Source organism: Roseovarius sp. (assembly GCF_040223625.1).
Classification (GTDB): Bacteria; Pseudomonadota; Alphaproteobacteria; order Rhodobacterales; family Rhodobacteraceae; genus Roseovarius.
The window spans coordinates 1-55,199 of record NZ_JAVKFX010000006.1 but is presented as its reverse complement, the minus strand read 5'-3'; the positions used below and the strand labels follow the sequence as shown (position 1 = coordinate 55,199).

55 protein-coding genes (1 of these 55 running past the window's edge) are annotated in these 55,199 nt (G+C 65.8%); 32 read left to right on the top strand and 23 right to left on the bottom strand.

From position 1 onward, the window contains the following. The 8 genes from RLN94_RS01820 to RLN94_RS01785 all read left to right on the top strand — a co-directional run. Positions 1-273 carry the 3' end of a 3-deoxy-7-phosphoheptulonate synthase gene (locus RLN94_RS01820; RefSeq protein ID WP_350131052.1) on the top strand. Its footprint begins 798 nt before the window's first position, so the window shows 273 of its 1,071 coding nt (coding positions 799-1,071); its start codon lies beyond the left edge, outside the window; the stop codon is at positions 271-273. A 112-nt stretch (positions 274-385) separates the two neighbouring features. Next, positions 386-1,762, top strand: a complete 1,377-nt coding sequence (locus tag RLN94_RS01815) for a trypsin-like peptidase domain-containing protein (protein WP_350131051.1) — start codon at positions 386-388, stop codon at positions 1,760-1,762. Between the two features lie 4 nt (positions 1,763-1,766). Next, the gene (locus RLN94_RS01810; protein WP_350131050.1) at positions 1,767-3,077 is read left to right on the top strand and encodes a replication-associated recombination protein A; all 1,311 of its coding nucleotides are present in this window, start codon (positions 1,767-1,769) and stop codon (positions 3,075-3,077) included. Between the two features lie 311 nt (positions 3,078-3,388). Beyond that, positions 3,389-4,999, top strand: coding sequence for an ABC transporter substrate-binding protein (locus tag RLN94_RS01805; protein WP_350131049.1), 1,611 nt, complete (start codon positions 3,389-3,391; stop codon positions 4,997-4,999). A 244-nt stretch (positions 5,000-5,243) separates the two neighbouring features. Further along, positions 5,244-6,854, top strand: a complete 1,611-nt coding sequence (locus RLN94_RS01800; protein ID WP_350131048.1) for an ABC transporter substrate-binding protein — start codon at positions 5,244-5,246, stop codon at positions 6,852-6,854. A 198-nt stretch (positions 6,855-7,052) separates the two neighbouring features. Beyond that, on the top strand, positions 7,053-8,009 hold the full coding sequence (locus tag RLN94_RS01795; protein ID WP_350131047.1) for an ABC transporter permease: 957 nt from the start codon (positions 7,053-7,055) through the stop codon (positions 8,007-8,009). A 12-nt stretch (positions 8,010-8,021) separates the two neighbouring features. Continuing rightward, entirely contained in the window at positions 8,022-9,086 is a 1,065-nt protein-coding gene (locus RLN94_RS01790) for an ABC transporter permease (RefSeq protein ID WP_350131046.1), read from the top strand. 2 nt (positions 9,087-9,088) lie between these two features. Further along, the gene (locus tag RLN94_RS01785) at positions 9,089-10,801 is read left to right on the top strand and encodes an ABC transporter ATP-binding protein (RefSeq protein ID WP_350168455.1); all 1,713 of its coding nucleotides are present in this window, start codon (positions 9,089-9,091) and stop codon (positions 10,799-10,801) included. 82 nt (positions 10,802-10,883) lie between these two features. Here the strand turns inward: RLN94_RS01785 and RLN94_RS01780 are convergent, their stop codons facing one another. From RLN94_RS01780 to RLN94_RS01765, 4 genes are all read right to left on the bottom strand, one after another. Beyond that, positions 10,884-11,006 (bottom strand): hypothetical protein, encoded by a 123-nt coding sequence (locus RLN94_RS01780; RefSeq protein ID WP_350131044.1) that lies wholly within the window; start codon positions 11,004-11,006, stop codon positions 10,884-10,886. A gap of 143 nt (positions 11,007-11,149) precedes the next feature. Continuing rightward, positions 11,150-11,272 carry a hypothetical protein gene (locus RLN94_RS01775; RefSeq protein WP_300895694.1) on the bottom strand — a complete coding sequence of 41 codons (123 nt, stop codon included), beginning with the start codon at positions 11,270-11,272 and terminating at the stop codon, positions 11,150-11,152. A gap of 212 nt (positions 11,273-11,484) precedes the next feature. Next, on the bottom strand, positions 11,485-14,793 hold the full coding sequence (carB, locus tag RLN94_RS01770; protein ID WP_350158833.1) for a carbamoyl-phosphate synthase large subunit: 3,309 nt from the start codon (positions 14,791-14,793) through the stop codon (positions 11,485-11,487). Positions 14,794-14,977: 184 nt separating this feature from the next. After that, a complete protein-coding gene (locus RLN94_RS01765; RefSeq protein WP_350131042.1) occupies positions 14,978-16,228 on the bottom strand; it encodes a class I SAM-dependent methyltransferase in 1,251 nt (416 codons plus the stop codon). 262 nt (positions 16,229-16,490) lie between these two features. On the opposite strand from RLN94_RS01765, the gene aspS reads away from it, so the two are divergent. Then, positions 16,491-18,272, top strand: a complete 1,782-nt coding sequence (gene aspS, locus RLN94_RS01760) for an aspartate--tRNA ligase (RefSeq protein ID WP_350131041.1) — start codon at positions 16,491-16,493, stop codon at positions 18,270-18,272. 15 nt (positions 18,273-18,287) lie between these two features. On the opposite strand, the gene RLN94_RS01755 is transcribed toward aspS, so the two are convergent. Further along, the gene (locus RLN94_RS01755) at positions 18,288-18,764 is read right to left on the bottom strand and encodes a hemerythrin domain-containing protein (protein ID WP_350131040.1); all 477 of its coding nucleotides are present in this window, start codon (positions 18,762-18,764) and stop codon (positions 18,288-18,290) included. A 248-nt stretch (positions 18,765-19,012) separates the two neighbouring features. Between RLN94_RS01755 and RLN94_RS01750 the strand changes: the two genes are divergently transcribed. The 3 genes from RLN94_RS01750 to RLN94_RS01740 all read left to right on the top strand — a co-directional run bounded on the left by RLN94_RS01750 (position 19,013) and on the right by RLN94_RS01740 (position 22,418). Then, positions 19,013-20,314 (top strand): DUF1800 domain-containing protein, encoded by a 1,302-nt coding sequence (locus RLN94_RS01750; protein ID WP_350131039.1) that lies wholly within the window; start codon positions 19,013-19,015, stop codon positions 20,312-20,314. A gap of 14 nt (positions 20,315-20,328) precedes the next feature. Beyond that, a complete protein-coding gene (locus RLN94_RS01745) occupies positions 20,329-21,582 on the top strand; it encodes a DUF1501 domain-containing protein (RefSeq protein WP_350131038.1) in 1,254 nt (417 codons plus the stop codon). 119 nt (positions 21,583-21,701) lie between these two features. After that, positions 21,702-22,418 carry a GNAT family N-acetyltransferase gene (locus tag RLN94_RS01740; protein WP_350131037.1) on the top strand — a complete coding sequence of 239 codons (717 nt, stop codon included), beginning with the start codon at positions 21,702-21,704 and terminating at the stop codon, positions 22,416-22,418. 101 nt (positions 22,419-22,519) lie between these two features. Here RLN94_RS01740 and RLN94_RS01735 read toward each other — a convergent pair whose 3' ends face one another. Further along, a complete protein-coding gene (locus RLN94_RS01735; RefSeq protein ID WP_350131036.1) occupies positions 22,520-23,236 on the bottom strand; it encodes a response regulator in 717 nt (238 codons plus the stop codon). A 162-nt stretch (positions 23,237-23,398) separates the two neighbouring features. Between RLN94_RS01735 and mce the strand changes: the two genes are divergently transcribed. Continuing rightward, positions 23,399-23,803 (top strand): methylmalonyl-CoA epimerase, encoded by a 405-nt coding sequence (gene mce / locus RLN94_RS01730; protein WP_350131035.1) that lies wholly within the window; start codon positions 23,399-23,401, stop codon positions 23,801-23,803. Beyond that, positions 23,803-24,090, top strand: a complete 288-nt coding sequence (locus RLN94_RS01725; RefSeq protein ID WP_350131034.1) for a DUF1467 family protein — start codon at positions 23,803-23,805, stop codon at positions 24,088-24,090. Before mce ends, RLN94_RS01725 begins: the two co-directional genes overlap by 1 nt. Before the next feature lie 195 nt (positions 24,091-24,285). Here the strand turns inward: RLN94_RS01725 and RLN94_RS01720 are convergent, their stop codons facing one another. Continuing rightward, a complete protein-coding gene (locus RLN94_RS01720) occupies positions 24,286-24,744 on the bottom strand; it encodes an Lrp/AsnC family transcriptional regulator (RefSeq protein WP_350131033.1) in 459 nt (152 codons plus the stop codon). 123 nt (positions 24,745-24,867) lie between these two features. Here RLN94_RS01720 and RLN94_RS01715 point away from each other — a divergent pair, with 123 nt between their 5' ends. Then, the gene (locus RLN94_RS01715; RefSeq protein WP_350131032.1) at positions 24,868-25,074 is read left to right on the top strand and encodes a DUF6356 family protein; all 207 of its coding nucleotides are present in this window, start codon (positions 24,868-24,870) and stop codon (positions 25,072-25,074) included. A 6-nt stretch (positions 25,075-25,080) separates the two neighbouring features. Here the strand turns inward: RLN94_RS01715 and RLN94_RS01710 are convergent, their stop codons facing one another. The 7 genes from RLN94_RS01710 to RLN94_RS01680 form a co-directional block, all read right to left on the bottom strand. Further along, a complete protein-coding gene (locus tag RLN94_RS01710) occupies positions 25,081-25,416 on the bottom strand; it encodes an SMR family transporter (protein ID WP_350131031.1) in 336 nt (111 codons plus the stop codon). Between the two features lie 127 nt (positions 25,417-25,543). After that, complete coding sequence (locus RLN94_RS01705) at positions 25,544-26,758, bottom strand: NADP-dependent isocitrate dehydrogenase (RefSeq protein ID WP_350131030.1); 1,215 nt, start codon at positions 26,756-26,758, stop codon at positions 25,544-25,546. 90 nt (positions 26,759-26,848) lie between these two features. Further along, entirely contained in the window at positions 26,849-29,053 is a 2,205-nt protein-coding gene (locus tag RLN94_RS01700) for an NADP-dependent isocitrate dehydrogenase (protein ID WP_350131029.1), read from the bottom strand. A gap of 142 nt (positions 29,054-29,195) precedes the next feature. Next, positions 29,196-30,428: an MFS transporter gene (locus RLN94_RS01695; RefSeq protein WP_350131028.1), complete on the bottom strand. Its 1,233-nt coding sequence runs from the start codon at positions 30,426-30,428 to the stop codon at positions 29,196-29,198. 174 nt (positions 30,429-30,602) lie between these two features. Next, on the bottom strand, positions 30,603-31,280 hold the full coding sequence (locus tag RLN94_RS01690) for a ZinT family metal-binding protein (RefSeq protein WP_350131027.1): 678 nt from the start codon (positions 31,278-31,280) through the stop codon (positions 30,603-30,605). A gap of 281 nt (positions 31,281-31,561) precedes the next feature. Next, complete coding sequence (locus tag RLN94_RS01685; protein ID WP_350131026.1) at positions 31,562-32,212, bottom strand: DsbA family oxidoreductase; 651 nt, start codon at positions 32,210-32,212, stop codon at positions 31,562-31,564. After that, positions 32,199-33,725, bottom strand: a complete 1,527-nt coding sequence (locus tag RLN94_RS01680; RefSeq protein WP_350131025.1) for a class I adenylate-forming enzyme family protein — start codon at positions 33,723-33,725, stop codon at positions 32,199-32,201. Before RLN94_RS01680 ends, RLN94_RS01685 begins: the two co-directional genes overlap by 14 nt. Before the next feature lie 65 nt (positions 33,726-33,790). On the opposite strand from RLN94_RS01680, the gene RLN94_RS01675 reads away from it, so the two are divergent. Further along, the gene (locus tag RLN94_RS01675) at positions 33,791-34,414 is read left to right on the top strand and encodes a helix-turn-helix domain-containing protein (protein ID WP_350131024.1); all 624 of its coding nucleotides are present in this window, start codon (positions 33,791-33,793) and stop codon (positions 34,412-34,414) included. 173 nt (positions 34,415-34,587) lie between these two features. Here RLN94_RS01675 and RLN94_RS01670 read toward each other — a convergent pair whose 3' ends face one another. Beyond that, complete coding sequence (locus RLN94_RS01670; protein WP_350131023.1) at positions 34,588-35,280, bottom strand: EI24 domain-containing protein; 693 nt, start codon at positions 35,278-35,280, stop codon at positions 34,588-34,590. After that, complete coding sequence (locus RLN94_RS01665) at positions 35,277-35,855, bottom strand: nitroreductase family protein (RefSeq protein ID WP_350131022.1); 579 nt, start codon at positions 35,853-35,855, stop codon at positions 35,277-35,279. Before RLN94_RS01665 ends, RLN94_RS01670 begins: the two co-directional genes overlap by 4 nt. 104 nt (positions 35,856-35,959) lie before the next feature. Between RLN94_RS01665 and RLN94_RS01660 the strand changes: the two genes are divergently transcribed. Beyond that, the gene (locus RLN94_RS01660; protein ID WP_350131021.1) at positions 35,960-36,214 is read left to right on the top strand and encodes a DUF167 domain-containing protein; all 255 of its coding nucleotides are present in this window, start codon (positions 35,960-35,962) and stop codon (positions 36,212-36,214) included. On the opposite strand, the gene RLN94_RS01655 is transcribed toward RLN94_RS01660, so the two are convergent. Beyond that, complete coding sequence (locus tag RLN94_RS01655) at positions 36,201-36,449, bottom strand: DUF8831 family protein (protein ID WP_350131020.1); 249 nt, start codon at positions 36,447-36,449, stop codon at positions 36,201-36,203. The genes RLN94_RS01660 and RLN94_RS01655 overlap by 14 nt on opposite strands. Before the next feature lie 117 nt (positions 36,450-36,566). Between RLN94_RS01655 and RLN94_RS01650 the strand changes: the two genes are divergently transcribed. From RLN94_RS01650 to RLN94_RS01640, 3 genes are all read left to right on the top strand, one after another. Further along, positions 36,567-37,262, top strand: a complete 696-nt coding sequence (locus RLN94_RS01650) for a M48 family metallopeptidase (RefSeq protein WP_350131019.1) — start codon at positions 36,567-36,569, stop codon at positions 37,260-37,262. A 10-nt stretch (positions 37,263-37,272) separates the two neighbouring features. Then, positions 37,273-37,626: a YigZ family protein gene (locus RLN94_RS01645; RefSeq protein WP_350131018.1), complete on the top strand. Its 354-nt coding sequence runs from the start codon at positions 37,273-37,275 to the stop codon at positions 37,624-37,626. 70 nt (positions 37,627-37,696) lie between these two features. Continuing rightward, positions 37,697-37,960, top strand: coding sequence for a DUF6455 family protein (locus RLN94_RS01640; RefSeq protein ID WP_350131017.1), 264 nt, complete (start codon positions 37,697-37,699; stop codon positions 37,958-37,960). Between the two features lie 7 nt (positions 37,961-37,967). On the opposite strand, the gene trhA is transcribed toward RLN94_RS01640, so the two are convergent. From trhA to rimO, 4 genes are all read right to left on the bottom strand, one after another. After that, a complete protein-coding gene (gene trhA, locus RLN94_RS01635) occupies positions 37,968-38,621 on the bottom strand; it encodes a PAQR family membrane homeostasis protein TrhA (RefSeq protein WP_350131016.1) in 654 nt (217 codons plus the stop codon). Between the two features lie 172 nt (positions 38,622-38,793). After that, entirely contained in the window at positions 38,794-39,015 is a 222-nt protein-coding gene (locus tag RLN94_RS01630) for a hypothetical protein (protein ID WP_350131015.1), read from the bottom strand. A gap of 13 nt (positions 39,016-39,028) precedes the next feature. Continuing rightward, the gene (locus RLN94_RS01625) at positions 39,029-39,556 is read right to left on the bottom strand and encodes a hypothetical protein (RefSeq protein WP_350131014.1); all 528 of its coding nucleotides are present in this window, start codon (positions 39,554-39,556) and stop codon (positions 39,029-39,031) included. Positions 39,557-39,565: 9 nt separating this feature from the next. Further along, positions 39,566-40,936: a 30S ribosomal protein S12 methylthiotransferase RimO gene (rimO, locus tag RLN94_RS01620; RefSeq protein WP_350131013.1), complete on the bottom strand. Its 1,371-nt coding sequence runs from the start codon at positions 40,934-40,936 to the stop codon at positions 39,566-39,568. 107 nt (positions 40,937-41,043) lie between these two features. Between rimO and RLN94_RS01615 the strand changes: the two genes are divergently transcribed. Together RLN94_RS01615 and RLN94_RS01610 are read left to right on the top strand one after the other, a co-directional pair. Further along, entirely contained in the window at positions 41,044-43,023 is a 1,980-nt protein-coding gene (locus RLN94_RS01615; RefSeq protein ID WP_350131012.1) for an AsmA family protein, read from the top strand. Between the two features lie 27 nt (positions 43,024-43,050). Then, on the top strand, positions 43,051-44,469 hold the full coding sequence (locus RLN94_RS01610; RefSeq protein WP_350131011.1) for an FAD-binding oxidoreductase: 1,419 nt from the start codon (positions 43,051-43,053) through the stop codon (positions 44,467-44,469). Positions 44,470-44,588: 119 nt separating this feature from the next. On the opposite strand, the gene RLN94_RS01605 is transcribed toward RLN94_RS01610, so the two are convergent. Continuing rightward, complete coding sequence (locus RLN94_RS01605) at positions 44,589-45,047, bottom strand: Lrp/AsnC family transcriptional regulator (RefSeq protein WP_350131010.1); 459 nt, start codon at positions 45,045-45,047, stop codon at positions 44,589-44,591. Positions 45,048-45,116: 69 nt separating this feature from the next. Between RLN94_RS01605 and RLN94_RS01600 the strand changes: the two genes are divergently transcribed. The 10 genes from RLN94_RS01600 (at position 45,117) to RLN94_RS01555 (ending at position 54,250) form a co-directional block, all read left to right on the top strand. Continuing rightward, complete coding sequence (locus tag RLN94_RS01600; protein WP_350131009.1) at positions 45,117-45,902, top strand: phenylalanine 4-monooxygenase; 786 nt, start codon at positions 45,117-45,119, stop codon at positions 45,900-45,902. A 77-nt stretch (positions 45,903-45,979) separates the two neighbouring features. After that, positions 45,980-46,798: a TerC family protein gene (locus RLN94_RS01595; RefSeq protein ID WP_350131008.1), complete on the top strand. Its 819-nt coding sequence runs from the start codon at positions 45,980-45,982 to the stop codon at positions 46,796-46,798. 115 nt (positions 46,799-46,913) lie between these two features. Further along, positions 46,914-47,129: a hypothetical protein gene (locus RLN94_RS01590; RefSeq protein WP_350131007.1), complete on the top strand. Its 216-nt coding sequence runs from the start codon at positions 46,914-46,916 to the stop codon at positions 47,127-47,129. 5 nt (positions 47,130-47,134) lie between these two features. Beyond that, complete coding sequence (locus tag RLN94_RS01585; RefSeq protein ID WP_350131006.1) at positions 47,135-48,037, top strand: 5-bromo-4-chloroindolyl phosphate hydrolysis family protein; 903 nt, start codon at positions 47,135-47,137, stop codon at positions 48,035-48,037. A gap of 13 nt (positions 48,038-48,050) precedes the next feature. After that, a complete protein-coding gene (locus RLN94_RS01580) occupies positions 48,051-49,250 on the top strand; it encodes a toxic anion resistance protein (protein ID WP_350131005.1) in 1,200 nt (399 codons plus the stop codon). A gap of 8 nt (positions 49,251-49,258) precedes the next feature. Then, a complete protein-coding gene (locus RLN94_RS01575; RefSeq protein ID WP_350131004.1) occupies positions 49,259-50,221 on the top strand; it encodes a DUF2927 domain-containing protein in 963 nt (320 codons plus the stop codon). Positions 50,222-50,242: 21 nt separating this feature from the next. After that, positions 50,243-51,376, top strand: a complete 1,134-nt coding sequence (locus RLN94_RS01570; RefSeq protein WP_350131003.1) for an SPFH domain-containing protein — start codon at positions 50,243-50,245, stop codon at positions 51,374-51,376. Between the two features lie 50 nt (positions 51,377-51,426). Next, positions 51,427-52,410 (top strand): alpha/beta hydrolase family protein, encoded by a 984-nt coding sequence (locus RLN94_RS01565; RefSeq protein WP_350131002.1) that lies wholly within the window; start codon positions 51,427-51,429, stop codon positions 52,408-52,410. 14 nt (positions 52,411-52,424) lie between these two features. Next, positions 52,425-53,564, top strand: a complete 1,140-nt coding sequence (locus RLN94_RS01560; RefSeq protein WP_350131001.1) for a TFIIB-type zinc finger domain-containing protein — start codon at positions 52,425-52,427, stop codon at positions 53,562-53,564. An 11-nt stretch (positions 53,565-53,575) separates the two neighbouring features. Further along, the gene (locus RLN94_RS01555) at positions 53,576-54,250 is read left to right on the top strand and encodes a nitroreductase (protein WP_350159174.1); all 675 of its coding nucleotides are present in this window, start codon (positions 53,576-53,578) and stop codon (positions 54,248-54,250) included. A gap of 15 nt (positions 54,251-54,265) precedes the next feature. On the opposite strand, the gene RLN94_RS01550 is transcribed toward RLN94_RS01555, so the two are convergent. Continuing rightward, positions 54,266-54,820, bottom strand: a complete 555-nt coding sequence (locus RLN94_RS01550) for a hypothetical protein (protein ID WP_350131000.1) — start codon at positions 54,818-54,820, stop codon at positions 54,266-54,268. Between the last annotated feature and the right edge of the window lie 379 nt (positions 54,821-55,199).

Below are 55,199 nucleotides of genomic sequence, written 5' to 3'. Positions count from 1 at the left end.
AGCCATGCCAATAGCGGCAAGGATCCGGAGCGGCAACCGGAGGTGCTGCGGGAGATCGGCGCGCAGGTGGCGGCGGGTGACGCCCGGATCACCGGGGTGATGGTGGAAAGCCACCTTGTCGCAGGGGCCCAGAAGGTTGGGCAGGGGCCGCTGGTCTATGGCCAGTCGATCACCGATGGCTGCCTTGGCTGGGAGGACACGGAAACCGCGCTGCACGGTCTGGCCGACGCGGTGCGTGCGCGGCGGGGCGGGCTGGCCCGCAAGGCGGGCTGAGCCACGCCCGGGCCGGGCCCTGCAGCGGGGCCCGGCGACCTTCATGACAGCTTGCAATCCGCCCGCCGGCCCAGCATATCAGAGGGGCAGCCGAGCAGAACGGAGGGCGGGAATGCGTTGGATACTGGTCATCTGTCTCCTCCTCGCCGGCCTGTCCGCCCGGGCCGAGATGCAGGTGCCGACCAGCCAGATCGAGATCCAGACCGGTTTCGTGCCGGTGGTGAAGAAGGTCTCTCCGGCGGTGGTCAACATCTATGCCCGCCGGGTGGTCAGCGTGCAGAGCCCGTTTTCCAGCGACCCGTTCTTCCAGGACCTGTTCCGCGATTTCGGCACGCCACGGCAGCGGGTGCAGAACAGCCTTGGCTCGGGTGTGATCCTCGGAAAAGACGGGATCGTGGTGTCGAATTACCACGTGGTGGGGGAGGCGACGGATATTCGCGTCGTGCTCAACGACCGGCGGGAGTTTTCGGCCAAGGTGCTTCTGGCCGACGAGGAGAGCGACCTTGCCATCCTGCAGATGGAGGACGCCCGCGACATGCCGGCGCTGACGCTGCGGGACAGCGATACCGTGCAGGTGGGCGAGCTGGTGCTGGCGCTGGGCAACCCGTTCGGGGTGGGGCAGACGGTCAGCAGCGGGATCGTCTCGGGGCTCGCCCGGTCGGGCACCGCGACCGGCAACGCGCGGGGCTATTTCATCCAGACCGATGCGCCGATCAATCCCGGCAATTCGGGCGGCGCGCTGGTCGACGTGAATGGCAGCCTGATCGGCATCAACACCTCGATCCTCAGCCGCTCGGGCGGATCGAACGGGATCGGTTTCGCCATCCCCTCGCGGCTGGTGTCGCAGTTCGTGGCGCAGGCGCGCGACGGCAAGAGCGCGTTCGAGCGGCCATGGGCCGGGATGGATGGCCAGCCGGTGACGGCGGATATGGCCGAGGGGCTGGGGCTTTCCGCGCCGGGCGGCGTGGTGATCTCGCAATTGCACCCGGCCAGCAGCTTTCTCGAGGCGGGCTATCAGCCGGGCGACGTGATCACCGCGGTCGAGGGGCATGCGGTGAACACCCCGGCCGAGATGATCTTTCGCATGTCGGTGACCGGCATCGGGGCGGAGGCGCGGATTGCCCATGTCCGCAACGGCGAGGCGGGGGAGGCCACCGTGCGCCTGATCGCGGCGCCGGACGTGCCGCCGCGCGGGCAGCGCACCACGGGGCGGGACGCGGCCATTCCCGGCATGGTGCTGTCGACGGTGAACCCGGCGGTGATCGGGGAATATGGCCTGCCGCTGACGGCGCAGGGCGTGGTGGTCGACGACCCCGGCCAGATCGGGCTGCGCGCCGGGCTTCGGGCGGGGGATATCCTGCGCGGGATCAACGACGTGACGGTCGAGAGTGCGACCGAGGCCGAGGCGGCGCTGGAGGAGGCGCGGCGGCACCTCTTCCTCGACGTGCAGCGCGGCACCCAGCGCATGACCATGCGGTTCCGGTTGTAAGCCGATGAGCGACCTGTTCGACACCCAGCCCGAGGCCCTGCCCGACACTGCGCCACGCCCGCTGGCCGACCGGCTGCGGCCGCGCAAGCTGTCGGACGTGATCGGGCAGCAACAGGTGCTGGGGCCGGAGGGGCCGCTGGGGGTGATGCTGGCCTCGAACAGCCTTGGCTCGCTGGTGTTCTGGGGCCCGCCGGGGGTGGGCAAGACCACCATCGCAAGGCTTCTGGCGGACGAGACCGACCTGCATTTCGTGCAGATCAGCGCGATCTTTACCGGCGTGCCGGACCTGCGCCGGGTGTTCGACGAGGCCAAGCACCGCCGTGCGAACGGGCAGGGCACGCTGCTGTTTGTCGACGAGATCCACCGGTTCAACAAGGCCCAGCAGGACAGTTTCCTGCCGCATATGGAGGATGGCACCATCCTTCTTGTCGGCGCCACCACCGAGAACCCCAGCTTCGAGCTGAACGCCGCGTTGCTGAGCCGGGCGCAGGTCTTCGTGCTGGAACGGCTGTCGCTGGCCGACCTGGAGCTGCTGACGCAGCGGGCCGAGGCGGAGATCGGCAAGCCGCTGCCGCTGGACGGCCCGGCGCGCGAGGCGCTCTTGGAGATGGCCGATGGCGACGGGCGGGCGCTGCTGAACCTGATCGAGCAGGTGGCGGCGTGGAAGACCGACGGCAAGCTCGACGTCAAGGGCCTGACCTCGCGCTTGATGCGTCGGGCGGCGAAATACGACAAGAGCGGGGACGAGCATTACAACCTGATCTCGGCGCTGCACAAATCGGTGCGCGGGTCCGACCCCGACGCCGCGCTTTACTGGTTCGCGCGGATGCTGGAAGGGGGCGAGGACCCGCGTTACCTGGCCCGGCGGATCACCCGGATGGCGGTGGAGGATATCGGCCTGGCCGACCCGCAGGCGCAGACCCATTGCCTGCACGCGTGGGAGGTCTACGAGCGGCTGGGCAGCCCCGAGGGGGAACTGGCCATCGCGCAGGCGCTGACCTACCTGGCGCTGGCGCCCAAGTCGAACGCGGCCTACAATGCCTACAAGGAGGCCCGCCGGCAGGCCCAGAAAACCGGCAGCCTGTCGCCGCCCAAGCATATCTTGAACGCGCCCACCAAGTTGATGAAGGAACAGGGTTACGGCAAGGGTTATGCCTATGATCACGATGCCGAGGACGGGTTTTCGGGGCAGGATTACTTCCCCGAGGACATGAAGCGCCCGGTGCTCTACCAGCCGGTCGAGCGCGGCTTCGAACGGGAGCTGAAGAAGCGGGTGGACTATTTCGCCAAGCTCCGGACCAAGCGGAACGAGTGAGGCCGGCCGGGCCGGCGGATACCACCGCCGCGTCAGGAAGTGTCGTTTTTTGACCACCCGGTCGGAACAGGGCCGGGGCGGGGCGGAGGCGCCGCGACGTCACCCGCTTTCACAGCGGGCCCTATCCATGCGGCTTTCTTCAAAAAATCGTGGAAAGGCAAACTCCACACTGGAAGACTCGCCGATTTCGTGTTTTGCTATCAATATGTCGCATTCAAGCCGCCCGAAAACCTTCAAGGGAGAGAAGCTTTGACGGTGATGCCGCAATCCTGCGGTCCGTACGACATGATGAAGAATTCCAGGGAGACAATATGACCAAGAGAACAGATCAATTCATGATTGATCGGCTCGCCGAAGCCGCCCGTCAGGGCAAGATTTCGCGCCGGTCCTTCATGAACTATTCGCTGGCCGCCGGCATGTCCGCGTCGGCCGCAACCGGCCTCTGGACCACCAAGGCCAGCGCCCAGCCCAAGAAGGGCGGCACCTTCAAGGTCGGGATGCATGACGGCAACTCGTCGGACACGCACGACCCCGGCCAGTACGTGTCGCGGCAGCAGATCTACCTCGCGCACCAGTACCGCAGCTACCTGACCCTGATCGAGCCCGATGGCTCTCTCGGTCCGGACCTTGCCAGCGACTGGTCAGCGAACGAGGATGCGTCGGTCTGGACTTTCGAGATCAACCCGGATGCGTCGTTCCACAGCGGCCGGCCGGTGATGGCCTCCGACGTGGTCGCCTCGCTCAACCACCACCGCGGCGAGGAAAGCACCTCGGCGGCCAAGTCGCTTCTGACATCGGTCACCGACGTGCAGGCCGATGGCGACCACACCGTCGTCGTCACGCTGGAAAGCGGCATCGCCGACCTGCCGTGGCTGATGACCGACTATCACCTCGCCGTCTGCCCCGGCAACGAGGATGGCAGCATCGACTGGCAGTCGGGCGACGGCTCGGGCCCCTACAAGATCGACCAGGGCGAATGGGGCGTCAGCTGGAAGCTGAGCCGGCATGACGGCTGGCACCTCGAAGGCGCCTATTTCGACAATGTCGAGATGCTGGTGCTGAACGACCCGAACGCGCGCCAGACCTCGCTGGTCACCGGCGATGTCGACGCGGTCTCGCTCATTGACATCAAGACCTCGTCGCTGCTGGAACGCGACCCGAACATCGAGATCGAGAACGTGCCCTCGGCCGCCGCGATTACCATGCCGATGTTCTGCGACACGGCGCCGTTCGACGATGTCAACGTGCGCAACGCGCTGAAACTGTCGATCGACCGCAACGAGATCATCGAGAAGATCGCCTTCGGCGCGGCCACGATCGGCAACGACTTCCACCACTCCCCGGCCCAGCCCTACTGGCCCGAGGATATCGAACAGCGCGAATACGACCCGGACCAGGCCAAGTCGCTGCTGAAGAAGGCGGGCGCCGAGGACCTGACGGTCAGCATCTCGACCGCCGACAGCCTGTTCTCGGGCGCGGTCGACATGTGCGTTCTGTATGCCGAGCAGGCCAAGCAGGCCGGCATCACCGTCAAGGTCGTGCGCGAGCCGAACGACGGCTACTATTCCGATGTCTGGCTGAAGAAACCGTTCTGCGCGGTGTCCTGGGGCGCGCGTCCCACGCCCGACGTGATGTACACGCTGGCCTACAAGTCCGACGCCGACTGGAACGAGAGCCGCTGGCAGAACGAGGAGTTCAACGAGCTTCTGCTGAAAGCCAAGTCCGAGCTCGACGACAGCCTGCGCGCCGAGATGTACCACGACATGGCGATCCTCGCGAAGGACGATGGCGGGACGATCATCCCGATGTTCAACAACTTCGTCTATGCGCGCCGCTCCAACGTCAAACGTGGCGACAACCTTGCCGCAAGCTGGGAGCTTGACGGCGCCCGCGCCCCGAGCCGCTGGTGGTTCGAGGACTGATCATGCAAGGGCCCGGCGCCATGTGCGCCGGGCCTGCTCATTCGGCCGCGCCGGCGGCCCAAGACGAAAGAAGAAAAGGGGATCAGGACCGACAGCACACGACAATCGAAGAATCCGGTCTTCGTACGGCCTCTGAACGATATGCCCTTTGCGGCATGGGGGAAGGCACCGGACCAGAATGACCAAGAATAACCCGGCATCGACCGGGAAGAAGTCCAACAAGACGACATACCAGGGAGAAGATATGACAAAGAAACCCGATCAGATGATGATCGACCGGCTTGCGGATGCTGCCCGCGAAGGCAAGATTTCCCGCCGCTCGTTCATGAACTATTCGCTGGCCGCGGGGATGACCGCCTCGGCCGCGACCGGCCTCTGGACCACCTCTGCCAAAGCCGAGCCGCAAAGCGGCGGCCATTTCCGCCTCGGCGCCCATGACGGCAACACCTCCGACACGCATGACCCGGGCACCTACCTTTCGTTCTCGATGATCCAGGTCGCGCATACCTTCCGCAGCTACCTGACCCTGATCGAGCCCGATGGCTCGCTCGGGCCGGACGTGGCGACCGAATGGTCGGCCACCGAGGACGCGAAGGAGTGGACCTTCAAGCTGAACGGGGACGCCACGTTCCATTCCGGCAACAAGGTCACGGCCAATGACGTGATCGCCTCGATGAACCACCACCGCGGCGAAGACAGCACCTCGGCGGCGACCGCGCTGCTGACGGATGTCGAGGATATCGTCGACAACGGCGACGGCTCGATCACCTTCAAGCTGGCCTCGGGCAACGCCGACCTGCCGTGGCTGATGACCGACTATCACCTGGCCATCTGCCCGGCGAACGAGGACGGCTCGATCGACTGGAAATCGGGCGACGGCTGTGGCCCCTACAAGCTCAACAATGCCGAGTTCGGCGTCAGCTACGAGTTCGAGCGGCACGAGGACTGGCACCTGGAAGGCGCCTATTTCGACAGCGTCACCGTGACCGTGCTCAACGACCCCAACGCGCGCCAGACCGCGCTGGTCACCGGCGATCTCGATGCCGTCACGCAGATCGAGCTGAAGACGCTCGCCCTGCTGCAGCGCGACCCGAACATCGAGATCGACCAGGTCGCCTCGGCCGCCGCGATCACCATGCCGATGTTCTGCGACGTGGCGCCGTTCGACAATGTCGACGTGCGCAACGCGCTGAAACTGTCGATCGACCGGCAGGACATCATCGACAAGATCGTCTTCGGCACGGCCACGATGGGCAACGATTTCCACCATTCGCCGGCCATGCCCTACTGGCCCGAGGATATCGAACAGCGCCCGTATGACCCCGACCAGGCCAAGTCGCTGCTGAAGAAGGCGGGGATGGAAGACCTCACCGTCGAGATCAGCGTCGCCGACTCGGTCTTCTCGGGTTCGGTCGACATGTGCGTGCTCTATGCCGAACACGCCAAGGCGGCCGGCATCAATATCAAGGTCAAGCGCGAGCCGAACGACGGGTACTATTCCGACGTCTGGCTCAAGAAGCCGTGGTGCTGCGTGCAGTGGGGCGCGCGTCCGACGCCGGACGTGATGTACTCGCTGGCCTACAAGGACGACGCGGCCTGGAACGAAAGCCACTGGCAGAACGAGCGGTTCAACGAGCTGCTGCGGATGGCCAAGTCGGAGATCGACGACACCAAGCGGGCCGAGATGTACCGCGAGATGGCGATCCTGGCGAAGGACGATGGCGGCACCGTCATCCCGTTCTTCCCGGATTTCGTCTATGCCCGCCGCAAGAACGTCAAGCATGGCGAGGATCTTGCCCCGAGCTGGCAGATGGACGGCGCCCGCGCCTGCAGCCGCTGGTGGTTCGAAGGCTAGAACGACACGACCGGCCCCGGCGCAGATGCGCCGGGGCTTCACCGTCCGGGCCAAGGCGCCACGCCCCGGCCCGGACCCACAGCCGAGGCGGGTCATTCACATAGTCATACCCAGCCCGCCACGGCCAAAAATATCTGTATACCCGGCCACCCGGACAGCCATGAGCGCGGGACCACGGGGCAACAGCAGGAGGGACAGATGGGAGACATACTTGGGCTCGTTGGAAGACGGCTCGGGCTGGGGCTGATCATTCTACTGATCATCTCGGTCATCATTTTCTTCATGGTCGAATTGCTGCCGGGCGACATCGCCCAGGCCGTGCTCGGCCAGGGGGCCACGGAAGAGAACCTGCGCGCGCTGCGCCGGGAGATGGGGCTCGATCAGCCGGCGATCATACGGTATCTCGACTGGCTCAGCGGGGCCGTCATGTTCGACTTCGGCAACTCGATCGTCACCGGCGAATCCGTCGCCCGCACGATCAGCGACCGATTCATGAACACGCTCTTCCTCGCGGCCTATGCCGCGGTCATCGCGGTGCCGGTCTCGATCGTCCTCGGCGTGATCGTGGCGCTGCTGCGCAACTCGATCTTCGACCGCGTGGCCAACGTGGTCTCGCTGTCGTTCATCTCGTCGCCGGAATTCTTCCTGGGCTACATCCTGATCCTCTACTTCGCGGTCACCTGGGGCATGTTCCCGGCGATCTCGAGCCTGAGCGAGGGGATGTCCTTCCTCCAGCTTCTCGAGCGCACGTTCCTGCCGGCGCTGACGCTGGTGCTGGTGGTGATGGCGCACATGATGCGGATGACGCGGGCGGCGATCATCAACCTGCTGGCCTCTCCCTATATCGAGATGGCCCGCCTCAAGGGCGCGCCGCCGTGGCGGGTGATCGTCAAGCACGCCCTGCCGAACGCCTGGGCGCCGATCATCAACGTGGTCGCGCTGAACCTCGCCTACCTGATCACCGGCGTGGTTCTGGTCGAGGTGGTCTATGTCTATCCCGGCATCGGGCAGGCGCTTGTCGACGCGGTGTCGAAGCGTGACTTCCCGGTCGTCCAGGCCTGCTGCCTGATCTTCGCGGCCACCTTCATCCTGCTCAATCTCGCAGCCGATGTGGGCGCCATTCTCACCAACCCGCGTCTGCGGCATCCGAAGTAAGGGGGCAGTTACATGAGCTGGTTTGTAATCGGATATTACACGCTGCTTCTGGGCGGTTCCTGCCTTGCAGCTTACTTCAACAAGAGAGCGGCCTTCCTGCTGCTGTTCTCGCTGACGCTGGTGTCCTTCGTTCTGGGGATCATCGGCGGCACGGGCGCGCTTCGGGGGGTGGCCATCTGTGCCGGCGTCCTGGGTCTGGCGGCGATGGTGTCCTATGCCTTCCGCGAGTTCCTGATCGCGCTGGCCTCGGAAGAGATGGCCAAGGAGCTGCGCACCGCGCCGCTGACGGCGGCCTTCGGGATGTTCGTCATCTTCACCTACGCGGTGATGGGCATCTTCGCCCCGCTGATCGCGCCCTATGGCGAGGCACAGGTGATCGCCTCGGCCTTTGCGCCGGCCGACGAGAACATGCTGCTCGGCGCCGACCAGCTGGGCCGCGACATGTTCAGCCGGATCGTCTATGGCACGCGCAACTCGGTCGGGCTGGCCCTGTCGGCGACGCTGGCGGCGTTCTTCTTCGGGGCGCTCGCCGGGCTTCTGGCGGCCACCAAGGGCGGCTGGTTCGACCAGTTCATGGGCCGGTTCGCCGACGTGATCATGTCGATCCCGTCGCTGATCTTCGCGCTGCTGATGCTGTCGATCTTCGGGCCGCAGATCATCGTGATCATCGTTGCCGTGGCCATCATCTACGCGCCGCGCGTCTTCCGCCTGACACGGGCGGTGGCGGGCAACGTCGTGGTGATGGACTATATCGAGGCGGCGAAGCTGCGGGGCGAGGGCACGTGGTACCTCATCCGCAAGGAAATCCTGCCCAACTCGACCGCCCCCCTGGTGGCCGAGTTCGGGCTGGAATTCTGCTTCGTGTTCCTGCTGGTGGCGGGCCTGTCGTTCCTCGGCCTCGGCATCCAGCCGCCCACGGCGGACTGGGGCTCGATGGTGCGTGAGAACGCGACCCTGATCTCGTTCGGAGACATAACGCCGCTCATACCGGCGGCAGCCATCGCGCTGCTGACGGTGGCGGTCAACTTCGTGGTCGACTGGATGCTGTTCCGGTCCTCGGGCCTGAAGGAGAGATAACAATGGCGACCAAGTTCAAGGAAAGCGATGTCCTTCTCAAGATCCGGGACCTGAAGATCCAGGGCTACACGGACGAGACGTGGATCGACATCATCAAGGGGGTCGACCTGACCCTCCACCGCGGCGAGGTGATGGGCTTGATCGGGGAATCCGGTGCCGGCAAATCCACCATCGGCGCGGCCGCCATGGGCTATGCCCGTGACGGCACGCGCATCTCCGACGGCTCGATCGAGTTCGACGGGATGGAGCTGACCACCGCCAGCGAAAGCGAGAAGCGCGCCCTTCGGGGCTCGCGGATCGCCTACGTGGCGCAATCGGCGGCGGCCTCGTTCAACCCGGCGCACAAGCTGATCGACCAGCACACCGAAGCGCCGGTGCAATACCGCATCAAGAAACGGATGGAGGCGCAGGAGGACGCGGTGGAGCTTTACCGCCGCCTGCGCCTTCCCAACCCCGAGGAGATCGGCTTCCGCTACCCGCACCAGGTGTCGGGCGGGCAGCTTCAGCGGGCGATGACGGCGATGGCCATGTCCTGCCGGCCCGACCTGATCATCTTCGACGAGCCGACCACCGCGCTTGACGTGACCACCCAGATCGAGGTGCTCGCGGCCATCCGCGACATCGTCGACCAGTTCAACACCGCCGCGATCTACATCACCCACGACCTTGCGGTCGTGGCGCAGATGGCCGACACGATCAAGGTGCTGCTGAAGGGCGAGGAGGTCGAGGAGGCGCCCACCAAGGAGATGCTGGAAAGCCCGAAGGAGGACTATACCAAGTCGCTCTGGGCCGTCCGCAGCTTCAAGCGGGATCAGAAGTACCGGCCCAAGGACGCCACGCCGCTCATCTCGGTGCAGAATATCGACGCCTCCTATACCGGCGGGGCCAAGGTGCTGGATGACGTGTCCTTCGACATCTACGAGGGCATGACCGTGGCGGTCGTGGGCGAATCCGGTTCCGGCAAGTCGACCACCGCGCGGGTGATCACCGGGCTGCTGCCCCCGTCCAAGGGGCAGGTGCTGTTCAAGGGAGAGCCTTTCCCGCCCTCCTACAAGGACCGCAGCCGCGACCAGTTGCGCCAGTGCCAGATGATCTACCAGATGGCCGGCACGGCGCTGAACCCCAAGGTGCGGATCTCCGAGATCATCGGCCGGCCGGCGCAGTTCTATTCGGGCCTGTCCGGCGCGGCGCTCAAGAACCGGGTGGACGAATTGCTCGACCTGATCGAGCTGGAACCGTCGAAGTTCTACAACCGCTTCCCGCCAGAGCTGTCGGGCGGGCAGAAGCAGCGGATCGGCATCGCCCGGGCGCTGGCGGCGGAACCCACCTTCATCGTCTGCGACGAGGTGACATCGGCGCTCGACCAGCTTGTGGCGGAGGGCATCCTGAAGCTGCTCGACCGGCTGCAGAACGAGCTGAACCTGGCCTACATGTTCATCACCCACGACCTTGCCACCGTGCGGTCGATCGCCGACGAGGTGGTGGTGATGCAGCACGGCAAGGTGGTCGAGCAGGGGCCCAAGGACGACATGTTCACGCCCCCGCACCACCCCTATACCGACCTGCTGCTCAGCTCGGTGCCCGAGATGGACCCCGACTGGCTCACCACGCTGCTGGAAGAGCGGGGCGTCGACAACGTGGGCGATGCGGCCTCGGCCAAGATCGACCCGGGCGACGAGAAGGTCGAGGGCAGCGATACCGAGAAAAGCGGCTGACGCTGACGGCCTGACACAAGCAAGAACGGCGGAGGGTCACCCCTCCGCCGTTTCGCATTCAGTACCAGATTTTTGCTGATCGTCAGCCGATGATCCACATGGCAGAGCCCACCATCGACGCCACGATGAGGCCATAGACGATCACCACCGATTGCCAGGTTGCGCTGTGCATGCGCAGTTCGCGGTTCAGTTCGTCACGTGTCATTCTCAGCTTCCTTCCCGGAACGGGGGACAGCACGATGCCGTCCGGGGTGTCAAACTACAAACGCCGCGCGGTAGATACCGCCCGGCGCCTTTTCGGTTGTGAAGAGCGTGGTCCCGGGCGCGGAGGAAGCGCCCGTCCTGCCTTTATGCGGTGATGGCCATTGCCGAGAGCACCAGCGTACCGACGAGCAGACCGTATACCAGCACAACCGACTGCCAGGTGGCACTATGCATACGAAGTTCGCGGTTCAGTTCATCGCGGGTCATGTCCAGCCTCCTGGGTCTAGAGTGGGTCAGGTCCGAGTCGCGTTACGCTGCGGCTCATAGCCCGCATATAAGGCGCAAGCGGATTCGCGCAACAGAAATGAAGATTAAAATCTATGCAATTCCCGCATACCCGCCCAGACCGCCGGTCATGGCTGTGGATAACGCCAAAAAATACTGTGTTCGCAAGGGCTTGCGTTTTTAGTGCCGTCGCGTCAAGCGGCGGTCTTGCCGGGCCCCTGTAGCGCCATTACCACAAGATCGCCCTCGTCGCGGGCCTTCATGGCCATGGCGGCGGCATGGGCGGCGGCGGCGGTCGTGTAGTAGGGGATCTTGTCGTAGAGCGCAACCGAGCGAATCTCGCGGCTGTCCTCGACCGCCTGCGCGCCCTCGGTGGTGTTCATCACCAGCGCGATCTGCCCATCCTTGAGCATGTCGACCACGTCGGGCCGTCCCTCGTAGACCTTGTTGACCACCTCGCAGGCGATCTCGTGCCCTTCGAGGAAGGCCGCGGTGCCGCGGGTCGCCACGATCTCGAAACCCATGTCCACCAGCGTCTGCGCGGTCTCGACCAGTTGCGGCGTCTTGTCGGCATCCTTGATCGAGAAGAACACCTTGCCGCTTTCGGGCAGCACCGCGCCCGCGCCCATCTGCGCCTTGAGGAAGGCGCGGGGGAAGGACACGTCCCAGCCCATCACCTCGCCGGTCGAGCGCATTTCCGGCCCGAGGATGGTGTCGACACCGGGGAAGCGGGCAAACGGCATCACCGCTTCCTTGACCGAGAACCACGGCATCGCCGGGTCGGCCAGCGTCATCTGGTCGGCCATGGGCAGGCTGCCGGGCTTGGCATCGGCGGGGTAGGGGCCGCGGTTGGGGAAGGCATCGAGCGTCTCGCCCGCCATCAGCCGCGCGGCGATGGAGGCGATGGCACTGTCGGTCGCCTTGGCGACGAAGGGCACGGTACGGCTGGCGCGGGGGTTCACCTCGATCAGGAAGATCTCGCCTTCCTTCACGGCGAACTGCACGTTCATCAGCCCGCGCACGCCCAGCTCCAGCGCCAGCGCCTCGGTCTGGCGCTTGATCTCGTCGATCGTGTCCTGCGCCAGTGAATACGGCGGTAGCGAGCAGGCTGAATCGCCCGAGTGCACGCCCGCCTCCTCGATATGCTGCATGATGCCCGCCACGTGCACCCGCGTGCCGTCGCAGAGCGCGTCCACATCGCATTCGATGGCGCCCGACAGGTAGCCATCCAGCAGCACCGGGCTCTTGCCCGAGACCACGACCGCTTCCTTGATGTACCGCTCCAGATGGGCCATGTCGCGGACGATCTCCATCGCCCGGCCGCCCAGCACGTAGGAGGGGCGGATCACCAGCGGGAAGCCGATGCTGTCGGCAATCTCCAGCGCCTGTTTGTCGCTCGAGGCAATGCCGTTCTTCGGCTGCCGCAGCCCCAGCTTGTTGACCAGCGCCTGAAACCGCTCGCGATCTTCCGCAAGGTCGATGGCGTCGGGCGAGGTGCCCAGGATCGGGATGCCCTCGGCCTCGAGGTCATTGGCCAGCTTCAGCGGCGTCTGCCCGCCGAACTGCACGATCACCCCGTGCAGCGTGCCGTTCTCCTGCTCGACCCGCAGGATCTCCATCACGTGCTCGAAGGTGAGCGGCTCGAAATAGAGCCGGTCCGAGGTGTCGTAGTCGGTCGACACGGTCTCGGGGTTGCAGTTGATCATGATCGTCTCGTAACCCGCATCGGTCAGCGCGAAACAGGCGTGACAGCAGCAGTAATCGAACTCGATCCCCTGCCCGATCCGGTTCGGCCCGCCGCCGAGGATAACCACCTTCTTGCGGTCACTGGGCCGCGCCTCGCATTCCACCTCGCCCATCATCGGGGCCTCGTAGGTGGAATACATGTAGGGGGTCTGCGCCTCGAATTCGGCCGCGCAGGTGTCGATCCGCTTGAAGACGGCGGTGACGTTCAGCGCATGGCGCGCCCGGCGCACCTGCCCCTCGGTCCGGCCCGTGAGGGCGGCGAGCCGGGCATCGGTAAAGCCCATCATCTTGAGCGACCGCAGCCCGTCCTCGTCGACTGGCAGGCCGTCCTTGCGCACCCGCTCCTCGGCCTCGACGATCTCGCGGATGCGGGCCAGGAACCAGGGGTCGTACTTGGTGGCGTTGAAAATCGCGTCATCCGACAGCCCGTGGCGCATCGCCTGGGCGATGGTGCGCATCCGGTCCGGTGTCTGCAGGCTGAGCGCCTTGATCACGGCGGCCTCTTCCGGCGCGCCCTCGATCTCGACCTCGTCGAAGCCGGTCAGGCCCGATTCCATCGAGGCCAGCGCCTTTTGCAGCGATTCGTGGATGGTGCGGCCAATCGCCATCGCCTCGCCCACCGATTTCATCGCGGTGGTGAGGTAGGGCTGCGAGCCCGGGAACTTCTCGAAGGCGAATTTCGGGATCTTGGTGACGACATAGTCGATGGTGGGCTCGAAGCTGGCGGGCGTCACCTTGGTGATGTCGTTGTCCAACTCATCGAGCGTGTAGCCCACGGCCAGCTTGGCGGCGATCTTGGCGATGGGGAAACCCGTGGCCTTCGACGCCAGCGCCGAGGAGCGCGACACGCGCGGGTTCATCTCGATCACGACCATCCGGCCGTCATCGGGGTTGATCGCCCATTGCACGTTCGAGCCGCCAGTCTCGACCCCGATCTCGCGCAGCACGGCGATGCTGCCGTTGCGCATGATCTGGTATTCCTTGTCGGTCAGCGTCAGCGCCGGGGCCACGGTGATCGAATCGCCGGTATGCACGCCCATCGGATCGACGTTTTCGATCGAGCAGACGATGATCGCGTTGTCCGCCTTGTCGCGGACGACCTCCATCTCGTACTCCTTCCAGCCCAGAAGCGATTCGTCGATCAGGATCTGGCTGACGGGTGAGGCATCGAGCCCCGACTTGCAGTAATATTCGTAATCGTCGCGGTTATAGGCCACGCCCCCGCCGGTGCCGCCCAACGTGTAGGCAGGGCGGATGATCGCCGGCAGGCCCACGGTATCCAGCGCCGCCATCGCCTCTTCGAAATTGTTGGCGATCGTCGCGGCGGGGTTCTCGATGCCCAGCCGGTCCATCGCCTCGCGGAAGAGCTTGCGGTCCTCGGCCATCTCGATGGCCTCGCGGTTGGCGCCGATCAGCTCGACCCCGAACTTGTCCAGAACGCCCATATCGGCAACGGCCAGGGCGGTGTTCAGCCCGGTCTGCCCGCCCATGGTGGGCAGCAGGGCGTCGGGGCGTTCCTTCTCGATGATGCGGGCCACCACCTCGGGCGTGATCGGCTCGATATAGGTGGCGTCGGCCAGGCCCGGATCGGTCATGATCGTGGCGGGGTTCGAGTTCACCAGGATCACCCGGTAGCCTTCCTCGCGCAGGGCCTTGCAGGCCTGTGCGCCGGAATAGTCGAACTCGCAGGCCTGCCCGATGATGATGGGACCGGCGCCGATGATCATGATGGACGAGATATCGGTTCTCTTCGGCATTTTCTTTCCCCGGGGCAGCGCAAATTGTTGGCGGTTATATCCATCACGCGCCTCTGTGCAAGGGGGATCGCCCAAGCGCGCCCGGATGGCCATTTTGCGGCCACGCCCTTGGGCCCCGCGCCTCCGTGGCGGGGGCTGTGAACAGGTCTCACGAGGCGCGCCTGCAAGGGCGCGACGCGTGGCGCTACTCCGCCGCGTGGCGCAGGTCGTCCTTCTCGTCTTTCCCGTCCTTCTCGTCCGGGCAATACAGGTAATCCCGCGTCAGCGGCACCGCGTCCTGCTGCTTGGTGAGCTGGAACTGGAACACCACCTGCCGGTTGTGGCGGAACGTCATCTCGCAGGCGATCAGGTAATAGCGCCACATCCGGCAGAACCGCTCGTCATACAGCTCCCGCGCGCGGTCGATATTGGCCATGAACCGGTCGTGCCAGTGGCGCAGCGTCTCGGCGTAATGCAGGCGCCAGACCTCGACATCTGTGGCGAACAGGTCCTGGTTCTCGATCGGCCGCATCGCCTCCGACAGGGCCGGGCAGTAGCCGCCGGGGAAGATGTATTTCAGGATCCACGGGCTGGTGGTGCCCGGCGGGTCGGACCGGCCGATCGTGTGGATCAGCGCGATGCCGTCATCCTTCAGAAGCTCCCGGACATTCCGGAAATATTCCTCGTAATGCGGAATGCCCACATGTTCGAACATGCCGACCGAGACGATCCGGTCGAACTGGCCCTTCACGTCGCGGTAATCCATCAGCTCGAACTTGCAGCGGTCGGCCAGCCCGGCCTCCTCGGCGCGCCGGTTGGCCATGTTGTACTGCTCGGTCGAGAGGGTCACGCCGGTGACCTCGGCGCCGTAATCGCGCGCCAGCGTCAGGCCCATGCCGCCCCAGCCGCAGCCGATATCCAGCACCTTCATCCCCGGCTCGATCAGCAGCTTGCCGGCGATATGGTGCTTCTTGGCCGCCTGTGCCTCCTCGAGCGTCATGTCGGGGCGGCTGAAATAGGCACAGGAATACTGCCGGTCGGCATCGAGGAACAGGTCGTAAAGCTCGCCCGACAGGTCATAGTGATGCGCCACGTTGGCGCGCGACCGGCCCACGGGGTTGAATTGCTGCAGGTAGCGCATCATGTGCCGCCCGAGCGCCAGCGGCTTGCGGAACCACGGGTCGCCCTGCATGCCGACGTTGCGGATGGCCAGTTCGAGGAAGCCGGACAGGTCGTCGTTCTCGATGGTCAGGCGCGCGTCCATATAGGCCTCGCCCACCGCCATGTCGGGCGACATGATGATTTTCCGGGGCAGGGTCGGGTCGTGCAGCGTGACCGAGATCGGCTTGCCGGTCCCGTCGCCATAGCGCCGTGTCGTGCCGTCAGGAAAGGTAAGCCGAAAATCGCCGACATGCATGAGATGGGTGAGAAACCCATCGAAAATCTTGTCCCACATGTTTCACCCCATCTTGGTCTTGCGGATCTGCGCCCACCCACGGCGCCCTGGCGCGATGTAGTAAAACCTGCCCAAAAACATCCGGTTCCCCCGGCTTTCTGCTCGCTATCCGGTATTTTCGCCGAAAATCATGTACCTGTAAACGATTTTGCAACCTTTCTGTGGCGGCTGGCCGGGCAGCGCCCCTTGACTTTGCCGCCCCGGCCATGTGTATCGGCGCGGATCGAGAGCAAGGGCCGCCCGGGCCCGGTGAGAGGGTATCATGCACGCATTCCGCAGCCACACCTGCGCAGAACTGACCAAGTCGAACGTGGGCGAGACCGTCCGCCTGTCGGGCTGGGTGAACCGCATCCGAGATCATGGCGGCGTTCTGTTCATCGACTTGCGCGACCATTACGGCATGACCCAGGTGCTCTGTGATCCCGACAGCGCGGTGTTCTCGCAGGTCGAAAAGGTGCGCTCGGAATGGTGCATCCGCATCGACGGCGAGGTGAAGGCGCGCGACGAGAGCCTGATCAACCCGCGCATCACCACCGGCGAGATCGAGGTCTATATCCGCGACATCGAGGTGCTGGGCGCCGCGGCCGAACTGCCCCTCATCGTCTTCGGCGACCAGGAATACCCCGAGGAAACCCGCCTTCGCTATCGCTACCTCGACCTCCGCCGCGAGGCGATGCAGCGCAACATGACGCTGCGCTCCGACGTGGTCGCCTCCTTCCGCCGCCGCATGTGGGAGAAGGATTTCCGCGAGTTCCAGACGCCGATCATCACCGCCTCCTCGCCCGAGGGCGCGCGCGACTTCCTCGTGCCCTCGCGCCTGCACCCGGGGAAATTCTACGCCCTGCCGCAGGCCCCGCAGCAGTTCAAGCAGCTGATCATGATGTCGGGCTTCGACAAGTATTTCCAGATCGCGCCGTGCTTCCGCGACGAGGACCCGCGTGCCGACCGCTCGCCCACCGATTTCTACCAGCTCGACATGGAAATGAGCTTCGTCACCCAGCAGGACGTGTTCGACACCATCTCGCCCGTCATCGCGGGCGTGTTCGAGGAGCATGGGCAAGGCGCCAAGGTCGACGACCCGTCCAGCTGGCCGCAGATCCCCTACAAGGAAGCGGCGCTCAAATACGGCACCGACAAGCCCGACCTGCGCAACCCGATCGAGATGCAGGACGTCTCCGAGCATTTCCGCGGCTCGGGCTTCGCCATCTTCGCCAAGCTCTTGGAACAGGACGGCACCGCAATCCGCGCCATCCCGGCGCCCACGGGCGGCAGCCGCAAGTTCTGCGACCGGATGAACAGCTTCGCCCAGAAAGAGGGCCTGCCGGGGATGGGCTACATCTTCTGGCGCGACCAGGGCGAGGGGATGGAAGCGGCCGGCCCGCTGGCCAAGAATATCGGCCCCGAGCGCACTGAAGCCATCCGCGAACAGCTGGGTCTCGGCGTGGGCGATGCCGCCTTCTTCCTCGGCGGCAAGCCCTCGGCCTTCGAGCGCGTCGCCGGCAAGGCCCGCGACGTGATCGGCGAGGAGCTGAACCTCACCGAACAGAACCGCTTCGCCTTCGCCTGGATCGTCGACTTCCCGATCTACGAGAAGGACGAGGAGACCGGCGCCATCGACTTCGAGCACAACCCCTTCTCGATGCCGCAGGGCGGGATGGAGGCGCTCGAGGGCGACCCGCTCGCCGTCAAGGGCTACCAGTACGACCTTGCCTGCAATGGCTACGAGATCGTCTCGGGCGCCATCCGCAACCACAAACCGGAGATCATGTTCAAGGCCTTCGAACTGGCCGGCTATGACGAGGCCGAGGTGCGCAAACGCTTCGGCGCCCTCGTCAACGCCTTCCAGTACGGCGCGCCCCCGCACGGCGGCTGCGCGGCGGGCATCGACCGCATCGTCATGCTGCTGGCGGGCACCTCGAATATCCGCGAGGTCATCATGTTCCCGATGAACCAGCGCGCCGAAGATCTGATGATGAACGCACCGTCCGAGCCGACCTCGGATCAGCTGATGGAGCTGGGGTTGCGGGTCATTCCGCAGGAATAGATCGCGACTGCGGGGTCAATCCTCCAGGCTGTCCTCGCGCTTCTCCTCGATCAGCCCGCGCTCCTCTTTCTTGCGCTTGAGGAAGCGGTCGCCGAACGCCTCGTCCTCGCCCGCGTCGAAAACCTCCCTGGCGCGGGCGAAGACGTCTTCCTCCTCCTCGTCCATATGATGCTCGTAATCGTGCTTCAGCGTCTCGAAGCGCTGCAGCCACCCCGAGGATGACATGTCCTTCTCGTTCAGCTCTTCCAGGATATCGTCCATCTGCTGATGCTCGTGCACGGAATGACGCGCGGCATCCTGGCCCCAGGTCTTGTTCATCAGCTTGGAATAGAACGTCTCCTCCTCGGCGGCGGCGTGCGATTTCACGTCCTCGTAGAAGGTGGTCCACGCCTTGCGGCGCTCCTCGCTGTCGCCGGAGGTATCGGCGATCCGGTCCAGCAGCTTGCGGTGGGTGTCGTGGTCATCCTGGATGGCATCGTAGATCGACGGCATGTCTGGGTCCCTTGCATTATGTCAAAAACGTACCAACGCAGAGCCTTCGGCGGAGTTCCGCACGCCGCCGCGTCAGCCCTCACAAAGCTGCGACGGAAGGTGAAACGCCGCGCGTTCCATGCTATGTAAGACCCGACATTTCGCCCTTTTCCGAGCCCTGCCCATGAGCTTTGATCCCGAACGCGCGGCCATCCGCTTTGGATGCGGATTGTCGCCGCGCATCGCCCCCCCCTGAAAGCGCCGAGGCGATGCTGTCGCAGCTCTCGGGCCGCGACCGCGCGGCCGAGGCCTTCCCCGTTCCCGGCTTTCAGGCGGCGGTGGCGCATTACGTGGCGATCCGCGCGGCGCGCAAGGCCCAGAAGGCGGCGAAGACCGAGGCCGAGCTAGAGAAAAAGCTGACGGCCCGGAAGAAGGTCACACGCGAGATGACCCGCGACGGAAGCCGCTGGTTCGCCAGCACCATGCTGCGCCGCGCGCTGACCGAGGACGGGTTCCGCGAGCGGCTCGTGGCCTTCTGGTCGGACCATTTCACCGCCTTCGAACAGGGCGGCCCGCTGCGGTTCAGCCATGTCACCTATGCCGAGGAGGCGATCCGCCCCCATGTCGCCGGCCGCTTTGCCGACCTGCTGCGCGCCTCGGCGACCCACCCGGTGATGCTGCGCTATCTCGACCAGGCGCGCTCGTCGGGGCCGAACAGCCGGGCGACCGAGAAGAACGAGAAACTCGGCGGCCTGAACGAGAACCTCGCCCGCGAGATGCTGGAGCTGCACACGCTCGGGGTCGACGGCCCCTATACCCAGGCCGACGTGCGGCAACTGGCCGAGCTGCTGACCGGGCTGAGCTACCGCATGAAGACCGGGTTCGAATTCCGCCCCAACCAGGCCGAGCCCGGCGCCGAAACCGTGTTGTCGGTGGAATACGGCGGCAAGAAGGCCCGGCTCGAGGATATCTACGCCGCCTTCGAGGATCTCGCCCGCCATCCGGCCACCGCCCGGCACATCGCCCGCAAGCTGGCGGTGCATTTCGTCTCCGACCGGCCCGACGAGGGGCTCGTCGATGCCATGGCCGCGCGATATGCCGACACCGACGGCAGCCTGCCCGAGGTCTATGCCGCGATGCTCGAACATCCCGCCGCATGGGCCGACCAGCCCGGCAACATCAAGCAGCCGGTGGATTTCATAGGCTCCAGCCTGCGCGCGCTCGACGTCGTGCCGCGCGCCATGCCGGCGGGGAAATACGGGCCGATGCGCAAGATGTTCTTCACGCCGCTGCAGCTGATGGGGCAGGACTGGGGCCGCCCCGCCGGACCCGACGGCTGGACAGAGCAGGACGCCGAGTGGATCACGCCGCAGCGCCTGTCGGCCCGGCTGATCTGGAGCATGACCGTCCCCTACGAGCTGCGCCGCGCCTTGCCCGACCCGCGCGACTTCGTCGAGACCGCCCTTGGCCGCCGCGTGCCGGAAGAGGTGCGCTTCGCCGCCCGCGCCGCCGAAACCCGGGCCGAGGGGATCGGCATCGTGCTGGCCTCCCCCGCCTTCCAGCGCATGTAGCAAGGACCGTTGCCATGACCCGCCAGACCCTCTCCCGCCGCCTGTTCCTGACCCGGTCCGTGGCGCTCGGCTGTTCGCTCGCGGCCAGCCCGCTGGTGACGCCGGTGACCATGGCCAGCGCGCCGGGCGAGAACCGGCTGGTCGTGCTCATCCTGCGCGGCGGGCTCGACGGGCTCGACGCCGTGCGCCCCTATGGCGCGCCCGAGTTCGACAGCTATCGCGGCCGCCTGCTCGACGGCGCCGTGCCGGGCGAGCTCGACCTCGACGGGTTCTACGCGCTGCACCCGGCGCTGGCGCCGCTCATGCCGCTCTGGAAGGCCGGCGAGCTGGGCTTTGCCCAGGCCGTCTCGACCCCCTACCGCGACAAGCGCAGCCATTTCGACGGGCAGGACATCCTCGAGGCGGGCACCGCCTCGCTCGACCGCGCGCAGGATCGCGACGGCTGGCTCAACCGCCTGCTGCAGGGGCTTCCCGGCGCCGAGGCCGAGACCGCCTATGCCATCGGCCGCTCCGACATGCTGCTGACCCGCGGCAAGGCGGACGTGTCCAACTGGTCGCCCGACGCCGCCCTGCCGCTCAGCCCGCAGGCGGAGAAGCTGCTCGACATGGTCATGCATGACGACCCGCTATTCCGCGACGCCACCGCCGAGGCGATTGCGCTGTCGCAGATCAGCCTCGGCATGGCCGCTGCGTCTGACGATGAGGACGAGGCGCTCGACAGTTCCGGCATGATGGGCGCCATGCAGAACAGCATGACCGGCGCCGGCAAGAAGGGCGGGCTTGACGAGATCGCCCGCTTCGCCGCCGGCCGGCTGCGCGCCGACACCCGCATCGCGGCGTGGTCGGTCAACGGGTTCGACACCCATTCCAACCAGTCGAGGCGCCTGCCGCGGACGCTGACGGACCTCTCCGACAACATCTTCGCCCTGCGCGAGGCGCTGGGCCCGGTCTGGGAAAAGACAGCCGTCGTCGCCATGACCGAGTTCGGCCGCACCGCGCGCGCCAACGGCACCGGCGGCACCGATCACGGCACCGGCGGCGCGGTGCTCTTTGCCGGCGGGGCGCTGCGCGGCGGCCGGGTGCTGGGCGACTGGCCGGGACTGGCCGAGGCCGACCTCTACGACCGGCGCGACCTGATGCCCACCCGCGACGTGCGCGCCCATGCCGGCTGGATGATGCGGCAGCTCTTCGGGCTCGACACCGGGCTGATCGAGCGCAGCGTCTTTCCGGGGGTCGAGCTGGGGGCGGACCCGAAGCTGATCCTCTGACGCGCGCGGCAGGCGCGCGTCCCGCGTGACCCGCCAGCCAGCCGGTCGCGTTTTCCTTTCCAATTTCCGCGCGGCGGGCCTATTCTGCCCCCAAAACGCAGGCAGAAGAGGGCAATCCGATGCAAGATGCGCGGCCACTGGGGCCGGCCGTTCCCGACTGGACACCGCCACCCCTGCCGCAGGGAGAGGCGATGGACGGGCGCTATGCCGAGCTCGAGGCGCTCGACGCCGACCGTCATGCCGCCCTGCTCTACAAGGCGTTCGACGGGCATGACGAGGTCTGGGATTACATGCCCGACGGCCCCTTCGCCTCGGCCGCGCAGTTCCACCGCTGGATGCGCGGCGCCACGCAGCGCGACGATATCCTGTTTCACGCCATCCGCGACAAGGCCAGCGGCACCTATGGCGGCTTCGCCTCCTACCTGCGGATGCAGCCGGCGGCGGGCTCGATCGAGGTGGGCTTCATCGCCATGTCGCCCCAGCTTCAGCGCACGCGGGCCGCGACCGATGCCATGTACCTGATGATGAAATGGGCCTTCGAGGCGGGCTATCGCCGCTACGAATGGAAATGCGATGCGCTGAACCGCCCCTCGCGCCGCGCGGCCCAGCGGCTGGGCTTTACCTACGAGGGCGTGTTCCGGCAGGCCACCGTGGTCAAGGGCCGCAACCGTGACACCGCGTGGTTCGCCGTGATCGACAAGGAGTGGCCCGCGCTGGAAGAGGCATTCCGCGCCTGGCTTTCGCCATCGAATTTCGACGCCGAGGGGCACCAGAAGGAACGGCTGAGCGATCTCACCCGCCTTGTGCGCGCCGGCTCGGACCCTTCGCTGAAGTAGCCGCGCCCGGCTGGCCCGCCATGGCCCTCCGGGCCAGCGTTTTCGGCTCCCGGTCCGTCCAACCATGCCGCGCCCGCCAGACCCGGCTGCCTCGCCACGCCTCAGATCGCAGCCCGGCTCTCGATCCGGGCATGCACCATCTGCATCAGCCGCGCCACCTTCTCGCGCTGCGGATCGCCCTGGCACCGGCTGCGGGCGAGGTCGCTTGCCGCGCGTTCCAGCGTGTGATCCCGGGCCGAGCGTGCCACGCCGCCGAGGAACTGCACCACGTAATCGATGGTCGGCCCGTCCTGCCGCTGTTCCAGCAGGGTCGCCACGTGGGACATGTCATCGCAGAACGCCACCCGGTCCGGGCTGACCGCCTCCTGCGCCACCGCGCGCGGGCCGCTGGGCACCGCGTCGGGGGGCAGGGCCGACAGGATCGTCTCCTGGAACGTGGCCAGGCTGTCGAGCGGCTTGGCGAGGAACCCGTCCGCGCCGGCTGCCAGCGCCTCCGTCTCGGCCCGGTCATCGCCGCTCAGCCCGAGCAGCACGCCCACCCGCGGCACCGCGCGGGCCAGCTCGTCGATCAGGTCGAGCCCCGAGCCATCGGGCAGCCCCATGTCGATGATCGCCGCCGAGGGCCGGTACACCTTCAGGTGCCGCCGCGCCGAGGCGAGGCAATCCGCCCGCCTGATCCGCGCGCCGCTTCGCAGGCACATCAGGCGCAGGGTCTCACAGGTATAACGGCTGTCCTCGACCACCAGGATGGTCATGCCCAGAAGCGGGCGGCTGGCCGTCGGCCGGGTCTGGCTGCGGAAACTGTCGGGCGTTGTCATCGGCTGCTCCCTTGCTGCGATGCGACTCACGCTAGGACATCACGCCTAACGAAGGGTTAAGCGCCACCGGGCGGGCGGGGGGGGGTGCGCTGTCCTGCCGCTTGCACGCGCCCCGCGGCCCCGGCATAACGGCCCCAGCCAACCAGCCCGAAGGATGCCCCCATGATCGGACGCCTGAACCATGTCGCCATCGCCGTGCCCGACCTCGAGGCCGCGGCCGACCAGTACCGCACCGCGCTCGGCGCCAATGTGGGCGAACCGCAGGACGAACCCGATCACGGCGTCACCGTCATCTTCATCGAACTGCCCAACACCAAGATCGAGCTGCTCTACCCGCTGGGCGAGGACAGCCCGATCAAGGGCTTTCTCGACAAGAACCCGTCGGGCGGTATTCACCATGTCTGCTACGAGGTCGACGACATCCTCGCCGCGCGTGACCACCTGAAAGAGACCGGCGCCCGCGTTCTTGGATCGGGAGAGCCGAAGATCGGGGCGCATGGCAAGCCGGTGCTGTTCCTGCACCCGAAGGATTTCAACGGCTGCCTCGTGGAACTGGAGCAGGTCTGATGGGCATCGCCTCGGGCATCGTCCTGTTCATGGTGGTCTGGTTCATGACCTTCCTCGTCGTGCTGCCCCTGCGCATCCAGACACAGGGAGAGGCGGGCGAGGTGGTGCCGGGCACCCATTCCGGCTCGCCGGAGAAGCATCACCTGAAGAAGAAGGCGCTGATCGTGACGGGGATCTCGGCGGTGATCTGGTCGATCCTCGCCTATATCATCATCACCGGCACGATCACCGTGCGCGATATCGACATGTTCGACCGTATGGGCCCCGCGACCGAAGAGGCCTCCTGAGCCGCTCCCCGCCCCGGACCCCGATCCGGGGCCTCGTCGCCGCAAAAACGCAACGCCCGCCCGGTTAACCCCGGCCCTCCGGGCCCGGTGCCGGTCAAGAACACCGACAAAATACCGACGTTTGACCGACGCGATACCGAAACCGGAAATTCCGCCGTTTCAACGCGTTAACCCCGATTCGCCGGGATCCTGCCGTCACAGCGGCAATTCCGTCGTCTCCTTGATCTCCTCCATCACGAAGGAGGCCGACACATCCCCCATCGGCACCTTCGCCACCAGCCTCTGGTACAGCCGGTCATAGCCCTTCATATCCGCCACACGGGCCCGGATCAGGTAGTCGAGCTCGCCCGTCATCCGGTAGACCGCCTGCACCTCCGGCATGGTCTTCGTGGCCCGCGCGAACCGCTCCAGCCAGTCGGCATCATGCGCCGCGGCCTTGATCTGCATGAACACCGTCAGCCCGAAGCCCAGCTTTTCCGCATCCAGAAGCGCCACGCGTCTCCGGATGATCCCCGCCGCCTCCATCGCCTTGACCCGCCGCCAGCAGGCGTTGCGCGACAGGCCCACCCGCTCGCCCAGCTGGTCGAGCGGCAGGTCGGCGTTGCGCTGGAGCTCGGTCAGGATGCGTCGGTCGATATCGTCAATTTCGCTCATGATAAGCAGGGTAATTGGGATAGCATCCCAAAATCAATCCGGTTCTTGGCGAGAATGGGAAAACTGCCACGGCGCGCCGCGTTAAACATATGGCAAGGAAACCGGTGCAGACAGGAGCATGCGATGATCACGAAAACCTTTCTCGACCACCCCCGCAGCGTGAATGAAACCTATCTCGAACACGCGGGTTTTGCCGGCAAGTTCAGCGTCAGGCTGTTCGCCGCCGGGTTCTGCGCGCTGGTCCACGCCATCATCCCCTGCCTGTTCGAGAAGACGGCCAGCCGGATGATCGCCGAGATGTACGCCAAAACCCACAATCGCGGATCCTGAGCGAGCTCAGTGGGTGGCGGTTTTCGAATACAGGTTGATCACCACGATGCCGGCCACGATCAGCGCCATGCCGAGGATCGCGGGAAGATCGACCCCCTGCTTGAAGAACAGCCAGCCCAGGAAGGCGGTCAGACAGATCCCCAGCCCCGACCAGATCGCGTAGGTGATGCCCAGCGGCATGTATTTCAGCACGATCATCATCAGGTAGAAGGCCGAGCCGAACCCCGCCACCACGCCCACCGAGGGCCAGAAGCGGGTGAATTGCTGCGATGCCTGCAGACAGGTGGAACCCACGCCTTCGCAGAGAACGGCCAGCAGCAGGATGAGGTAGACTTTCAGCATGGGGCGCACCTGGGTGTCGGGATGGGAATTCCCGCCCATATCGCAGGGGTTTCACGGCGGGGTCAAGCGACGCCGCCGCGCGCCCCTGCCGCCTGAGCCCTTCCTGCCACCAAGAGCGCCGGGGTGCCTAGCCCGCCAGCGCCTTGTCGAGGTTTTCGTCGATCTTTTCGAGGAAGCCGATGGTGGTCAGCCAGCCCTGATCGGGCCCCACCAGCAGGGCGAGGTCCTTGGTCATCGACCCTGATTCCACCGTCTCGACGATGACCCGTTCCAGCGTGGTGGCGAAACTCATCAGCGCCTCGTTGCCGTCCAGCTTGGCCCGGTGCTTGAGCCCGCCCGTCCAGGCATAGATCGAGGCGATCGAGTTGGTCGAGGTCGCCTCGCCCTTCTGGTGCTGGCGGTAGTGGCGGGTGACGGTCCCATGCGCGGCCTCGGCCTCGACGATCTTGCCATCGGGCGTCATCAGCTGCGAGGTCATCAGGCCCAGCGATCCGAAGCCCTGCGCCACGGTGTCCGACTGCACGTCGCCATCGTAGTTCTTGCACGCCCAGACGAACCCTCCGCTCCACTTCATCGCACAGGCGACCATGTCGTCGATCAGCCGGTGCTCATAGGTGATCCCGGCCTCCTCGAACTTGTCCTTGAACTCGGTCTCGAACACCTCTTCGAACAGCAGAAGGAACTGGCCATCATATTGTTTCAAAATGGTATTCTTGGTCGACAGGTAGAGCGGCCAGCCCATCGAAAGGGCGTAATTCATCGAGGCCCGCGCGAAATCGCGGATCGAGTCGTCGAGGTTGTACATGCCCATGTAGACGCCCGAGGTGGGGGCGTCGAACACCTCCTTCTCGATCACCTCGCCGTCATCGCCCACGAACTTGAGGCTCAGCTTGCCGGGGCCGGGAAACTTGATATCCGTCGCGCGGTACTGGTCTCCGTAGGCGTGACGGCCGATCACGATGGGCTTGGTCCAGCCCGGCACGAGGCGCGGCACGTTGCGGCAGATGATCGGCGCCCGGAACACCACGCCTCCCAGGATGTTGCGGATCGTGCCGTTCGGGCTGCGCCACATCTCCTTGAGGCCGAACTCCTCGACCCGCGCTTCATCCGGGGTGATGGTGGCGCATTTGACGGCGACGCCCACCTCCTTGGTTTTCTCGGCGGCGTCGATGGTGACCTGGTCGCTCGTCGCATCCCGGTTCTCGATCCCGAGGTCGTAATAGAGCAGGTCGATATCCAGATAGGGCAGGATCAGCTTCTGCTTGATGAAATCCCACATGATTCGGGTCATCTCGTCGCCGTCCATCTCGACCACGGGGTTGTCTACCTTGATCTTCGACATGTCATGCTCCTCGGCAAGGGTGCCCGCAAAAGAATACGGGCCGCCTTGGGGATGACCCAGGACGGCCCGTCTTGCAAGGGGAAGGGGCCGTTACCCCATGATCGCGTTCAGCGTCTCGCTCGGCCGCATGACCGAGGCGAGCTTCTTGTCATCGGGGTGGTAATAGCCGCCCGTGTCGGCCGGCTTGCCCTGAACGGCGGCCAGTTCGCCGGTGATCTTTTCCTCGTTTTCCGCCAATGCCTTGGCGATCGGCCCGAACTCCTCGGCCAGGGCGGCATCGTCGGATTGCGCGGCCAGTGCCTCGGCCCAGTAGCGGGCGAACCAGTAGTGGCTGTCTCGGTTGTCGGGCTCGCCCACCTTGCGGCTGGGCGAGCGGCCGTGATCGAGGATGCCCTGCGTGGCGGTCTCGACGGTTTCGCCAAGCACGCGGGCGCGGGCGTTGTTGCGGGAATCGCCCAGGAACTTGAAGCTTTCGCCAAGCGCGCAGAACTCGCCCAGGCTGTCCCAGCGCAGGTGGTTTTCCGCCTGCAACTGCTGCACGTGTTTCGGCGCCGAGCCGCCGGCGCCCGTCTCGAACAGCCCGCCGCCGTTCATCAGCTTGACGATCGACAGCATCTTGGCCGAGGTGGCCAGTTCGAGGATCGGGAACAGGTCGGTCAGGTAGTCGCGCAGCACGTTGCCGGTGATGGCGATGGTGTTCTCGCCCTTGGTGATGGTCTCGAGGCTGGCGCGGGTGGCCTCGCGCGGGGGCATGATCTCGAACTTGTCGGCCACGCCCTTGGCTTCGAGGATCGGCTTCACGAAGCGGATCAGCTCGGCATCGTGGGCGCGGTTTTCGTCGAGCCAGAAGATCGCGCGGTAGCCGGTGGCCTTCTGCCGTTCGATGGCGAGGTTCACCCAGTCCTCGATCGGCGCCTTGCGGGTCGAGGCGGAGCGCCAGATATCGCCTTTTTCAACGCTGTGCTCATGCAGCACCGTGCCGTCTTCCAGCACCATCTTCACGGTCCCGTCCTCCGGGATCTCGAAGGTGGTGGGGTGGGAGCCGTATTCCTCGGCCTTCTGGGCCATCAGGCCGAGATTCTGCACCGTGCCGGCGGTGGCTGGGTTCAGTTTTCCGTTGGCTTTGAAGAACTTGATCGTCTCGTCATAGACCGGCGCGTAGGAGCTGTCGGGGATCACGCAGACCGCGTCATGTTCCTTGTTGTCCGGGCCCCAGCCCTTGCCGCCCGAGCGGATAAGGGCGGGCATCGAGGCGTCGATGATCACGTCGGAGGGGACGTGCAGGTTGGTGATGCCGCGGTCGCTGTCGACCATGTACATGGGCGGGCGGGTGTCGCGGGTTTTCTCAATGGCTTCAAGGATTTCCGGCTTGTCCTTGACCCGTTCCAGCAGGTCGCCAAGCCCGGAATTCGGGTTGACGCCGGCCGCCTTCATCTCGTCGCCGTACTTGTCGAAGACGGGCTTCAGCCATTGCTTGACCGCGTGGCCGAAGATGATCGGGTCGGAGACCTTCATCATCGTGGCCTTCATGTGCAGCGAGAAGAGCACGCCTTCGGCCTTGGTCTTCTCGATCTCGTCGGCGAGGAAGGCGTCGAGGGCGCTGGCGCTCATGTAGGTGGCGTCGACCACGGTGCCCTCGGGGTAGCTGACGCCGTCTTTCAGAACGGTTTCGCCGCCCGCGGTTTCAAGGACGATCTTCGCTGTCGCGGCCTTGTCGAGGGTGGCGGATTTCTCGTTTGAAAAGAAGTCGTTGCCCGACATGGAGGCGACGCGCGTCTTGCTGTCAGAGGTCCATTCGCCCATGCGGTGCGGGTTGTTCTGGGCGAATTTCTTGACCGGGGCGGCGGCGCGGCGGTCGGAGTTGCCTTCGCGCAGGACGGGGTTCACGGCCGAGCCCTTGATGGCGTCGTAGCGGGCGCGGATCTCCTTTTCCTCGTCGGTCTTGGGGTCGTCGGGGTAGTCGGGGATGTCGAAGCCCTGGCCCTGAAGCTCGCGCACGGCGGCGACGAGCTGGGGCACGGAGGCCGAGATGTTGGGCAGCTTGATGACATTGGCGTCGGGCTGTTTCACCAGTTTGCCCAGCTCGGCGAGGTCGTCGGTGACGCGCTGGTCATCCTTCAGCTTGTCGGGGAAGGTGGCGAGGATGCGGCCGGCCAGCGAGATGTCGCGGGTGCCGATCGACACGCCGGCGGCGGCGGCGAAGCGCTGAATGATCGGCAGAAGCGAGGCGCTGGCAAGCTCGGGTGCCTCGTCGACCTTGGTGTAGACAATATCGGGATTGGAGTTGTCGGCCATCGGTGATCCCTCTTGATCCGGGTAAGACACGTTTGGGCGCGTCATAGACTATCGCGGCGTCTCTGGAAAGACGGTATGCGACAGTATACCGGAAAAAGTGACGAGGGCCAGCGGGAGGCCGCGCAGGGAGGGTGCGGCGGGGTCAGCCGTCGCGATGTTCGATCTTTTCCAGCTTCCGCATCAGCAGGGTGCCGCCCAGCACGCAGGCGAGGACGCCGGTGAAGAGCGGAAGGGGCGTGCCGTTGAACGCAAGGCCCACGGGGACGGTGAGGATCACCGAGCCGACCGTGCCGATGCTGGCGATGACGCTGGCGGCCATGCCGGCGATGTGGCCCAGCGGTTCCATCGCGAGGGCGTTGAGGTTGCCCAGCGTCAGCGCCGCCTGGAAGAAGACGGTGGTCTGCCACGCGACGTAGACGGCGAAGTCGATGCCCGGAGGCAGGCCGATCAGGAACAGTGTCAGGGTGATCGTGGTGAAGCAGGCCTGCGAGATGAGCGCGAAGCTGACCAGCCGACGCATCCCCAGCCGCATGACCAGCGCCGCGTTGACGAAGCTGCCGGTGCCGGCGAGGAGGGCGATGACGAAGAACCAGTAGGGGAAATCGTCGGTGCGATCGAAGGTGGCACTGAAGATCTGCTGGATCGAGCTGATCGAGGAGAAGAGCGTGGTGAAGCAGAGGATCTGCACCGCAATCGACAGGCGGACGGTGCGGTAGGAGAGCACCTCCTTCACCGCGGACCAGCGGGCTCGGGGGCGGAAGGGGCGGCGGCGTTCGGCGGGCAGGGGTTCGGCGAGGCGGAGCAGCATCCACAGGGTGGTGCAGATGGTGAAGAGGATGAAGATGCCGAAGATGCCGCGCCAGCCGGTCAGCGCGATGACACCGCTGCCGGCGAGGGGGGCGATGGCGGGGACGAGGGTGAAGACCATCATCACGAAGGAAATGAGCCGCGCCATCTCGCGCCCGGCATAGAGGTCGCGGATGATGGCGAGCGCGACGATGCGGGCCGCGGCTGCGCCGAGCCCCTGCAGGATGCGCGCCGCGACGATCAGTTCGAGCGAGGGCGCGATCATCGCCATCAGCGCGCCGGTGATATAGACCGCCGCGCCCGCGAGGATGACCGGCTTGCGCCCGAAACTGTCGGAAAGCGGGCCGGTGAAGAAGGTGCCGCAGCCGAGACCCAGCAGGAAGGAGGCCACGACGAGCTGGGCCCGGTTGACCGCGTCGGGCGTGAGTTCCGCGCCGATCCGGGGCAGGGCGGGCAGCATCGCGTCGATGGAGAACGCGACGGTGGCCACGAGCATCGCCATCAGGGCGACGAACTCGAAACGCCCGATAGAGGCGCGGCCGGGCTGGGGAGTTTCGGAAACGCTCATCCCCGCGCGCTATCATGCTGTGCGGATATGCGCCATAGGCGGGTTGCGCACATGTCGAGGGCCGTTCGCGCACATATGCGGGCGGGAACCTTTCCGCCCGGTTAATGCGCCGGACCGGGGTGGCGCGCGCCCCGCAACAGGGAAGGAGCGGAGACGCGCGCCGGGTGACGGGCCTTAGTGGGCCGTCATCTCTTCGACGATCTGGTCGACGCTCAGATCGGCCGGGTAGTAGGTGGGCCAGTTGGTGACCTCTTCGAGCAGGGCGGCGCGGTCGTCGCCCCAGTAGAGATGGTAATGGTCGGCCTTGGCAGGCGCGATGCGGTGATCGCTGAACTGGATGTAATCGGGGGCGTCCTCGTCGCCCTCGGTCTTTTCGAAGATGAAGCGGACGCCGCGATTGCCCTTCTTGTAGGTCAGGATCTCGTAGCCGTCATCGGCATAGGTGCCCGAGACCGAGCTGTCGCCCTCGTGGAAGGTGACCTGATCGCCGGCGATCTCGATGCGGTCGACATCAGTGGCGTAGCCGATCTCGTAATAGGCGCGGTATTCCTCGGCGGTCTTGTCGCCGTGCTCGGCCTTGTGCTCCATCACCGGGGCGAGGCTGCCATCCATCAGGTAGGGGTAGACCGATTGCCAGTCGCCTTCCCAGTCGGAGAGGGCGCGGGCTTCGATCTGGCTGTCCTCGAAATAGCCCTTGTAGATCTCGGCCTGCTCCTTGGTCTCGGAATGGGAATGATCGTGGTCGTGATCATGGGATTTCTCGGTGGAGTCCGAGGCGAGCGCCGGGGTTGCGAGGGCAAGCAGGGCGCCGGCGGCCAGGGCGGCGGCATGTCTGAGGAAGAGCGTTTGCATGGGCAATGTCCCTTTTGGATCGGTGTTGGCAGGGCCGGGCGGGCGCGCCGCCCGGCGTGATTCGCTACGTTATATCGTAACAATCGGTTTGTTAAAGGAACCGGTCCGGGGAGGCAACGGGCCGGGTGGGGAGGAGAGGTGTTGCCGAGGGGTTAACGGGCGGGGTGCGCGGGGCCTTGCCGGTGCGGCTGGGCGCTGCGGAGGTGACCTGTCTGGGGCCGCCGCGTTGGCAATTTGCGAAGGCAGCGCGCGGTGGTGGCGCAACTTCGCCGGAGTGCCGCTCAGCCTTTGCCGGCCTGCGCGGGCTGGTTGTTGATCTCGTCGATTACCTTGATCCAGAGCTCGGGCGGCTGGCAGCCGGGCACGGCATGCTTGCCGGCGACGATGAAGGTGGGCACGCCGGTGATCCCCATTTCACGAAAACCGGCATCCTTCTTGTGGATACCTTCGAGGTCGGCATCGGATTTGAGCAATTTCAGCACCACGGCGGCATCCATCTCGGCCCCGTCGGCGATATCGGCCAGCGTGTCGTGATCGGCGATATCGCGGCCCTCGTGGAAATAGGCGCGGAAGAGTGCCATGGCGACGGCCATCTGCCTGCCCTCGATGCCGGCCCAGTGGATCAGGCGGTGGGCGTCGAGCGTGTTGGGCGTGCGGGTGATGCCGGCGAGATTGAGCTCGAGCCCTGCGTCCTCGGCCGCCTCGACGATGGGCGCATAGGCGCGCGCGGCGCCTTCCTGCCCGCCGAATTTCCGTTCGAGGTAGGTGTGGCGGTCCATCCCCTCGGGCGGCATGTCGGGGTTGAGCTGGAACGGGTGCCACTCGATCTCGAACGGGTGGTCGGGGCGTTCGGCCAGCGCCTTGTCGAGCAGGGTTTTCCCGATATAGCACCAGGGGCAGATCGGGTCGGAGATGATATCAAGCTTGACCATGGAGCGCCTTGTAGATCGGCCGCAATTCGCGGCGCAGGATTTTGCCGTTCGCGCCGGTGGGCAACGCGTCGAGGTGGAAGAAACCGCGGGGGCATTTGTAGCCTGCCAGCCGCTCTTTCGCAAATGCGTGCAGATCGGCCTCGGGCAGCGGTTCGGGGCCGGTGTAGAAGGCCATGATCAGGCGGGCGTCGGCCTTGACCTCGATATCGGTGACGGCGGCCTGAAGGATGCCGGGATGGGCGTTGAGCACGGCCTCGACCTCCATTGGCGAGACACGGAAGCCGCCGGCGTTCATCATGTCGTCGGCGCGGCCGAGATAGGTGATGGCGCCGGTGTCGTCCATCGCGCCCTGGTCGCCGGTGAGGAACCAGTCGCCGCGGAACTTGGCCGCCGTGGCCTCGGGGGCGCCGAGATATCCGAGCATCAGGCCGGGGTCGGAGCGGTGGATGGCGATGGTGCCTTCCTCGCCCAGCGGCACGAGGCCGTTTTCGCCGATGACGGCAACGCGGCGGCCGGGCTGGGGGTAGCCGAGCGTGCCCGGCGGGGCCTGATGGCCGGGAGCGGCGGAGATGAAGGTGGAGCATTCGGACATGCCGTAGGCCTCGAAGATCTCGGTGCCGGTGGCGGTGCCCCATGCCTCGCGGATCGTGTCGGCGAGCTTTTCGCCGGCGGAGAGGCCGTGGCGGAGCTTGGGCAGGTCGAGGGTCGTGCCGTCCTTGAGGAACTTGCGATAAACGCCCGGGGCGGCGGCGAAAATCGTGGCGTCGTGGCGTTTCATCAGCAGGGGAAGCTGGCCCGCGTCGATGCCGGATTGGGGGATGAGGGCGGTGGCGCCGGCTGTCCACGGGTCCATCAGGCCGGTGCCCAGCGTGTAGGTCCAGTTGAAGGCGCCGGCGTGGCAGAGGCGGTCGGTGTCGCGCAGGCCGTACCAGCCGTCGACCATCATCTGCCGGGCCCAGATGGCCCGGTGGGCGTGCATCACCGCGCGGGGCGTGCCGGAGGTGCCGGAGGTGTAGATGATGTAGGCTATGCGGTCGGGGTCGCCCATGTCGTAAGCGGCGGGGGGCAGGGCGCGCATGGTGGCGAGGGCATCGGGGGTGATGACGGGGATATCCGTGTCCGGGCAGGCGATGGCGGGGTCGCGGAGGATGGCGCCGGGGGCGGTGGTGGCGATGATGCTGGCGACCTCGCGCTCGGTGAGCTGCGAGGAGGTGGGGACGGGGACGAGGCCCACGGCGATGGCGCCGAGATAGGCGATGGGGAATTCGACGGTGTTGCCGAGGCGCATGAGGACGCGGTCGCCGGGCTGGAGGCCGGATTGCAGGAGGCCCGTGCCGGTGCCCAGCACGGCGGCCTTGAGTTTGGCGTAGCTCCAGCGTTCGGCGCCGGAGAGGCCGAGGACGGCGAGGGCCACCTTGTCGGGGGTCGCGTCGGCGTGGCGCAGGACGTGGGCCGCGAGGTTGAAGGGCGCGGGGCAGGGCGCGAAGGCCGGTGAATGCGTCTGGGACACCATGGGTTTGCTCTAGGCACAGGCGGGCTCAGTTGCAAGTCGTTCGGGCCGGGCGTATAGCGTTTCGCATGAAGGAAACGCTGCCCGGAAACCTTATCAGGATCTCGCGCCAGGACGGGGCGGAGGAGCAGGCCGAACCGCTCAATCTGGGCGAGCGGGTGCGGGAGCTTCGGAAGGGGCGCGGCTGGACGCTGGAGCAGGCGGCGAAGCAGGCCGGGCTGGCACGCTCGACCTTGTCGAAGATCGAAAACGGCCAGATGTCACCGACTTACGAGGCGTTGAAGAAGCTGGCGGTGGGCTTGCAGATCTCGGTGCCGCAACTGTTCACGCCGCCGCAGCGGGACCAGATCAGCGGGCGGCTGGCGGTGACGAAGGCGGGCGAGGGGACGCATCACGCGACCACCACGTACGAGCATGAATTGCTGGGCGAGGCGCTCTCGAAGAAGCGGATGCTGCCCTATCGGGCGCGGATCAGGGCAAGGTCGGTCGAGGAGTTCGACGGCTGGGTGCGGCATGACGGGGAGGAGTTCCTCTACGTGCTGACCGGGGTGGTGCGGCTGTTCACCGAGTTCTACGAGCCGATCGAGATGCGTCGGGGCGACAGCGCCTATTACGACGCGACGATGGGGCATAACGTGGTGTCGGTCAGCGACGAGGATGCCACGATATTGTGGGTGACGTCGCTGGCGTGACGACTCGGTGGTTAACGGCGTTGTTTTGCTGGGATTCCGACGTCGGTATCACGTCGGTATTTTGTCGGTATCGCGTCGGTGCGGGGTCGGTGGCCGGGGGCCGTTGACACAAGGCGCGTTGCGCAACGGCCCGGTTTAAACGCTATTTTCAGATTTGCCGGTCAGGGTGCGGCTCAGGCGTTGCCCGACAGCCGGTGATAGATGTGAGTGAAGGTCGCCGCGCCGAGGATCGGGATGATGAGGTTGATGAGCGGGATCGACAGCGGCAGGGCCATCAGGATGCCCGCCAGCCAGATCGTCGTGACGTGGCGGCGGCGCTGTTCCTTGGCCTTTTGCCGGCCGACGCGGCGGATGGCGACGAGGGTGAAATACTCCATCCCCAGGAGGTAGCCGTTCATCGCGTAGAAGATGAAGGGCGCGGCGGGGGTGAAGGCGACGTAGAGGAATAAGGCGAGAAGGTTGGCGGCGATGATGATGCCGAGGAAATTGATCGTGTCCTTCACCGCCTCGCCGAAAGGTACGCGGTTGGCCGGCGGCAGGCGCGGGTAATGGCGGTCTTCGACGGCCTGTGCGACCTCGTCGAGGAACATCGACGTGATGGCCGAGGCCACCGGCACCATCAGGAAGGCCGAGAGAAACAGCATCAGGAAGAGGGAGCCGAAACTGAGCAGGTCGCCGACCCACGTGACCTCGCCCACGATGGGGAGGTTGGTCGTCTCGCCCGTCAGCCATTCGATGACGGCGAGAAGCCCGGCATAGGTGGCGATCAGCAGCGCCAGCGTCAGGCCGATGCCGAGAAACAGGACCTTGCGGAAGCGCGGGTCGCCCAGTTGGCCCAGGGCCTTGAAGAAGCTCGAGAAGATCATTCGCTTACCCAGGTGGTGATGGCGTCGAGATCGGGGCGGGGGCGGTCCGGCGGGGCCGAGGTTTCGGTGCCGATATGGATCAGCCCGGCAATGCGTTCGCCCGCCTCGAGGCCGAAGCCCGTCTCGGCGAAGTCGCGGTCATGGACAGCCCAGCCCGTGAGCCAGTTGGCGCCCCAGCCCGAGGCCAGCGCGGCGTTCAGGAGTGCGAGGCAGACGGCCCCGGCGGAATAGGTCTGTTCGAGGAGCGGAATTTTCCCCGAGGGTTTCTGTACCTCGACCACGGCGACGGCGAGATGGGCATCGGTGTACTGGGCGCGGGCCTTGGCGATATCCTCGGGCGGCTTGCCGAGGCGTTCGCCGCATTCATCGACCAGCGCGGCGAGGCGCAGGAGGGCACCCCGTTCCAGCACGATGAAACGCCAGGGTTCGAGCTTGCCGTGATCGGGGCTGCGGGCCGCGGCGGTCAGGATCGGCATCAACGCCGCGCGGTCGGGCACCGGGGTGGTGAGCGTCTTGGCGGGGCGCGAGCGGCGGTTGAGCAGAAACTCCATCGCGGCCGGGTTCGGATCGGGCATGCACGTCTTCCTGTCCTGTTGCGCGCCTACATGTCGGGTGCCAGCGCGCGGGGGTCAACCCTGCATCTTCCGCAGGACAGGGAAAGCGGCTAGGGCTTGGGTGCATGAAACTGCCCGATCTGAGCCATCTTGCCGAGGCCAGCGCGACCGTGACGGTGCGGGTGACGCCGGGGGCCGCGGCCAACGGAATCGTGCTGCGCGAGGGGCAGATCCGGGTCAGCGTGACGGCCGCGCCCGAGGGCGGCAAGGCGAACGCGGCGGTGCAGAAGCTGTTGGCCAAGGCGATGGGCGTGCCGAAATCGCGGCTTGAGCTGATCCGGGGCGCGACGGCGCGCGACAAGGTGTTCAGCGTTCGTTGAGCGTCTTGCCGTTCAGCGAATAGACCCCTTCGGGCAGGTTGAGCGCCGCGCCGAGATCGCGCAGCTGGGCCGGCGAGAGGGTGATCTTCTCGACCCGGTCGGTGCGCGGATCGTATTGCTCGATCGTGACGCATTCCTCGAAGGCGTTGATGATCACGTCTTCCTCGAGCCGCGGGCGGCCTTCGTCGACGAGGGTGATGACGGTGGCGTCGAATTCGTGTTCGATGGAAAACATGGGGCCACCTTATTCCCTTGGCGGGGCATTGCAAGCGGGGCCGTGCGTTTCCATTCGGGGGCTGGCGGGCGGCGCATTCCCTGCTAAAACCTAGGGAGACGACGATTGAGGAATGCGATGCGCTGGTTTCTGTTGTTGAGTGTGATGATCGGTCTGGCGGGCTGCGTGACGACGGCGCCGGCGCCGGGGCCCGACGCCGTGGCACGGGCGCCGCAATCGCCCGGCGCGAGCGACATTCAGCGGTTCCGGTCGGTGGTGAGCCGGGTGGAGCCGGTGGCGGAAGGGTTCTGCCGGAGCCGCGCGCGCTCGTCGAATTGCGATTTCCGCATCGTCCTGGACGATCGCGAGGGGTTGCAGCCCAACGCCTACCAGACGCTCGACAAGAACGGGCGGCCGATCCTGGCCTTCACCCGGTCACTTCTGGCGGATGTGCAGAATGCCGACCAGCTTGCCTTTGTCATGAGCCACGAGGCGGCGCACCATATCGCGGGCCACATCCCGCGGCAGCAGCAGAACGCCATGGCCGGCGCGATCCTGATGGGCGGGCTGGCCTCGCTCTCGGGGGCGAATTCGGCCGGGATCGAGGCGGCGGTGAACATGGGCGCGGGCGTGGGCGCGCGGCGGTATTCCAAAGATTTCGAGCTGGAAGCGGATGCCATCGGCACGGTGATCGCCCACGAATCGGGCTATGATCCGGTGCTGGGGGCAGAGTATTTCATGCGGATCGCCGACCCCGGCGACACCTTCCTCGGCACCCACCCGCGCAATGCCGACCGGATCGAGACGGTGCGGCGCGTGGCCGCCGGGCTCTGAGACGCGGGGCATGCAGCAACTGCCGGATGTGGTGCGCGACCGGGGGTCGAAATACGCCGTCTCGGGCGGTGTGGCGGCCAGCCGGGAGGCGGCGGAGGCCTTCCTAGCCGAGCTGAAGCGGGACAAGAAATTCGCCAAGGCCACGCATAATACCTGGGCGGTGATCCTGTCGGACGGGACGCCGCTGAAGGGGGATGACGGCGAATCGGGCGCCGGCAACGTGATCCTGCGGATGCTGGAGCGGGATGGCGTGACCGACCGGATCCTGGTGGTGACGCGCTGGTATGGCGGCAAGCATCTGGGCGGCGACCGGTTCCGGCATGTGCAGACCTGCGTGCGGGCGTGGCTGGAGGCGTTCGGTTGATGCAGGTCAAGGACGGGAGGGTGCGGGGCGGTCTAGCCTTGGTGGCGTATAACGCGACGGGAGAGACGACATGCCCAACCTGACCTACAAGCGTCATGCCGATCTGGTGGACCGGATGGCCAATGCGCTGGGGATCGACCTGGAAGAGAAGATCATGCAGGGCAAGCTGCAGATCGACACGCTGGGGGATGCGGTGCTGCGCTGTACCGGTTGTGCCGATCCCTGTGGCTGCGAGCGGTGGCTGGCGGCGCGGGTCGAGGTGGCGGAGCAGGCGCCGGCGATGTGCCGGAATGCGGAGCTGTTCGACGGGCTGAAGCGGGGGCGGCGGTTCTGAGGCCGGGTCAGAGGGGGATCTGGACGGCGTTGGCCAGGGCGGCGGAGATGCCCATGAAGAAGCAGCCCGTCGCCACCAGCACGAAGGCGTGCCAGATGGCGTTGGAATAGCGCAGCGATTCCCAGCAGTAGAAGATCACCGCGACCGAGTAGATGATGCCGCCGGTGAGGATCAGCCAGAGGCTTTGCGGGGGCAGCAGCGTCCAGAGCGGGACGATGAGGGCGACGCCGATCCAGCCGAGCGCGACCTGGGGCCACCAGCCGGTGCTCATGGCGCCACGGGCCGACATGAGTTTTGCCGCCGCGCCGACGAGGGCCAGCAGCCAGACCATCCCGAGCACGATGTAGCCGAAGGCGGTGCCGAGCAGCACGCTGAGGGGCGTGAAGGTGCCGGCGATCTTGAGGTAGATGGCGGCGTGGTCGATGCGGCGCAGGATCGGGCGGGCGGCGGTATGGGCGCCGAGGTGATAGGCGGCGGAGGCGGTGAGCATCAGGATGAGGCCGGCGGCATAGACCGAGGTGGCGACGAAGGTCGACCACGGCATGTGCTGGTACCACATCCAGAAGATCGTGGCGACGCCGGCCAGCGCGGCGGTGACGCCGATCACGTGGACGATGCCGTCGGCCCAGCGTTCGGCGCGGGTGTAATTGGGATAGGACATGGTCCCGGTACCTCCTGCCCGGTTCTTGGCATCTCTCCACGACATCCTGATGTCGGCATCCGTGCGAAACTGTGGTTTGTTTTCGGCCGGTTTGAAACCGGGGGCGACGCGACGTCATGGGGTAGATCAAGCGCTGTGGTGGCGGAATGGTTCCCTGCGCGCCACGAGTAGTTTAGAAGATCTTTGGATCTTCCATATTTTCACGGCGCCCTATTTCTTCTTCCAAGCCCGCGTCGAGCGAAGCGACCATCAATCTTACGGTGAAGACCCCGCGCAGGTTCAATACACCGAGATCGGTTTCAATATGTGTTTCTTCGCCACGAGCGAATTCATAGCAATTACCGACCATTCTCAATAGAACTGCCCAGTCTACGGCTTGTTCGTGATTGACCACCAACGAACTTCGTTCAGAGAACAGGAAACCTTTCGTTCTTGAAAACAAAACTTGGTACGTGCAGAACTAAGTCTGCCAGATGATCTTTGTCGGAAGGATCTGAAAATTGAATTGTTTCCTTGATTGCCGAGAGTGACTCCTTTGACAGAAGAAGCTCTTCAATTAAGGGGCCCGGTTCTATGTCACCCGAACTCGAAAGTGGACCTGCATTTCGTTTGAGACTAAGCTCCGCTCCTCGTTCGCAAATATGGCTCAGTTCTGTAAGCGCGAGAGGCAACGTGGCTTTTGCAGCTGACAATGCTGCATTTCGAACCTCTTGAGCCACTTGGTTTTGATTTTCAATGTTGGACAAGGCTGCTGTCAGTGCGAGCGTAGAGGCGACGAGCCCGACGATTACTGTAATGCCATAAGTACCGTACTTGACGTAATCACCATCTAAGTCGGACTCTATTATACAAACGAACGCACCCCCAATCACCACTCCGAAAAGAGCTCCGAGACTGGTATTTTGAAGTAGGAACTTCCGAGTTTCTGGCTTCATCCGAATGATCTACCTCAATCGTCCCCACAGATCATATTCTCCCGCCTCGTCGACCTCGACCGTGACGATATCGCCGACGGAAAGGTTCCCGGTGCCCTCGTCGATGAAGAGGCAACCGTCGATTTCGGGGGCGTCGGCCTTGGTGCGGCAGGTGGCGATGCCGTCAGCGTCGATGTCGTCGACGATGACGTCTTGTACAGATCCGACCTTGGCGGCCAGTTTATCCCCGGAAATGGCCTGTGCCTTTTCCATAAACCGCTGCCAGCGCTCTTCCTTGACCGGTTCGGGCACGTGGTCGGGGAGGGCGTTGGAGCGGGCGCCTTCGACGTTTTCGTATTTGAAGCAGCCGACACGGTCGAGACGCGCTTCGTCGAGCCAGTCGAGGAGGGTCTGGAATTCCGCCTCGGTTTCGCCCGGGTAGCCGACGATGAAGGTGGAGCGCAGGGCAATATCGGGGCAGATAGCGCGCCACGCGTTGATTTCATCGAGGGTTTTCGCGGCCGCCGCCGGACGCGCCATGCGTTTGAGCGTGTCGGGATGGGCGTGCTGGAAGGGGATGTCGAGGTAAGGCAGGATACGCCCTTCGGCCATCAGAGGGATCAGGTCGCGCACATGCGGGTAGGGGTAGACGTAGTGCAGCCGGACCCAGGCGCCGAGATCGCCGAGGTCACGGGCGAGGTCGGTGATATGAGCGCGGTGGCCGCCGGTTTCGGCGTGTTTCGTATCGACCCCGTAGGCGGAGGTGTCCTGGCTGATGACGAGGAGTTCGCGCACCCCGTTCTCGACCAGCTTCTCGGCCTCGCGCAGCACGGCGTGGGCCGGGCGGGAGGCGAGGCGGCCGCGCATGTCGGGGATGATGCAGAACTTGCACTTGTGGTTGCAGCCCTCTGATATCTTTAGGTAACTGTAATGCCGGGGTGTGAGTTTCACTCCCGAGGAGGGCAGCAGGTCGACGAAGGGATCGGGGCTGGGCGGGACGGCGGTATGGACCGCGTCGAGCACCTGTTCGTATTGATGCGGCCCGGTCACGGCGAGCACCTTGGGATGGGTGCCGGTGATGTATTCGGGCTCGGCGCCGAGGCAGCCGGTGACGATCACGCGGCCGTTTTCCTGAAGCGCCTCGCCGATGGCCTCGAGGCTTTCGGCCTTGGCGCTGTCGAGAAAGCCGCAGGTGTTGACGATGACCGCGTCGGCCCCGCCGTAATCGGGGGAAATGCCGTAGCCCTCCGCCCGGAGCCGCGTGAGGATCCGTTCGCTGTCGACCAGCGCCTTGGGGCAGCCGAGGGAGACCATGCCGATGACCGGCTGGCCCGGGCGGCTTGCCTCGGAAATGGTGGAGCGCGCGAGATCGGGGCGCAGGTCGGGGGGGTTGGTGCTCATGTGGCGCGATATAGTGGCTCGCGCCCCCCTGCGAAAGTGAAAACGAGGTTGTTGCGCGGGGCGGCGGGGCCTAACCTTGCGGGAAAAGACGCGGAGGGGTGAGCGGTATGCGTTGGATCGTGCGGGCCTTCGGGCTGTTGCTGCTGGCGGTGGTGCTGGTGGCCGGGGTTTTCCTGCTTCTGCCGGGCGAGAAGATCGCCAAGGTCGCGGCGAGCCAGTTGTCGAGCTGGACCGGCCGCGAGGTGACGATGAGCGGGGAGACGACGCTGAGCTTCTATCCGATCCTCGGCGTCAGTACCGGGGCGGTCACGGTGGCCAATGCCGAGTGGAGCGACGGCGCGCCGATCTTTCGCGCCGAGAGCCTGAAGATCGGGGTGGAGCCGCAGGTTCTTTGGGGCGGCGATATCCGGATCACCGGGCTGGAGGCGGTGGGGCCGGTCATCAACCTCGAGAAGGCCGCCGACGGGCGGGTGAACTGGGAACTGAATGTCGAGGGCGTGGCGCCCTCGGGGCAGGCGGGCGAGGACGCGGCGCCGAGTGGGGGCGAGCGGATGGCGCGGTCGGACCGGCTGGCGCTGACGCTGGACCGGGCGTTGGTGCAGGACGCGACGTTTCTTTACACCGATCACGGTACCGGCGAGCGGACCGAGATGCGCGGCATGGCGTTCGATTTCCGCTGGCCGGAATACGAGGGGCGGGCAACCTTCGACATGACGCTGCGGCCGGCCGGGGAGGCGGTGCGGATCGAGGGCTATCTCGACCGGGTGGGCGAGTTCATCGACGGCGCGGTGAGCGACGTGAAGGCGACGGTGAGCACGAAGGGGGGCGAGGCCACGTTCCTTGGCCGGGCGAGTGCCGCGCCGGAGGTGCAGGGCCGGGTGACGGCGGCGGTGTCGGATACGCGCGCCTTCATGGCGGCGCTGGGCGGGCCTGCGGCGGATATTCCGGCCGGGCTGGGGCGGAGTATCAATGGCGAGACGCTGGTGACCTACAGCGCCGATCAGCGGCTGTCGCTGCGCGAGGTGGCGCTGCAGCTTGACGGCAACCGGATCGGCGGGGCGGCGGATGTGGATCTGGGCGGCGAGCGGCCGGTGGTGTCGGCGCAGATCAATGCGGGCGCGCTGGACCTGACGGGGATGGAGAGCGAGAGCGGCGGCGAGGCGAGCGCGGGGCGCGCGTCGGTGGCGGCGGAGAAGGGATGGTCGACCGAGCCGATCGACGCCTCGGCGCTGGGCCTGGCGAATGCGGAGGTGGCGCTGACCGCCGAAAGCGTCGACCTCGGCGATCTGAAGGTTGGCACGGTGCGGTCGATGATCACGCTGGACCGGTCGCGGCTGGTGTTCGATCTGCGTGAAGTTCGGGCGTATAACGCGTTGATTGCCGGGAATTTCGTGGTCAACAACCGCTCGGGCCTGTCGGTGGGCGGCGACCTGAAGGCGGCGGGGATCGACATGGAGCGTTTCCTGACCGATGCGGCCGGGATCACGCGGTTTTCCGGCGAGGCGGATGCCAGCCTGAGCTTCCTTGGCGTGGGCAACACGGAGCAGGCGATCATGAGTTCGCTGAGCGGTGAGGGCGCAATTCAGACCGGGCGCGGTGTGATCAAGGGTTTCGACCTCGACAAGCTGATGCGGTCGGGCGTGGCGACGGGCGGCACGACGATCTTCGACACGATGGGGGCGACGTTCAGGATGGAGAACGGGGTGGCGCGGAACGACGACCTGTTGCTGCAACTGCCGCTGGCGAAGGCCGAGGGGGAAGGCATGATCGCGCTGGGTCAGCGGCGGATCGATTACCTGTTCACGCCGGTTCTGCTGGAGGGGGAGAGCACCAAGGGGCTGGCCATTCCGGTGCGGATCCGGGGGTCGTGGGACGATCCGGAGATCGTGCCGGACCTCGAGGCCGCGATCGACCGAAACTTCCGGGAGGAGCGGAAGGAGCTGGAGGAGAAGGCCGAGGAGGAGGTGCGGCGCGCGGTCGAGAAGGAGCTGGGCGTGAAGGTGGAAGAGGACGAGTCGGTCGAGGATGCGCTGAAGCGGAAGCTGGAGGAGGAGGCCACGAAGGGGCTTCTGAAGCTCTTCGAGTGATGCAGGATCGGCGCGCAAGGGGTTGAGATGGTTTTGAATTCGGTTGACGAGGCCTTTGTCGGGCGGCTGCGGGAGGTGCTGCCGGAGGCGGCGTTTCGCGAGGTGACGCCCGCCTACCTGGAGGAGCCGCGCGGGCGCTGGGCCGGTCAGGCGGGCGTGCTGGTGGCGCCGGATTGCGTGGAGGATGTGGCGGCCTGTGTGAAGGCGGCGGCGGCGGCAAGGGTGCCGGTGGTGCCTTATGGCGGCGGCACGGGGCTGGTCGGCGGGCAGATCGTGGCGGAGGGGCCGGCGCCGATGCTGCTGAGCCTCGAGCGGATGCGAAAGGTGCGGGGCGTCTGGCCCGAGGAGAACGCGATGGAGGTCGAGGCGGGCGCGATCCTCTCGGATATCCACGCGGCGGCCGAGGCAGTGGACCGGCTGTTTCCATTGTCGATCGCCGCCAAGGGGAGCGCGCGGATCGGCGGGATGCTGGCCACCAATGCGGGCGGGGTGAACGTGCTGCGCTATGGCAATGCGCGGGCGCTGTGCCTCGGGCTCGAGGCGGTGCTGCCGGACGGGCAGGTCTGGCACGGGCTGCGGCGGCTGCGGAAGGACAACATGGGGTATGACCTGCGCGACCTGCTGATCGGCTCGGAAGGGACGCTGGGGGTGATCACGGCGGCGACGCTGGTGCTGCACCCGAAGCCCGCGGGCGAGGGGACGGCGCTTATGGCGGTGCCGGGGCCCGGCGAGGCGCTTTCGCTGCTGGCGCTGGCGCGGGAGCACATGGCGGAGGGGGTGTCGGCCTTCGAGCTGATGCACCGGGCGGGGCTGGAATTCCTGGCCGAGACGATGCCGGATGTGCGGTTGCCGTTCGACGACGCGCCGGAGTGGCTGGTGCTGATCGATATCGGGCTGGCCAAGGGGCTGGAGCCGGCGGAGGCGCTGGAGCGGCTCTTTGCCGAGGCGTTCGAGGCGGGGCTGGTGAGCGACGGCATGGTCGCCCAGTCGGAGGCGCAGCGGGCCGCGTTCTGGGAGGTGCGGGAGACGATCCCCGAGGCCAACCGGCGGATCGGGTCGGTGAGTTCGCACGACATTTCCGTGCCGCTGGGCGCGCTGCCGGAGTTCATGGCGCGGGGGAACGAGGCGATGGCGGCGTTGGGGGCGTTCCGGGTCAACTGTTTCGGGCATGTGGGCGACGGGAACCTGCACTACAACGTCTTCCCGCCGAAGGGGGAGCGCAAGGAGGCCTTCACCGGGCAGCGGGACGAGATCAAGCGGGTGGTGCATGACCTCGTGCATGAACTGGGCGGGTCGGTGAGTGCCGAGCACGGGGTCGGGCGGCTGAAGGTGGATGATTTGGAGCGCTATGGCGATCCGGCGAAGCTGTCGGCGATGCGGGCGATCAAGCGCGCGCTGGACCCGGAGGGCATCATGAACCCGGGGGCCGTGCTGCGGGCGGATTAGGGGGCGCTGCCCCCCGCATTGAAATCAGGAGATTTCAACGCTCCCCCCGGGATATTTCCGGCCAGAAGAAGCCGGGCGTTGGCTCTTTCATTGTTCTGAAAATACTCAAAATCCGACGGTCAGACCGGGAGCGACGTTGTCCGTTTGAGCGCCTTCAGGGAGAAGCTGGAATGGACGGCGCGGACCACGTCGCTGCGCAGGAGGGCGTTGGTCATGAAATGCTCGTAGCTTTCGACGTCGGCGGTGTGGATCTTCAGCATGTAGTCGGCGCTGCCGGTGATGGCGTGGCATTCGAGGATTTCGAGGTGCCGGTCGATCAGTCGGGAGAAGGCGGCGAGCGAGGCCTCGGAATGGTCCTGCAGCGAGACGGTGGCGAAGACGCAGAGCTTGGCCCCGACCTTGGCGGGATCGAGGATCGCCACGCGGGCGGTGACGATGCCGGCGGCGTCGAACTCCTGCAGCTTGCGCCAGAGGGTGCTTTGGGCCATGCCGACGCGGTCGGCCAGCGTGGCGAGGGAGGCGGCGCTATCCTGCTGGATTTCCCTAAGAAGGGCTGTTTCCTGATCGGAAAATTTCATGGAAATCGGGGGGTGTTCGGGAAAACCCTTCAGGCGGGGCGTGGTAGGATGATGGAAAGGAGAGAGACCATGGACACGGACACCACCTATACGTCGAAAACGCCGGATGCGGAGGGGTTTTACAGCTATTCGCCGGAGGAGGATGCCGTCTGGGGCGAGCTGTTCGAGGCGCAGATGGCGTATTTGCGGGACAAGGCGACGCCGGAATATTTCGAGGGGGTCGAGCTGCTGGGGCTGAAGGCCGGGAAGGTGCCGCAGGTCAAGGAGATCGACGCGCGGCTGGCGGAGCTGACCGGCGCGGGTGTCGAGGGCGTGCCGGCGATCATTCCGCCGAGCCGGTTCTTCGACCTGCTGAGCCAGCGGAAGTTCCCGGTGGCGACCTTCCTGCGGCGGCGGGAGCAGATGGCGTATATCGAGGAGCCGGACCTGTTTCACGAGGTGTTCGGCCATTGCCCGCTGCTGACCAACCCCGATTACGTGGCCTTCATCGAGGGTGTGGGGAAGAAGGCGAAGGCGCTGGGCAAGGGCTATAGCTGGCACCTGTTCCGGCTGTTCTGGTTCACCGTGGAGTTCGGGATGATCCGTCATGGGGACGGGTACCGGGCGTTCGGCGCCGGGATCGTGTCGTCGCCGGCGGAGGCCGCCCATGCCAAGGGCGGGCAGGCGGTGATCGAGCCGTTCGATCTGCACCGGGTGCTGCGGATGCCCTACCGGATCGACATCGTGCAGCCGGTCTATTTCGCCATCGACGATTTCGCGCAGCTTGCCGCGACGCTGGAGGAAGACTGGCAGGCGGCGATCGACGCGGCGCGGGAGCAGGGCGACCTGCCGGCGCCGTTCGACAAGGCGGCCTGAGCGAGGTTTCGTTTCCTATACCGGCCCGTCTCGGCTAAGCCCCTTCGTGTGATTTTCAAACGCGAGGGGCTTTTCCCATGGCCGATCTTCTGACCATCGAAAACCTTGGCAACCTGCTGATGCTGTGTTTTTTGCAGGCGGTGCTGGGCTTTGACAACCTTCTCTACATCTCGATCGAATCCCAGCGGGCGCCGGTGGCGCAGCAGAAATCGGTGCGGTACTGGGGGATCATCATTGCCGTGGCGCTTCGGGTGATCTTGCTGTTCGTGATGATCGAGCTGATCGATGCGCTGGCCGAGCCGTTCTACGTGTTCGACTGGGAGGGGGTGCTGACCGGCGGCGTGAATTTCGCGACCTGCGTGTTCATCATCGGCGGGATTTTCATCATCTACACGGCGGTGAAGGAGATCGGCCACATGCTGACGATCGAGCATCTGGACACGGACATGAGCGACAAGCCGGGCAAGTCGGCGGCGCAGGTGGTGATCATGATCGTGATGATGAACCTGATCTTTTCCTTCGACTCGGTGCTGTCGGCGCTGGCGATCACGGATGTGTTCCTCGTGCTGGCGACGGCGATCATCCTGTCGGGGCTGGCGATGCTGCTGCTGGCGGACGGGGTGACGCGGTTCCTGGAGAAGAACCGGATGTACGAGGTGCTGGGCCTCTTCATCCTGCTGATCGTCGGTGTGGTCCTGCTGGGCGAGGCGGGGCAGGCGGCGGCGCATGCGGTGCATGACGAGGCGCTGGCGCTTCGGTTCTTCGGCTACGAGGTGGTGCCGATGTCGAAGACGACCTTCTACTTCTCGGTCATCGTGCTGGTGGCGGTAGAGGTGATCCAGTCGGGCTATACGCGCAAGCTGAACGCGCAGCGGCGGACGGCCTCGCGCCACTGAAGCGGTTATCGGGTCGTGACAGGGTGTTAAGGCGATGTTTACCCTAGCAACGCCTGACGCCATGACCTAAGTTTCGGGGGAGTGAAGAGCCACCGACAGCGGGAGATGGCCCGGCATGGCGCGCCTGTTAATGCTCGTTATCCTGGCACTGGCGCTGATTGCGCTGGCCGGTTTCGCCGTGTCCGCCTTGACCCGGGCCACGCGCGAGGCCCGGTCGCTGGGCCAGGAGATCGCGCTGACGACAAGGGGAACGAGTGTGCAGAAAATCGCCTATGCGGCCCTGTTCATCCTGATGCTCGGTGTCACGAGCGGCCTGCTTGGAGGGCTGTGAGCGGCATGGCAAGGAAATTCGGCGGCAAATACAGCCCGGACGGACGCGATGTGCAGGGGCCGGACGAGACCGACGCGGTTCTGTATCGCGGGGCAAGGGTCGACCCGGCGGGGGCGCGGGCGAACCTGATGTTCCTGCCCGCGGCGGTGGTGCTGTTCACCTCGATCACCGCAGGCGCGACCGGGCTGGCGCTGGGCGCGGTGGCGGCCGGGGTGCTGACGCTGTCGGCGTGGATGCTGCGCAACGGGCTGAGGGCCGAGGCCGCGTATAATGCGAGGAAGGTGGCGCGGAGCCCCGGCATTCCGCGCAAGCTGTTCTCGTCGGTGCTGGCGGGGCTGGGGATCGCGATTGCCGCCTACAAGGCCGAGCCGGGCATGGTGGCGCCGATCATCTTCGGCGTGGTGACCACGGGCCTGCATGTGTTTTCCTTCGGGGTCGACCCGATGAAGAACAAGGGCATGGAGGGGGTCGACCAGTTCCAGACCGACCGGGTGGCGCGGGCCGTGGACAAGGCCGAGGCGTATCTGAAGGAGATGATGGACGCCGTGCAGCGCGCCGGCGACCGGCAGGCCGAGGGCCGGGTGGAGCGGTTCCAGGTGAGCGTGCGGGAGATGCTGCGCACCATCGAGAACGACCCGCGGGACCTGACCGGGGCGCGCAAGTACCTGACCGTGTACCTGATGGGCGCGAAGGACGCGACGGTGAAGTTCGCCGATGTCTATGCGCGGTCCCGCGATGCCAAGGCGCGGGAGGATTATTTCGGTCTGCTGACCGATCTTGAACAGAATTTCAACGCCAAGACCCGGGCGCTTCTGAGCGACGATTCCGCCGATCTGGAGATCGAGATCGAGGTGCTGCGCGACCGGCTTGAACGCGAGGGCATTCGCCCGGCCAACCCCAACGGATAAGGACCCGAACGTCATGTCTGAAAACAGCCGTCAGAAAGCCGAGGCCTCGCTGGCCGAAGTCGAGGAAGTGAGCCGCGTGATCCTCCCGGAACCGACGGAGGCGAATGCCATCGTGCCGCTGGAGAAGGCGGACCCGGCGCAGGGGGCCGAGATCCGCAAGCGGATGGACGAGATCGACATGAGCGACACGAATTCGATCGTGTCCTTCGGCTCGGGCGCGCAGGCGGAGTTGCAGGAAATTTCGCAATCCATGCTGTCGGGCGTGCGCAACAAGGATGTGGGCCCGGCGGGCGACAGCCTGCGGAATATCGTGACGACGATCCGGGGCTTCTCGGTCTCGGAGCTGGATGTGCGGCGCGAGCGGACGTGGTGGGAGAAGCTTCTGGGCCGAGCCGCGCCCTTTGCCAAGTTCACCGCGCGGTTCGAGGATGTGCAGGGGCAGATCGACCGGATCACCGACGATCTGCTGGAGCATGAGCATGTGCTGCTGAAGGATATCAAGTCGCTCGATCTGCTCTATGACAAGACGCTGACCTTCTATGACGAGCTGGCGCTGTATATCGCGGCGGGCGAGGAGAAGCTGAAGGAGCTGGACGAGCAGGTGATCCCGGCGAAGGACAAGGAAGTGCAGGCCGCGCCGGAGGACCAGCAGGTGATGAAGGCGCAGGAGCTGCGCGACCTGCGGGCGGCGAGGGACGACCTCGAGCGCCGGGTGCATGACCTGAAGCTGACGCGGCAGGTGACGATGCAGTCGCTGCCGTCGATCCGGCTGGTGCAGGAGAACGACAAGAGCCTTGTGACCAAGATCAACTCGACGCTGGTGAACACCGTGCCGCTGTGGGAGACGCAGCTGGCGCAGGCGGTGACGATGCAGCGCTCGGCCGAGGCGGCGGCGGCGGTTCGGGATGCCAATGACCTGACCAACGACCTGTTGACCGCCAATGCCGAGAACCTGCGCGAGAGCAACAAGATGATCCGGCAGGAGATGGAGCGCGGCGTGTTCGATATCGAGGCGGTGAAGAAGGCCAATGCCGACCTGATCGGGACGATCGAGGAAAGCCTGCAGATCGCCGACGAGGGCAAGGCGAAACGGGCCGCCGCCGAAGAGGATCTGAAGAAGATGGAAAAGGATTTGCGCGACACGCTGGCATCGGCCAAGTCACGCCGCGACGGTGTGGGCGACAATGCCGGCACCGCCGTGCCCAGGACCTGAGGCGTCAGTTGGACAGACCAGTTGGCATAGGGCGGCTCCGGCCGCTGTGGATCGGTGCGCTTGCGGGCGCGGTTCTGCTGGCGTCCTGTGATACGCCGCAGGAGCCGGCCAGCAAGCCGCATGCCCGGCCCGACGGGCTGGTGACCGAGAAACCCTACGAGCCCTCGGCCGAAAGCGCGGCGCTGAGCCGGTATTACACCCGGCTGCAGTCGCAATTGCTGACGCAGGGCCTGCTGCGGACGGGCGGGGGCGGGGTGGACACGCCCTATACCGAGCGGGACGTCTCGCGCAATTTCGAGCGTATCGCGTTCTACAACGAGTATACGCCGGGTGGGGGGCTCGAGGAATCGAAGGACGGGCCGGACGTTCTGCGCAAGTGGGTCAAGCCGGTCCGGATGACGATCGAGTACGGCAAGACGGTTCCGGAAGAGATCAAGGAAGGCGACACCGCCGCCATCAGGGGCTATGCCGCGCGGCTGTCGCGGGTCACGGGGCATGATATCGCGCTGGATGACGGGGCACCGAATTTCCACGTGATCATCGCCTCGGAGGATGACCGGCAGGATACGGTGGCGCGGGTGCTGGAGCTGGCGCCGACGATCGGGGCGGCCTCGCGGGACATCTTCGAGAACCCGCCGCGCAAGTTCTACTGTTTCGTGATGACGTTCGGGCGTCCCGGCGCGCTGCATACCTTCGACAAGGCGATCGTGCTGATCCGCAGCGAACAGCCGGACCTGATGCGCCGGTCCTGCATCCACGAGGAGCTGGCGCAGGGGCTGGGGCTTGGCAATGACAGCTCGACCGCGCGCCCGTCGATCTTCAACGACGACAATGAATTCGCCTTCCTGACAACGCATGATGAAGAATTGCTGCGGCTGTTGTATCATCCGACCCTGACACCGGGGATGACGCTGGATCAGGCCCGCCCGCTGATCAGCCGGATACTGGACGGGGACCCGGGGCAGATTTGATTTTTTGAGGAGACCTGAGACATGGGCATTTTCGATTTCCTGACGGGCGAGTTCATCGACGTCATTCACTGGGTCGACGATACGCGCGACACGATGGTCTGGCGGTTCGAACGCGAGGGGCACGAGATCAAGTACGGCGCCAAGCTGACGGTGCGGGAGGGGCAGGCGGCGGTGTTCGTGCATGAAGGCCAGCTGGCGGACGTGTTCACGCCGGGGCTCTACATGCTCGAGACCAACAACATGCCGATCATGACGACGCTGCAGCACTGGGATCACGGGTTCCAGTCGCCGTTCAAGTCGGAGATCTATTTCGTCAATACGACAAGGTTCAACGACCTGAAATGGGGGACGAAGAACCCGATCATGCTGCGCGATCCGGAGTTCGGGCCGACGCGGATCAGGGCGTTCGGGACCTATTCAGTCAGGGTGAGCGACCCGGCGAAGTTCCTGACAGAGATCGTGGGCACCGATGGTGAATTCACGATGGACGAGATCAGCTTCCAGATCCGCAACATCATCGTGCAGAGTTTCAGCCGGATCATTGCCGGGAGCGGTATTCCGGTGCTGGACATGGCGGCGAACACGGCCGACCTGGGCAAGCTGATCGCGTCGGAAATCTCGGCCGTGGTGGCGGAGTACGGGCTGATCATTCCGGAGTTCTATATCGAGAACATTTCCCTCCCCCCCGCGGTGGAGGAGGCGCTGGACAAGCGCACCTCGATGGGTCTGGCGGGCGATCTGGGCAAGTTCACCCAGTACTCGGCGGCCGAGGCGATGACGGCCGCGGCGAAGAACCCCAGCGGGGGCGCCGGGATCGGGGCCGGGCTTGGCATGGGAATGGGCATGGCGATGGCGCAGCAGCTTTCCGGCAATAACGGGCCGTGGGGGAATAACGGGCAAGGCCAGCAAGCGCAGGCGCCGGCTGCCGCGCCGCCGCCCCCGCCGCCGGTCGAGCATGTCTGGCACATCGCCGAGAACGGGCAGACGCATGGGCCGTATTCCAAGGCCGCAATGGGGCGGATGGCCAGCGAGAACAAGCTGACCCGCGAGAGCCTTGTCTGGACCGCAGGCCAGGATGGCTGGCTCAAGGCCGGGGAGGTGCAGGAGCTGGCGCAGTTGTTCACCATCCTGCCGCCGCCCCCGCCGGGGGCGTGATGGGGCCAAGCGCCGGGTGTCGCCGGTTCCTGCTTCCAGGTCTTGGCCTTGTGGCCGGGATTGTGCCCGCCGTGGCCGTGGCCGGCGCCGGGGTTGAGCATCTGGAGGTGCCGGTGGCCCATCGCGAGGCCGCGGTGGCGATCACCCTGTTCTATCCTGCCGGTGATGTCGAAACGGAGGCCGTGGGCGGAACCGCCGTGTTCACTCCGGTCGACGCGGCGCCGGGTGCCGTTGCTCTGGAGGGACAGCATCCGCTGGTGCTTTTGTCGCATGGCGGAATGCGCTCTGCGCCCGGGGGTGGCGATTGGCTAGCCATCCGGCTGGTGAATGAGGGGTACGCCGTGGCCGTGGTGCGCGGCCCGGCGCTTGGTCCTGCGGATGCGGCACGGGCGCCGGCGGAGCTGTGGCAGCGGCCGAAGGACATGTCGGCGGTGCTGGACGTTCTTGCGGATGATCCGCGCGTCGACACGGGCCGGGTGGGCGCCGTGGGCATTTTCCTTGGCGGCACCGCCGTGCTGCAACTGGCCGGGGCGCGGCTTTCGGCCGGGGCCGTGGCGGCTGCCTGTGACGCACCGGGGCAGAGCATGGATTGCGGGTGGTTCGATGCGGCCGGCGTGTCGTTGCACGATGTGGCGACCGGCCCGCTCGAGGGGCCGTTGCAGGAGGGCCGGGTGGCGTCGGTGGTCGCCATCGATCCGGAATTCGCCGCCGCGTTCGAGACGACGTCCTTTGCCGACCTGTCGGGGACTTCGCATTTGCTCAACCTCGGTGGGGCGGAGGATGTGCCGGCGGCACTGGATGCCGCGCATCTGGCCGGGGCGATGGCCCATGCGCGGGTCGACGGGGCGGACCGGTTCGATGCCTTCCCCGAATGTACCGAGCGTGGGCCGGCCATTCTGGCGGAGGAAACGGGGGACGACCGGCTGTGCACCGGTCTGGAAGAACACGATCGGGCGGAAATTCACGATCGGATCGCCGAAGAGGTGGCGCGCAGGCTGGGCTCGGGTATGCTCGGCGCCGATATCACGCAGTAATTCAGGGTTTGCCCATGGTCGACACTCCGCCCCCCGCGCCCGACACCCAAGTCGACGCCACGCCGCCCGCCCCGGAAGAGCACCGCTTTCCCTGTGACCAGTGCGGGGCGGATTACCGGTTCGACCCGGACAGGGGGGAGCTTGTCTGTGACCATTGCGGCCACGTGGAGGAGATCGCGCAGGCGGGGCCGTGGCAGTCGACCATCCGCGAGCTGGATTTCCAGTCGGCGCTGGCCGGAGAACTGGGCGACGAGGAGATCGAGGAGACGCGGGTTCTGGAATGCCCGAGCTGCGGGGCGCGGGTGGAGTTCGACGATGCCACACATTCCAAGGAATGCCCGTTCTGCGCCACGCCCGTGGTCACCGGCACCGGCACGCACCGGCATATCAAGCCCAAGGGGGTGCTGCCCTTCGCGCTGGACGAGCGGGCGGCGCGCCAGGCGATGACCGAGTGGCTGGGCCGGCTGTGGTTCGCGCCGGGGGGCCTGCAGGAGTATGCCCGCAAGGGGCGGAAGATGCAGGGGATCTACGTGCCCTACTGGACCTTCGATGCCGATACCAAGTCGAGCTATCGGGGCGAGCGGGGCACGGTCTATTACGAGACCAAGACGGTGACCCGGAACGGCAAGCGCGAGCAGGTCAGGGTGCAGAAGGTGCGCTGGCGCTCGGTGTCGGGGCGGGTGGCGCGGTTCTTCGACGACGTGCTGGTGCTGGCCTCGCGGACGCTGCCCAAGCGGTACACCGATGCGCTGGAGCCGTGGGACCTGTCGGCGATGGAGCCCTACCGGCCGGAATTCCTGGCCGGGTTCCGGGCCGAGGGCTATCAGGTGGAGCTGGAAGAGGGGTTCGTCGAGGCGCGGGCGCATATGGACAACGTGATCGCCCGCGACGTGCGGTTCGACATCGGCGGCGACCGGCAGAGGATTCATGACATCGACACCGCGATCAGCGACGTGACCTTCAAGCACGTGCTGCTGCCGGTGTGGCTGGCGGCCTACAAGTACCGGGGCGAGACCTATCGCTTCGTCGTCAACGGGCGCACCGGCCGGGTGCAGGGCGAGCGGCCGTGGTCGGCGTGGAAGATCGCCGTGGCGGTGGTGCTGGGGCTGATCGTGGCGGGCGGCGTGGGCTACCTGATTTCGCAGAACAGTTGAAGGAGGCCCGGGTGCCGGAGGATTTCGACGCGCTCAATCGCGTGATGGACGGGCGTTACAGTTGCCGGGGGTTCCGGCCCGAGCCGGTGCCGGAGGAGGTGACCCGCCGGATCGTGGAGACGGCGGGCAAGGCCGCCTCGTGGTGCAACGCCCAGCCGTGGCGGGTGCTTGTGACGCAAGGGGACGAGACGGAGCGGTTTCGGTCGGCCTTGCTGGAGGAGGTGGCCGGTGGCAAGCCGGGGCCGGATCTCGCTTGGCCCGAGGACTATCCGGGGGTTTACGGCGAGCGGCGGCGGACCTGTGGCTACCAGCTTTACAGTGCCGTGGGGATCGACCGGAAGGACCGGGCGGCACGGGCCGAGCAGGCGATGCGGAATTTCCACCTGTTCGACGCGCCGCACGTGGCGATCGTGCATTCGGAGGCGAAGCTGGGGGCCTATGGCGCGCATGATTGCGGGGAGTTCGTGCTGGGCTTCATGCTGGCCGCGACGGCGCAGGGGGTGGCGACGGTGGCGCAGGCCTCGGTCGCGGGCTATGCCGATTTCATCCGGGGGCATTTCGGGCTGGACGAGAGCCGGATGGTGCTGTGCGCGATTTCCTTCGGGTACGAGGATCCGGATCACCCGGCCAACGCGTTCCGGACGGAGCGGGCGAAGGTGCGGGAGCTGCTTGATTTGCGGGGGTGAGGAGTGCGGGGCCTGCTAGTTGATCCGTTCCTCGGCCAGATAACTCCTCACATCCCGGATCATCAGAAGGAACTGATGTGTGTAAAGCTCCGGGAAGGCGACGTTCCGGTCCAGAATGTTCCGCGCATAGGTGAAGGCGAGTGAGAAGATCGGCGCCTGAAGGGTGCCGCTGCGCAAACCGATGTCGTGATAATAGGGATGAATCGGATCCTGTTCTTCAAGGATCGCCCATTCGAGGTCAGGGTGCCTCAGAATGGCGGTTTCGCCGATGTATGTGCCTGTGTCCAAGCAAACTTCGGCCCATTCGAACGAAATGTGATCGTGTAGCGCGTGTGGTTCCAATCCTTCTGAAACAAACGCGTTGAGATCCATGAGCGATTGATCGGAATGATCGAGTACAACACTGTATTTGCCAACCAACGCCGCCAGCTTTCGAAGCCTTTCCTCTTTCTGGTGAATGAGCAGGTCTAGTCCCGCGCGGACAGCAGCGAGGTCACCCCCCGAAGCTGTGGGCCCGGTCACAAATGTTTCCAGCGGGTAGTAATCGTTTTTCCAGTCGATGCTTTTCATGGCAATCGCGGTGGTTCCCCTGCGACGATTGGAGCAGGGGCGCTGCCGTGCGTCAATGCCCTGATGCTACTGTTCTCAAGGATAGAGGGAAGGTGGGTCTTCAAAGTTTACGACCAGCCGGGCAGGGCCCGACCGCGGGTGGGCGCACCGACGGGTGTTTTGGTTGATTTATGGTGCAACCCACATCCGACGATGGCACTGCATGGTGTCGGTGCAGAAGCGCCCGCCCGGGGGCGGTCGGGCGCTGCCTATCGTGAATTGCGTTGCAATTCACTTGCGGCAGGCGATTGCAAGCAATCGCCGATAGCCCGGCGGGGGGGGCCCGGGGGGCCCGGGGTTTGGGGGGGGACCGGGGGGGGGGCCGGCGGGAAAAAAAAAC

What these genes read in the sequence shown, in the direction of transcription:
- RLN94_RS01780 (WP_350131044.1), bottom strand. Translation starts at nt 11,006, where the DNA reads ATGACACGTGACGAACTGAACCGCGAACTGCGCATGCACAGCGCAACC.
- RLN94_RS01720 (WP_350131033.1), bottom strand. Translation starts at nt 24,744, where the DNA reads ATGAGCGAAATTGACGATATCGACCGACGCATCCTGACCGAGCTCCAG.
- RLN94_RS01640 (WP_350131017.1), top strand. Translation starts at nt 37,697, where the DNA reads ATGCCCAACCTGACCTACAAGCGTCATGCCGATCTGGTGGACCGGATG.
- RLN94_RS01615 (WP_350131012.1), top strand. Translation starts at nt 41,044, where the DNA reads ATGCGTTGGATCGTGCGGGCCTTCGGGCTGTTGCTGCTGGCGGTGGTG.
- RLN94_RS01695 (WP_350131028.1), bottom strand. Translation starts at nt 30,428, where the DNA reads ATGAGCGTTTCCGAAACTCCCCAGCCCGGCCGCGCCTCTATCGGGCGT.
- RLN94_RS01595 (WP_350131008.1), top strand. Translation starts at nt 45,980, where the DNA reads ATGGCCGATCTTCTGACCATCGAAAACCTTGGCAACCTGCTGATGCTG.
- RLN94_RS01775 (WP_300895694.1), bottom strand. Translation starts at nt 11,272, where the DNA reads ATGACCCGCGATGAACTGAACCGCGAACTTCGTATGCATAGTGCCACC.
- RLN94_RS01810 (WP_350131050.1), top strand. Translation starts at nt 1,767, where the DNA reads ATGAGCGACCTGTTCGACACCCAGCCCGAGGCCCTGCCCGACACTGCG.
- RLN94_RS01550 (WP_350131000.1), bottom strand. Translation starts at nt 54,820, where the DNA reads ATGAAAAGCATCGACTGGAAAAACGATTACTACCCGCTGGAAACATTT.
- RLN94_RS01570 (WP_350131003.1), top strand. Translation starts at nt 50,243, where the DNA reads ATGGGCATTTTCGATTTCCTGACGGGCGAGTTCATCGACGTCATTCAC.
- rimO (WP_350131013.1), bottom strand. Translation starts at nt 40,936, where the DNA reads ATGAGCACCAACCCCCCCGACCTGCGCCCCGATCTCGCGCGCTCCACC.
- RLN94_RS01750 (WP_350131039.1), top strand. Translation starts at nt 19,013, where the DNA reads ATGCTGTCGCAGCTCTCGGGCCGCGACCGCGCGGCCGAGGCCTTCCCC.
- RLN94_RS01685 (WP_350131026.1), bottom strand. Translation starts at nt 32,212, where the DNA reads ATGGTCAAGCTTGATATCATCTCCGACCCGATCTGCCCCTGGTGCTAT.
- RLN94_RS01625 (WP_350131014.1), bottom strand. Translation starts at nt 39,556, where the DNA reads ATGAAGCCAGAAACTCGGAAGTTCCTACTTCAAAATACCAGTCTCGGA.
- RLN94_RS01700 (WP_350131029.1), bottom strand. Translation starts at nt 29,053, where the DNA reads ATGGCCGACAACTCCAATCCCGATATTGTCTACACCAAGGTCGACGAG.
- RLN94_RS01590 (WP_350131007.1), top strand. Translation starts at nt 46,914, where the DNA reads ATGGCGCGCCTGTTAATGCTCGTTATCCTGGCACTGGCGCTGATTGCG.
- trhA (WP_350131016.1), bottom strand. Translation starts at nt 38,621, where the DNA reads ATGTCCTATCCCAATTACACCCGCGCCGAACGCTGGGCCGACGGCATC.
- RLN94_RS01655 (WP_350131020.1), bottom strand. Translation starts at nt 36,449, where the DNA reads ATGTTTTCCATCGAACACGAATTCGACGCCACCGTCATCACCCTCGTC.
- RLN94_RS01585 (WP_350131006.1), top strand. Translation starts at nt 47,135, where the DNA reads ATGGCAAGGAAATTCGGCGGCAAATACAGCCCGGACGGACGCGATGTG.
- RLN94_RS01715 (WP_350131032.1), top strand. Translation starts at nt 24,868, where the DNA reads ATGATCACGAAAACCTTTCTCGACCACCCCCGCAGCGTGAATGAAACC.
- RLN94_RS01560 (WP_350131001.1), top strand. Translation starts at nt 52,425, where the DNA reads ATGGTCGACACTCCGCCCCCCGCGCCCGACACCCAAGTCGACGCCACG.
- RLN94_RS01765 (WP_350131042.1), bottom strand. Translation starts at nt 16,228, where the DNA reads ATGTGGGACAAGATTTTCGATGGGTTTCTCACCCATCTCATGCATGTC.
- RLN94_RS01755 (WP_350131040.1), bottom strand. Translation starts at nt 18,764, where the DNA reads ATGCCGTCGATCTACGATGCCATCCAGGATGACCACGACACCCACCGC.
- RLN94_RS01795 (WP_350131047.1), top strand. Translation starts at nt 7,053, where the DNA reads ATGGGAGACATACTTGGGCTCGTTGGAAGACGGCTCGGGCTGGGGCTG.
- aspS (WP_350131041.1), top strand. Translation starts at nt 16,491, where the DNA reads ATGCACGCATTCCGCAGCCACACCTGCGCAGAACTGACCAAGTCGAAC.
- RLN94_RS01645 (WP_350131018.1), top strand. Translation starts at nt 37,273, where the DNA reads ATGCAGCAACTGCCGGATGTGGTGCGCGACCGGGGGTCGAAATACGCC.
- RLN94_RS01580 (WP_350131005.1), top strand. Translation starts at nt 48,051, where the DNA reads ATGTCTGAAAACAGCCGTCAGAAAGCCGAGGCCTCGCTGGCCGAAGTC.
- RLN94_RS01745 (WP_350131038.1), top strand. Translation starts at nt 20,329, where the DNA reads ATGACCCGCCAGACCCTCTCCCGCCGCCTGTTCCTGACCCGGTCCGTG.
- RLN94_RS01790 (WP_350131046.1), top strand. Translation starts at nt 8,022, where the DNA reads ATGAGCTGGTTTGTAATCGGATATTACACGCTGCTTCTGGGCGGTTCC.
- RLN94_RS01650 (WP_350131019.1), top strand. Translation starts at nt 36,567, where the DNA reads ATGCGCTGGTTTCTGTTGTTGAGTGTGATGATCGGTCTGGCGGGCTGC.
- mce (WP_350131035.1), top strand. Translation starts at nt 23,399, where the DNA reads ATGATCGGACGCCTGAACCATGTCGCCATCGCCGTGCCCGACCTCGAG.
- RLN94_RS01740 (WP_350131037.1), top strand. Translation starts at nt 21,702, where the DNA reads ATGCAAGATGCGCGGCCACTGGGGCCGGCCGTTCCCGACTGGACACCG.
- RLN94_RS01600 (WP_350131009.1), top strand. Translation starts at nt 45,117, where the DNA reads ATGGACACGGACACCACCTATACGTCGAAAACGCCGGATGCGGAGGGG.
- RLN94_RS01665 (WP_350131022.1), bottom strand. Translation starts at nt 35,855, where the DNA reads ATGCCCGATCCGAACCCGGCCGCGATGGAGTTTCTGCTCAACCGCCGC.
- RLN94_RS01660 (WP_350131021.1), top strand. Translation starts at nt 35,960, where the DNA reads ATGAAACTGCCCGATCTGAGCCATCTTGCCGAGGCCAGCGCGACCGTG.
- RLN94_RS01680 (WP_350131025.1), bottom strand. Translation starts at nt 33,725, where the DNA reads ATGGTGTCCCAGACGCATTCACCGGCCTTCGCGCCCTGCCCCGCGCCC.
- RLN94_RS01815 (WP_350131051.1), top strand. Translation starts at nt 386, where the DNA reads ATGCGTTGGATACTGGTCATCTGTCTCCTCCTCGCCGGCCTGTCCGCC.
- RLN94_RS01690 (WP_350131027.1), bottom strand. Translation starts at nt 31,280, where the DNA reads ATGCAAACGCTCTTCCTCAGACATGCCGCCGCCCTGGCCGCCGGCGCC.
- RLN94_RS01735 (WP_350131036.1), bottom strand. Translation starts at nt 23,236, where the DNA reads ATGACAACGCCCGACAGTTTCCGCAGCCAGACCCGGCCGACGGCCAGC.
- RLN94_RS01670 (WP_350131023.1), bottom strand. Translation starts at nt 35,280, where the DNA reads ATGATCTTCTCGAGCTTCTTCAAGGCCCTGGGCCAACTGGGCGACCCG.
- RLN94_RS01800 (WP_350131048.1), top strand. Translation starts at nt 5,244, where the DNA reads ATGACAAAGAAACCCGATCAGATGATGATCGACCGGCTTGCGGATGCT.
- RLN94_RS01605 (WP_350131010.1), bottom strand. Translation starts at nt 45,047, where the DNA reads ATGAAATTTTCCGATCAGGAAACAGCCCTTCTTAGGGAAATCCAGCAG.
- RLN94_RS01785 (WP_350168455.1), top strand. Translation starts at nt 9,089, where the DNA reads ATGGCGACCAAGTTCAAGGAAAGCGATGTCCTTCTCAAGATCCGGGAC.
- RLN94_RS01805 (WP_350131049.1), top strand. Translation starts at nt 3,389, where the DNA reads ATGACCAAGAGAACAGATCAATTCATGATTGATCGGCTCGCCGAAGCC.
- RLN94_RS01675 (WP_350131024.1), top strand. Translation starts at nt 33,791, where the DNA reads ATGAAGGAAACGCTGCCCGGAAACCTTATCAGGATCTCGCGCCAGGAC.
- RLN94_RS01725 (WP_350131034.1), top strand. Translation starts at nt 23,803, where the DNA reads ATGGGCATCGCCTCGGGCATCGTCCTGTTCATGGTGGTCTGGTTCATG.
- carB (WP_350158833.1), bottom strand. Translation starts at nt 14,793, where the DNA reads ATGCCGAAGAGAACCGATATCTCGTCCATCATGATCATCGGCGCCGGT.
- RLN94_RS01610 (WP_350131011.1), top strand. Translation starts at nt 43,051, where the DNA reads ATGGTTTTGAATTCGGTTGACGAGGCCTTTGTCGGGCGGCTGCGGGAG.
- RLN94_RS01705 (WP_350131030.1), bottom strand. Translation starts at nt 26,758, where the DNA reads ATGTCGAAGATCAAGGTAGACAACCCCGTGGTCGAGATGGACGGCGAC.
- RLN94_RS01710 (WP_350131031.1), bottom strand. Translation starts at nt 25,416, where the DNA reads ATGCTGAAAGTCTACCTCATCCTGCTGCTGGCCGTTCTCTGCGAAGGC.